The organism is Bradyrhizobium sp. WYCCWR15520, from assembly GCF_056174665.1.
Map to the genome: position 1 here is coordinate 1 of NZ_JBWBWM010000040.1, position 55,311 is coordinate 55,311.

The 55,311-nt window shown below is 64.1% G+C and carries 50 protein-coding genes, 2 tRNA genes, 2 pseudogenes and 1 riboswitch (1 of these 55 only partly in view); of the genes and pseudogenes, 27 read left to right on the top strand and 27 right to left on the bottom strand.

Annotated elements, in window-relative coordinates; translation table 11 throughout:
• Positions 1-255 precede the first annotated feature (255 nt).
• From purH to AC0QUY_RS33785, 3 genes are all read right to left on the bottom strand, one after another.
• Entirely contained in the window at positions 256-1,848 is a 1,593-nt protein-coding gene (gene purH, locus AC0QUY_RS33775; protein ID WP_161850933.1) for a bifunctional phosphoribosylaminoimidazolecarboxamide formyltransferase/IMP cyclohydrolase, read from the bottom strand.
• A 23-nt stretch (positions 1,849-1,871) separates the two neighbouring features.
• Positions 1,872-1,952, bottom strand: a riboswitch (ZMP/ZTP riboswitch).
• A gap of 62 nt (positions 1,953-2,014) precedes the next feature.
• Positions 2,015-3,730 (bottom strand): heparinase II/III family protein, encoded by a 1,716-nt coding sequence (locus AC0QUY_RS33780; protein WP_475390337.1) that lies wholly within the window; start codon positions 3,728-3,730, stop codon positions 2,015-2,017.
• 162 nt (positions 3,731-3,892) lie between these two features.
• On the bottom strand, positions 3,893-5,242 hold the full coding sequence (locus tag AC0QUY_RS33785) for an RsmB/NOP family class I SAM-dependent RNA methyltransferase (RefSeq protein ID WP_161850931.1): 1,350 nt from the start codon (positions 5,240-5,242) through the stop codon (positions 3,893-3,895).
• 157 nt (positions 5,243-5,399) lie between these two features.
• On the opposite strand from AC0QUY_RS33785, the gene AC0QUY_RS33790 reads away from it, so the two are divergent.
• The gene (locus tag AC0QUY_RS33790; protein ID WP_161850930.1) at positions 5,400-5,609 is read left to right on the top strand and encodes a DUF1674 domain-containing protein; all 210 of its coding nucleotides are present in this window, start codon (positions 5,400-5,402) and stop codon (positions 5,607-5,609) included.
• 48 nt (positions 5,610-5,657) lie between these two features.
• Complete coding sequence (locus AC0QUY_RS33795; RefSeq protein ID WP_475390338.1) at positions 5,658-6,257, top strand: thermonuclease family protein; 600 nt, start codon at positions 5,658-5,660, stop codon at positions 6,255-6,257.
• A 51-nt stretch (positions 6,258-6,308) separates the two neighbouring features.
• Here AC0QUY_RS33795 and AC0QUY_RS33800 read toward each other — a convergent pair whose 3' ends face one another.
• Complete coding sequence (locus AC0QUY_RS33800; RefSeq protein ID WP_161850929.1) at positions 6,309-6,821, bottom strand: L,D-transpeptidase; 513 nt, start codon at positions 6,819-6,821, stop codon at positions 6,309-6,311.
• A 439-nt stretch (positions 6,822-7,260) separates the two neighbouring features.
• Positions 7,261-9,213: an acetate--CoA ligase gene (gene acs, locus AC0QUY_RS33805; protein WP_475390339.1), complete on the bottom strand. Its 1,953-nt coding sequence runs from the start codon at positions 9,211-9,213 to the stop codon at positions 7,261-7,263.
• 372 nt (positions 9,214-9,585) lie between these two features.
• Here acs and AC0QUY_RS33810 point away from each other — a divergent pair, with 372 nt between their 5' ends.
• Positions 9,586-10,755 (top strand): DNA topoisomerase IB, encoded by a 1,170-nt coding sequence (locus AC0QUY_RS33810; RefSeq protein ID WP_475390340.1) that lies wholly within the window; start codon positions 9,586-9,588, stop codon positions 10,753-10,755.
• Positions 10,756-10,871: 116 nt separating this feature from the next.
• Here AC0QUY_RS33810 and AC0QUY_RS33815 read toward each other — a convergent pair whose 3' ends face one another.
• The 3 genes from AC0QUY_RS33815 to tsaD form a co-directional block, all read right to left on the bottom strand.
• Positions 10,872-11,285, bottom strand: coding sequence for an EVE domain-containing protein (locus tag AC0QUY_RS33815; RefSeq protein ID WP_475390376.1), 414 nt, complete (start codon positions 11,283-11,285; stop codon positions 10,872-10,874).
• A 145-nt stretch (positions 11,286-11,430) separates the two neighbouring features.
• Positions 11,431-12,411 carry an NAD(P)H-dependent glycerol-3-phosphate dehydrogenase gene (locus tag AC0QUY_RS33820; protein WP_475390341.1) on the bottom strand — a complete coding sequence of 327 codons (981 nt, stop codon included), beginning with the start codon at positions 12,409-12,411 and terminating at the stop codon, positions 11,431-11,433.
• A 191-nt stretch (positions 12,412-12,602) separates the two neighbouring features.
• Complete coding sequence (tsaD, locus tag AC0QUY_RS33825) at positions 12,603-13,676, bottom strand: tRNA (adenosine(37)-N6)-threonylcarbamoyltransferase complex transferase subunit TsaD (RefSeq protein ID WP_475390377.1); 1,074 nt, start codon at positions 13,674-13,676, stop codon at positions 12,603-12,605.
• Positions 13,677-13,819: 143 nt separating this feature from the next.
• Here tsaD and AC0QUY_RS33830 point away from each other — a divergent pair, with 143 nt between their 5' ends.
• The 5 genes from AC0QUY_RS33830 to AC0QUY_RS33850 all read left to right on the top strand — a co-directional run bounded on the left by AC0QUY_RS33830 (position 13,820) and on the right by AC0QUY_RS33850 (position 18,484).
• Positions 13,820-14,575 carry a uroporphyrinogen-III synthase gene (locus tag AC0QUY_RS33830; protein ID WP_475390342.1) on the top strand — a complete coding sequence of 252 codons (756 nt, stop codon included), beginning with the start codon at positions 13,820-13,822 and terminating at the stop codon, positions 14,573-14,575.
• Positions 14,576-14,699: 124 nt separating this feature from the next.
• Positions 14,700-15,923: a COG4223 family protein gene (locus AC0QUY_RS33835; RefSeq protein WP_475390343.1), complete on the top strand. Its 1,224-nt coding sequence runs from the start codon at positions 14,700-14,702 to the stop codon at positions 15,921-15,923.
• 8 nt (positions 15,924-15,931) lie between these two features.
• A complete protein-coding gene (locus AC0QUY_RS33840; protein ID WP_475390344.1) occupies positions 15,932-17,719 on the top strand; it encodes a heme biosynthesis HemY N-terminal domain-containing protein in 1,788 nt (595 codons plus the stop codon).
• Positions 17,720-17,812: 93 nt separating this feature from the next.
• Positions 17,813-17,888, top strand: a tRNA-Thr gene (locus AC0QUY_RS33845).
• Positions 17,889-18,016: 128 nt separating this feature from the next.
• A complete protein-coding gene (locus AC0QUY_RS33850; RefSeq protein ID WP_161850922.1) occupies positions 18,017-18,484 on the top strand; it encodes a superantigen-like protein SSL4 in 468 nt (155 codons plus the stop codon).
• Between the two features lie 149 nt (positions 18,485-18,633).
• Here AC0QUY_RS33850 and AC0QUY_RS33855 read toward each other — a convergent pair whose 3' ends face one another.
• Positions 18,634-19,665, bottom strand: a complete 1,032-nt coding sequence (locus AC0QUY_RS33855) for a polysaccharide deacetylase family protein (protein ID WP_475390345.1) — start codon at positions 19,663-19,665, stop codon at positions 18,634-18,636.
• A gap of 210 nt (positions 19,666-19,875) precedes the next feature.
• Between AC0QUY_RS33855 and AC0QUY_RS33860 the strand changes: the two genes are divergently transcribed.
• On the top strand, positions 19,876-20,154 hold the full coding sequence (locus tag AC0QUY_RS33860) for a hypothetical protein (RefSeq protein WP_475390346.1): 279 nt from the start codon (positions 19,876-19,878) through the stop codon (positions 20,152-20,154).
• A gap of 243 nt (positions 20,155-20,397) precedes the next feature.
• Positions 20,398-20,625: a hypothetical protein gene (locus tag AC0QUY_RS33865; RefSeq protein WP_161850919.1), complete on the top strand. Its 228-nt coding sequence runs from the start codon at positions 20,398-20,400 to the stop codon at positions 20,623-20,625.
• An 18-nt stretch (positions 20,626-20,643) separates the two neighbouring features.
• On the opposite strand, the gene AC0QUY_RS33870 is transcribed toward AC0QUY_RS33865, so the two are convergent.
• From AC0QUY_RS33870 to AC0QUY_RS33895, 6 genes are all read right to left on the bottom strand, one after another.
• Positions 20,644-20,817 (bottom strand): hypothetical protein, encoded by a 174-nt coding sequence (locus AC0QUY_RS33870; protein ID WP_161850918.1) that lies wholly within the window; start codon positions 20,815-20,817, stop codon positions 20,644-20,646.
• The gene (locus AC0QUY_RS33875; protein ID WP_475390347.1) at positions 20,814-22,187 is read right to left on the bottom strand and encodes an amidase; all 1,374 of its coding nucleotides are present in this window, start codon (positions 22,185-22,187) and stop codon (positions 20,814-20,816) included. The genes AC0QUY_RS33870 and AC0QUY_RS33875 overlap by 4 nt, the downstream gene beginning before the upstream one ends.
• 31 nt (positions 22,188-22,218) lie before the next feature.
• Positions 22,219-23,568 (bottom strand): TRAP transporter large permease, encoded by a 1,350-nt coding sequence (locus AC0QUY_RS33880; RefSeq protein ID WP_161850916.1) that lies wholly within the window; start codon positions 23,566-23,568, stop codon positions 22,219-22,221.
• Positions 23,565-24,167: a TRAP transporter small permease subunit gene (locus AC0QUY_RS33885; protein WP_475390348.1), complete on the bottom strand. Its 603-nt coding sequence runs from the start codon at positions 24,165-24,167 to the stop codon at positions 23,565-23,567. The genes AC0QUY_RS33880 and AC0QUY_RS33885 overlap by 4 nt, the downstream gene beginning before the upstream one ends.
• A 113-nt stretch (positions 24,168-24,280) precedes the next feature.
• Positions 24,281-25,399, bottom strand: a complete 1,119-nt coding sequence (locus AC0QUY_RS33890; protein ID WP_161850914.1) for a TRAP transporter substrate-binding protein — start codon at positions 25,397-25,399, stop codon at positions 24,281-24,283.
• Between the two features lie 334 nt (positions 25,400-25,733).
• Positions 25,734-27,413, bottom strand: coding sequence for an MFS transporter (locus AC0QUY_RS33895; RefSeq protein ID WP_475390349.1), 1,680 nt, complete (start codon positions 27,411-27,413; stop codon positions 25,734-25,736).
• A gap of 151 nt (positions 27,414-27,564) precedes the next feature.
• Between AC0QUY_RS33895 and AC0QUY_RS33900 the strand changes: the two genes are divergently transcribed.
• From AC0QUY_RS33900 to AC0QUY_RS33910, 3 genes are all read left to right on the top strand, one after another.
• Positions 27,565-28,950, top strand: a complete 1,386-nt coding sequence (locus AC0QUY_RS33900; RefSeq protein ID WP_475390350.1) for a hydrolase — start codon at positions 27,565-27,567, stop codon at positions 28,948-28,950.
• A 140-nt stretch (positions 28,951-29,090) separates the two neighbouring features.
• Positions 29,091-30,476: a cytochrome P450 gene (locus AC0QUY_RS33905; RefSeq protein WP_475390351.1), complete on the top strand. Its 1,386-nt coding sequence runs from the start codon at positions 29,091-29,093 to the stop codon at positions 30,474-30,476.
• Between the two features lie 104 nt (positions 30,477-30,580).
• Positions 30,581-31,990, top strand: coding sequence for a DUF5939 domain-containing protein (locus AC0QUY_RS33910; protein ID WP_475390352.1), 1,410 nt, complete (start codon positions 30,581-30,583; stop codon positions 31,988-31,990).
• A gap of 237 nt (positions 31,991-32,227) precedes the next feature.
• Here AC0QUY_RS33910 and AC0QUY_RS33915 read toward each other — a convergent pair whose 3' ends face one another.
• Positions 32,228-32,704, bottom strand: coding sequence for a cupredoxin domain-containing protein (locus AC0QUY_RS33915; protein WP_161850909.1), 477 nt, complete (start codon positions 32,702-32,704; stop codon positions 32,228-32,230).
• A gap of 381 nt (positions 32,705-33,085) precedes the next feature.
• On the opposite strand from AC0QUY_RS33915, the gene AC0QUY_RS33920 reads away from it, so the two are divergent.
• The 4 genes from AC0QUY_RS33920 (at position 33,086) to AC0QUY_RS33935 (ending at position 36,505) form a co-directional block, all read left to right on the top strand.
• Positions 33,086-33,592 (top strand): tellurite resistance TerB family protein, encoded by a 507-nt coding sequence (locus AC0QUY_RS33920; protein WP_475390353.1) that lies wholly within the window; start codon positions 33,086-33,088, stop codon positions 33,590-33,592.
• 233 nt (positions 33,593-33,825) lie between these two features.
• A complete protein-coding gene (locus AC0QUY_RS33925) occupies positions 33,826-34,605 on the top strand; it encodes an SDR family NAD(P)-dependent oxidoreductase (protein ID WP_475390354.1) in 780 nt (259 codons plus the stop codon).
• Positions 34,606-34,769: 164 nt separating this feature from the next.
• Positions 34,770-35,570 (top strand): glutamine amidotransferase, encoded by an 801-nt coding sequence (locus tag AC0QUY_RS33930; protein ID WP_475390355.1) that lies wholly within the window; start codon positions 34,770-34,772, stop codon positions 35,568-35,570.
• Positions 35,571-35,692: 122 nt separating this feature from the next.
• Positions 35,693-36,505 (top strand): enoyl-CoA hydratase, encoded by an 813-nt coding sequence (locus AC0QUY_RS33935; RefSeq protein WP_475390356.1) that lies wholly within the window; start codon positions 35,693-35,695, stop codon positions 36,503-36,505.
• Between the two features lie 137 nt (positions 36,506-36,642).
• On the opposite strand, the gene AC0QUY_RS33940 is transcribed toward AC0QUY_RS33935, so the two are convergent.
• A tRNA-Ala gene (locus AC0QUY_RS33940) sits at positions 36,643-36,718 on the bottom strand.
• 183 nt (positions 36,719-36,901) lie between these two features.
• Here AC0QUY_RS33940 and AC0QUY_RS33945 point away from each other — a divergent pair.
• Genes AC0QUY_RS33945 through folD form a run of 3 tightly spaced genes read left to right on the top strand, consistent with a single transcriptional unit; the run spans position 36,902 to position 38,429 of the window.
• Entirely contained in the window at positions 36,902-37,192 is a 291-nt protein-coding gene (locus tag AC0QUY_RS33945) for a YggT family protein (RefSeq protein ID WP_161850904.1), read from the top strand.
• 18 nt (positions 37,193-37,210) lie between these two features.
• Positions 37,211-37,543 (top strand): DUF167 domain-containing protein, encoded by a 333-nt coding sequence (locus tag AC0QUY_RS33950; protein ID WP_475390357.1) that lies wholly within the window; start codon positions 37,211-37,213, stop codon positions 37,541-37,543.
• A gap of 1 nt (position 37,544) precedes the next feature.
• Complete coding sequence (gene folD / locus AC0QUY_RS33955; RefSeq protein WP_475390358.1) at positions 37,545-38,429, top strand: bifunctional methylenetetrahydrofolate dehydrogenase/methenyltetrahydrofolate cyclohydrolase FolD; 885 nt, start codon at positions 37,545-37,547, stop codon at positions 38,427-38,429.
• Between the two features lie 145 nt (positions 38,430-38,574).
• Here the strand turns inward: folD and AC0QUY_RS33960 are convergent, their stop codons facing one another.
• The 3 genes from AC0QUY_RS33960 to AC0QUY_RS33970 all read right to left on the bottom strand — a co-directional run bounded on the left by AC0QUY_RS33960 (position 38,575) and on the right by AC0QUY_RS33970 (position 41,339).
• Positions 38,575-40,056, bottom strand: a complete 1,482-nt coding sequence (locus tag AC0QUY_RS33960; protein ID WP_475390359.1) for a M20 family peptidase — start codon at positions 40,054-40,056, stop codon at positions 38,575-38,577.
• 144 nt (positions 40,057-40,200) lie between these two features.
• Positions 40,201-40,731: an inorganic diphosphatase gene (ppa, locus tag AC0QUY_RS33965; RefSeq protein WP_161850901.1), complete on the bottom strand. Its 531-nt coding sequence runs from the start codon at positions 40,729-40,731 to the stop codon at positions 40,201-40,203.
• A gap of 98 nt (positions 40,732-40,829) precedes the next feature.
• Positions 40,830-41,339, bottom strand: a complete 510-nt coding sequence (locus tag AC0QUY_RS33970) for a GNAT family N-acetyltransferase (protein ID WP_057834892.1) — start codon at positions 41,337-41,339, stop codon at positions 40,830-40,832.
• A gap of 289 nt (positions 41,340-41,628) precedes the next feature.
• On the opposite strand from AC0QUY_RS33970, the pseudogene AC0QUY_RS33975 reads away from it, so the two are divergent.
• From AC0QUY_RS33975 to AC0QUY_RS33990, 4 genes and pseudogenes are all read left to right on the top strand, one after another.
• Positions 41,629-42,525, top strand: a pseudogene (locus AC0QUY_RS33975) (alpha/beta hydrolase family protein); the annotation flags it as partial.
• A 7-nt stretch (positions 42,526-42,532) separates the two neighbouring features.
• Positions 42,533-42,700 (top strand): annotated as a pseudogene (locus AC0QUY_RS33980) (DUF2269 family protein); the annotation flags it as partial.
• Between the two features lie 6 nt (positions 42,701-42,706).
• Positions 42,707-44,026 carry an SDR family oxidoreductase gene (locus AC0QUY_RS33985; RefSeq protein WP_475390360.1) on the top strand — a complete coding sequence of 440 codons (1,320 nt, stop codon included), beginning with the start codon at positions 42,707-42,709 and terminating at the stop codon, positions 44,024-44,026.
• Positions 44,023-44,430 (top strand): thiol-disulfide oxidoreductase DCC family protein, encoded by a 408-nt coding sequence (locus tag AC0QUY_RS33990; protein WP_475390361.1) that lies wholly within the window; start codon positions 44,023-44,025, stop codon positions 44,428-44,430. The genes AC0QUY_RS33985 and AC0QUY_RS33990 overlap by 4 nt, the downstream gene beginning before the upstream one ends.
• Before the next feature lie 105 nt (positions 44,431-44,535).
• Here the strand turns inward: AC0QUY_RS33990 and AC0QUY_RS33995 are convergent, their stop codons facing one another.
• The 3 genes from AC0QUY_RS33995 to AC0QUY_RS34005 all read right to left on the bottom strand — a co-directional run bounded on the left by AC0QUY_RS33995 (position 44,536) and on the right by AC0QUY_RS34005 (position 48,773).
• The gene (locus AC0QUY_RS33995) at positions 44,536-45,792 is read right to left on the bottom strand and encodes a flavin monoamine oxidase family protein (protein WP_475390362.1); all 1,257 of its coding nucleotides are present in this window, start codon (positions 45,790-45,792) and stop codon (positions 44,536-44,538) included.
• A 151-nt stretch (positions 45,793-45,943) separates the two neighbouring features.
• Complete coding sequence (typA, locus tag AC0QUY_RS34000; protein WP_475390363.1) at positions 45,944-47,770, bottom strand: translational GTPase TypA; 1,827 nt, start codon at positions 47,768-47,770, stop codon at positions 45,944-45,946.
• A gap of 247 nt (positions 47,771-48,017) precedes the next feature.
• Positions 48,018-48,773: a Crp/Fnr family transcriptional regulator gene (locus AC0QUY_RS34005; RefSeq protein ID WP_475390364.1), complete on the bottom strand. Its 756-nt coding sequence runs from the start codon at positions 48,771-48,773 to the stop codon at positions 48,018-48,020.
• A 190-nt stretch (positions 48,774-48,963) separates the two neighbouring features.
• Here AC0QUY_RS34005 and AC0QUY_RS34010 point away from each other — a divergent pair, with 190 nt between their 5' ends.
• Positions 48,964-49,344, top strand: a complete 381-nt coding sequence (locus tag AC0QUY_RS34010; protein WP_475390365.1) for a response regulator — start codon at positions 48,964-48,966, stop codon at positions 49,342-49,344.
• Positions 49,345-49,357: 13 nt separating this feature from the next.
• Here AC0QUY_RS34010 and AC0QUY_RS34015 read toward each other — a convergent pair whose 3' ends face one another.
• Together AC0QUY_RS34015 and AC0QUY_RS34020 are read right to left on the bottom strand one after the other, a co-directional pair.
• The gene (locus AC0QUY_RS34015; protein ID WP_475390366.1) at positions 49,358-50,917 is read right to left on the bottom strand and encodes an alkaline phosphatase D family protein; all 1,560 of its coding nucleotides are present in this window, start codon (positions 50,915-50,917) and stop codon (positions 49,358-49,360) included.
• 91 nt (positions 50,918-51,008) lie between these two features.
• Positions 51,009-52,403 carry a TAXI family TRAP transporter solute-binding subunit gene (locus tag AC0QUY_RS34020; protein WP_475390378.1) on the bottom strand — a complete coding sequence of 465 codons (1,395 nt, stop codon included), beginning with the start codon at positions 52,401-52,403 and terminating at the stop codon, positions 51,009-51,011.
• Positions 52,404-52,634: 231 nt separating this feature from the next.
• Between AC0QUY_RS34020 and AC0QUY_RS34025 the strand changes: the two genes are divergently transcribed.
• Both AC0QUY_RS34025 and AC0QUY_RS34030 read left to right on the top strand, forming a co-directional pair.
• Entirely contained in the window at positions 52,635-52,943 is a 309-nt protein-coding gene (locus tag AC0QUY_RS34025; RefSeq protein ID WP_475390379.1) for a 4a-hydroxytetrahydrobiopterin dehydratase, read from the top strand.
• A 107-nt stretch (positions 52,944-53,050) separates the two neighbouring features.
• Complete coding sequence (locus AC0QUY_RS34030) at positions 53,051-53,437, top strand: YkvA family protein (protein WP_161856299.1); 387 nt, start codon at positions 53,051-53,053, stop codon at positions 53,435-53,437.
• Between the two features lie 21 nt (positions 53,438-53,458).
• On the opposite strand, the gene AC0QUY_RS34035 is transcribed toward AC0QUY_RS34030, so the two are convergent.
• The gene (locus AC0QUY_RS34035) at positions 53,459-54,637 is read right to left on the bottom strand and encodes a TAXI family TRAP transporter solute-binding subunit (protein ID WP_161850889.1); all 1,179 of its coding nucleotides are present in this window, start codon (positions 54,635-54,637) and stop codon (positions 53,459-53,461) included.
• A gap of 46 nt (positions 54,638-54,683) precedes the next feature.
• On the bottom strand, positions 54,684-55,311 hold the 3' portion of the coding sequence (locus tag AC0QUY_RS34040) for an SEL1-like repeat protein (RefSeq protein ID WP_475390367.1). The gene runs 467 nt beyond the window's last position; the window shows 628 of its 1,095 coding nt (coding positions 468-1,095); its start codon lies beyond the right edge, outside the window; it ends in the stop codon at positions 54,684-54,686.

Genomic DNA, 55,311 nt, shown 5'->3' on the forward strand with positions numbered 1-55,311 from the left:
AACACCATCAATGTGAGGGACGACCGCCCGCCTTCCAGGCAGGTCGCGCGAAGCGCGCCACCCAACACCGCCGTAGCAAGCGCGGCTTGCCTGGAGGGTGGACCGGGGCCCGTTACCCCATCTACGGCTCTCAGTTCGTCATTGCGAGCGAAGCGAAGCAATCCATTGCGCCACAAGCGGAGACATGGACGCTTCGCTCCCTTGCGCAAACGCTTCGCGTTTGTCGCAGGCAATGACGACGGGTGCGTTAGTCGATCAATGCCTGAAATGCCTGGTGCCCGTGAACACCATGGCGATGCCGTGGTCGTCCGCGGCCTTGATCACTTCCTCGTCGCGCATCGAGCCGCCGGGCTGGATCACGGCCGTCGCGCCGGCCTCGATGCAGGCCAGCATGCCGTCGGCGAAGGGGAAGAAGGCGTCCGATGCAACGACGGAGCCCTTGGTCAGCGGCTCGGCGAGCTTGAGTTCGGCCGCGGCGTCCAGCGCCTTGCGGGCGGCGATGCGCGCGGAGTCGACCCGGCTCATCTGGCCGGCGCCGATGCCGACGGTGGCGAGATCCCTGGCGTAGATGATGGTGTTCGACTTGACGTGCTTGGCGACGCGGAAGGCGAATTTGAGATCGCGCAGCTCAGCCTCGGTTGGCGCGCGCTTGGTCGCGACCTTCAGGTTCATGTCATCGATCACGGCGTTGTCGCGGCTCTGAACAAGGAGACCGCCGGCCACTGTCTTAGCCGTCAAACCCACGCTGCGCGGGTCGGGCAGTCCGCCGGCTAGCAGCAGCCGAAGGTTTTTCTTGGCTGCAACGATCTTGATCGCTTCTTCTGTGGCGTCAGGCGCGATGATCACTTCGGTGAAGATCTCGGTGATGGCGCGGGCCGATTCCGCATCGAGCGTGCGGTTGAGGGCCACGATGCCGCCGAAGGCGGATGTGGAATCGCAGGTGAGTGCGCGGCGATAGGCGGTGATGAGATCGGGCCCTTCGGCGACGCCGCAGGGGTTGGCGTGCTTGACGATGACGCAGGCCGCGGTACGCGCGGGATCGAACTCGCCGATGCATTCATAGGCGGCATCGGTGTCGTTGATGTTGTTGTAGGAGAGCTCCTTGCCCTGCAACTGCCGTGCGGTCGAGACGCCCGGCCGCTTCTCGGGCGTTGCATAGAACGCTGCGGTCTGGTGCGGGTTTTCTCCATAGCGCAGCGACTGGATCAGCCTGCCGCCGAAGGCGCGGAAATCGGGCGCGTTGTCGTTGAGCTGGACAGCGAACCAGTTCGAGATCGCGGCGTCATAGGCTGCGGTGCGGGCATAGGCTTTGGCGGCGAGGCGGCGACGCAGCGGCAGCGTGGTTGCGCCCTTGTTGGCGGCGAGTTCGTCGAGCACGGCCTGATAATCCTGCGCCTCGACGACCACCGCGACATCGTCATGGTTCTTCGCCGCCGCGCGGATCATTGCTGGACCGCCGATGTCGATATTCTCGATGCAGTCCTCATAGCCCGCGCCTTTGTCGACGGTCGCCTCGAACGGGTAGAGATTGACGACGAGCAGATCAATCGGCGCGATGCCGTGCGACTTCATCGCCTCAGCATGTTCCTTGTTGTCGCGGATCGCGAGCAGGCCGCCATGCACCTTCGGATGAAGCGTCTTGACCCGGCCATCCATCATTTCGGGAAAGCCGGTGAGTTCGGAGACGTCCTTAACCTTCAGTCCGGCTGCCGCGATTGCCTTTGCAGTGCCGCCGGTGGAGACGAGCTCGACGCCATGGCCAGCGAGTACCTTGGCGAATTCGATCAGGCCGGTCTTGTCGGAAACGGATAATAGAGCGCGGGTGACGCGGCGGGTCGTATCAGTCATGGGCAAGGTCCTTTGTTAGGGGATGCTTATGCCCAGGCGCGCGGCGATTACTCTCGCGCTTCCCGATGGTGCTCCATCCAAAGTCGCCAGTCGCGCGAGAGCGCGCTGGTTAGCAGCTTTTGGCGAGGTTCACAATGGGCGCAGATTGCCGTCTCTGCAGGAGACTCTAGAGCGGCAGTTCCGGCTCGCGCCGCGCATTGCGGCGGGCGTTGGTGCCGGCAGCCGTCGTCGATGAGCGGACAAAGCTCCAGCGGATCGAGGAGGCGTGGCGGGAATCCTGGCGGATCACGATCTGGGCGGTGCGGCGGGGGCCGTCATTACCGGCGAGAAATACACTGTCCTCGAGGTCGACCTTGTCGTCGAGCGCCTCGAAGGTCCAGACGTCGCGGTTGGGCAATACCAGCATCACGCCGCGCGCATCGCTCAGACGGCTGGCCTTTACCGCAGGATGCAGGTGAAACCGCAGCGCAAAATCGGACTCGGCGCCCTTGATGCGGCCGCCCGGCGCCGGCGAGACCGTGTCCTCGCCGTCGAGCCTTGCACCGTCATGGGAAATCATCAGCACGCGGCGATGCAGGGCGCCGAACCGGCCGAGATAGCCGTCATGCGAAGTAGTCAGGAGATCGCCGTCCGCCATCGCCTCGCGGTAGCTTTCTACATTGGCCGGACCGCTGACGACAGGCGCGCCTTGCAGCAGCTTCTTCATCGCCGACAGCTCGACGAACTGGCATGAGGATGTATCGTGATAGGTCAGGGTCGAATGCGCCGCCGTGCTGCGCGCAAAGGTGCGCCAATTGTCCCGGCCGGTGGAGGGCATACCGCAATTGATGACGATCCGGCTCGGTCCGGACGACAATTCGAACGAGAGACAGCCGGCATGCGCTTCCTGGCTGACGTTCGGCGGCGGCGGCGGGCCGGTGTCGATGATGACTGTCGTGGTGCCGGCATCGAGACGCTGGAAGCCGGTATGCGGCATGTTCGCCATCGGCACGCCATGGGTATCGTCATAGGCGAGCAGCGTCGCCACCAGGTCCGAGGGCGCGTTGCTCATGCCGTTGAACAGCGCAAAGCTGCCGTCGCCGTGGCGGAAGAAGCGCAGCATCGGCATCATGCGGTCGATCGCATTGAGCAGCGCCGGCGGCGGCGCGATGTTGCGGGCCGCAAAGGTCTGGCGCAGCGGCAAGAGATCGCTGAGCAGTTCGACCAGCGCGCCGGGGTTGCGCGAGATATGTCCGCCGTCGGGCAGGATCTGCCGCTGCAATTCGTCGGACAACCGGCGCGTCGCGGAGCGGATGTTCCGCGCCTGGTTGGCAAGGCACAGCGAGGCGTAGCACAGCGCGATCAAAACCTGCAGCCGCGGCACGCCGTCGGCGATGTCGAGCGTCGTGTAGCGCAGATAGCGGATCTCGCGGGTCAGCCCGCGCAGATATTTGCGATAGAACTTTCCGTCGGTGTCGCCGAGCACCAGCGGCGCCTGCGACAACAGCGAGATAACGCGCCGCGCCAGCACGTCGGGGCGGCGTTCGAGCGGCCGCCGGCGTCCCGGATTCGAGATCCAGTCATCGACCAGCGAGCGGGCATTGGCGCGGGTCAGCGCGGTGTCGGCGGCGCGCAAGTGGCGCAGCCAGCCGAAGCCGAGCAGGGCGACTTCCCAATCTTCCGACGGCGGCTCGAGGTCGAAGATCGAGCGGCCGTGGCAGGTCACGATCTTGCCGGCGAACACGAAGCGGCCGGCATAGATTTCGGCGGCGCGGGTGGCGTCGGCGGTACGCAGGTCATGTGGCGCGATGATCAGCCGGTCGGCGCGGCCGGGCCACAGCCGCGACACTGCCACCGTCGCGCCGGTCGCGCGCGCGATCACGGTCCGCGCCGAGCGGCTCATGATAAGCGTCGAGATGCGTCTGCGTTGAGCGACCGACACGCCGTGCCTTGGGCTTAGGGAGGGAGGGGTATTCTGGCGAATCCTTTTAATCCGGAAACGCCGGTATGACACCATCTTGAACACAGACGAATCACCCGAAGGCCGGGAGATTCTGGGCGAAAATCAGGTTTTAACCAGACGTGCCGCGTAAAATCCATCCATCCCGCCGAGCCGGGGGTCGGGATGGGGCAAATGGAAGGGCAGGGTGCGCAAATCGCCTGACGCGGTGACGATTTCGCTCAAGCCTGCGACCTCGCCCGTCTCGATCGGGACCCGGCGCACGCCCGGTTCGGCTGCCAGCAGGGACGCGACCGCCTGCTCGCCTTCCTCGGGCTCCAGCGAACAGGTGCAATAGACCAGCGTTCCGCCCGGCTTGAGCAGTGCGACCGCCCGTTGCAACAGCCGCTTCTGCAATGCCGACAGCGTCGCGATATCGGTTTCCTGACGCAGCCAGGCGACGTCAGGGTGACGACGGATGGTGCCGGTGGAGGTGCAGGGCGCATCCACCAGCACGCCGTCGAAGCCGCCATTGCCGGGGCCCTGCCACTCGGCGGCATCGGTCACGACGTCATCGGCCTGCAGCGAAAGCCGCGCCAGATTGTCGCGCAGCCGCGCCATGCGCGCCGGCGAGCGATCGACTGCGGTGACGCGCGCGCCGGCCTGCACGAGCTGTGCGGTCTTGCCGCCAGGCGCGGCGCAGAGGTCGACAATGGTCTTGCCGCCGACGTCGCCAAACAACCGCGCCGGCAGCGCAGCGGCGGCGTCCTGCACCCACCATTGTCCCTCGGAGAAACCAGGCAGCATGGTCACCGCACCCTGCAACAGCGTGCGCACCGTTCCGGTCGGCAAGGTTTCGCCATGCAGACGGTTCGCCCATTGCGGCGCGTCGGCCTTCACGGTGATGTCGAGTGACGGCTCGTGGCCGATGGCGCGCGCCATCTCTCGCGCAGTGCTCTCGCCATAGGCACCGATCCAGCGCGCGAGCAGCCACGGCGGAATGTCCAGCGTCTGCGATTTGACTTCCTCGATCAGCGGTTGTCCCTCGCGGGCGCAGCGGCGCAACACGGCGTTGACGAGGCCGGCATATTTCGCGGCGCGCCGATCCGATTGCACCAGCCGCACCGAAAGATCGACGGCGGCGTGATCGGGTACGTCCATCCAGAGAATCTGCGCCGCTCCGATCAGCAGCGCGCTCTGCGCGCGCGGCGCGTCCGTCGGGATGCCGCGATCGAGCAGGCGCGACAGCAAATGGCCGAGCGTGCCGAGCCGCCGCAGGATCGTCGCCACCAGCCGCCGCATCAAAGCGCGGTCGCGATCGGCGAGTGTCTTCAGGCCGGGATGCGCGCCGGCGCCGTCGAGCTGGTCGTCGAGGGTGCGATGCTTGTGCAGCACGCCGTCGAGAATGTCAGCCGCGATGCGCCGCGCTGCGAGGCCGGGCACTTCTGAAGGTACTGCGAATCTTGACGGGGGCATGCAGCAGCAATGTCTCGGAAGGCGGAAAGGTTCGGCTCATGCCAATGGATGGGAGGTTCCTTTGGCATGCGAATATGCCAAATGTAAGAATCGCCACAGACAATTTTGCGAATGTGATGTCATCTGTGCGCCCATCCCATGCTATGGATGAGTTGCGATGACCGACAATTCTTCATCTTCCGCACCTGTCGCGGAACGCAAGAAGCTGACGCCCGCGGCCGAGCGCGCGCTCGCCGAGGCCGAAGCGCGCCGCAAGGCTGCCGAGGCCAATGCAACGACGCTGCAGAAGGAATTCCAGGGACCGAAGGGCCCGGAACCGACCCGCTATGGCGATTGGGAGCGCAAAGGGATCGCGTCGGATTTTTGATCGCCTGAGGGTCTTGCCGGAAGAGGCGACTCAGCCCTTAGTCGAAATATGTCCCCCTACGAGAGAATGAACGCATACCGGGCCTCGCGCCGGGGTCCCTCGCGGCGCTGGTTTGCGGCCGCCCTGCCGTGGGTGTTCGTGCTGTGCGTGGCGGCGGTGTCGATGCTGCCGGTGCGGGACTGGGTGCGGCGAGCGTTGCCTGATCTCACCGACAGCCAGGCGGCGCGCGACGCCGAGCTGGTCTGGAAGCGGGCTGGAAGTCCTGACATGCGTCACCCCGTCGATGTCATCCGCGCCATCGACGGCGACACGTTCGAGGCGCGGGTGCATTTGTCGCCCGGCCTCGAACCGACTACGCGCATACGGCTGCGCGGTATCGATGCTCCCGAATTGAAGGCGTCGTGTCCGCAGGAGCTGCAGATGGCGGAAGCTGCGACCGATGCCCTGCGCGCGCTGCTGCGCGAGGGCGATGTCACGATCTTCAATATCGGGCCGGACAAATATAGCGGCCGGGTCGTGGCCGACGCCGCGACGAGGCGCACCGGGAACGTATCGACGGCCATGCTCGCCGCAGGCCATGCGCGCAGCTATGGCGGCGGCCACCGCAACGGCTGGTGCGCGACCGCAAGCCAGCCATTATCCAAATGAAATGAAAGAGCCGCGCAATCGCGCGGCTCTTGTTTCAATCTGATCCGAAGATCAACGTGTGACAGTCACGGTCGTTCCGACCGGCACGCGTTGATAGAGGTCGGCGATGTCGTCGTTGAGCATGCGGATGCAGCCGTAGGAAACGAAACCGCCGATTGAGCCTGGCACGTTGGTGCCGTGAATGGCGTATTCGCCGCCGGCCAGCGTCATCGCCGCAACGCCCATCGGGTTGCGCGGCGAGCCGCCGGGAATGACGTCCGGCATGTCAGGCTTGTCGCGCTTGACTTCGCTCGGCGGCGCCCAGGCCGGGTTGAGATATTTGCCGTCGATCTTGGTGGTGCCCGACCATTGCTTGCCGGCCTTGCCGACGCCGACCGGATAGCGCATCGCGCGGCCGGATTCGAGAACGAGGTAGAGACGCCGCTCATGGGTTTTCACGACGATCGTACCCGGCGCGTAATCGTCGCTGATGGCAACCAGTTCCGGCCGCGCTTGCGCCGCCGACGACATCGCAATGCCCGCAGCCATGGTGGCGGCCAACGCCACCGCAATTCTCGTAAACATTTCCCAGCTCCACTCTGCCCGCCCTCTCGGGGACCCTCAACTATCCTTTCAAGTCTTGACGGCCCGCTGTCTCGCGTGCGCGGCCTTCAGTTTAGTCGCGCGAACTGACCGGCTGGTTTCAACGCCGGCCCTCGAGACTGATTTCGACTGGCGGAACAAAGGAAATGTTGGAAATAAAGTAAATAACCGGAAAACAACACATGGCAGCGAAAAGCCCACTGAGGCGGGCTCGCCACTGACAAGCGCGTGAGCGATGGGAATTTCCGGCAGGATCTGCTGCTTCGGTGTGCCGGAATCAGTCCCACAAACCCGTCATCCCGGGGAATCCACACCTTCCTTTGCAGGCCAAGACGTGGATGGCCGGGCCCAGGCGAGCGGAAGCGACGCCGTCCTTCGGACGGCTATGCCCGGCCATGACGATGCGGGGGGTGCGATAGCCCTATGCCGGTGCGCCCTTCTTGTTCTGCCGGTTCTTGACGAGATCGTCGACCACGGCGGGGTCGGCGAGGGTCGAGGTGTCGCCGAGGCTCGACGGCTCGTCCTCGGCGATCTTGCGCAGGATGCGGCGCATGATCTTGCCGGAGCGGGTTTTCGGCAGGCCCGGGGCGAACTGGATCTGGTCGGGGGAGGCGATCGGCCCGATGTCCTTGCGCACCCAGGCGACCAGCTCTTTCCGCAACTCCTCGGTCGGCTCGGTGCCGGCCATCAGCGTCACATAGGCGTAGATGCCCTGGCCCTTGATGTCGTGGGGGTAGCCCACGACGGCGGCTTCCGACACCTTGGCATGCGCGACCAGCGAGCTCTCGACCTCGGCGGTGCCCATGCGGTGGCCGGAGACGTTGATGACGTCATCGACGCGGCCGGTGATCCAGTAATAGCCGTCGGCATCCCGGCGGCAGCCGTCGCCGGTAAAATACTTGCCCTTGTAGGTCGAGAAATAGGTCTGCTCGAAACGAGCGTGATCGCCATAGACCGTGCGCATCTGACCCGGCCAGGATTTGGCGAGGCAGAGATTGCCTGACGTTTCGCCTTCCAGCACCTTGCCGTCGGCGTCGACGATCTCAGGCACCACGCCGAAGAACGGCCGCGTCGCCGAACCCGGCTTGAGTTTTGTCGCGCCCGGCAGCGGCGTGATCAGGATGCCGCCGGTCTCGGTCTGCCACCAGGTGTCGACGATCGGGCAGCGGCCGTCGCCGACGACGCGGTGATACCATTCCCATGCTTCCGGATTGATCGGCTCGCCCACCGAGCCGAGCAGGCGCAGGCTCTTGCGCGAGGTCTTCTGCACCGGCGCATCGCCGGCCTGCATCAGCGCGCGAATCGCAGTCGGTGCGGTGTAGAAGATGTTGACGTTGTGCTTGTCGATGACGTTCCAGAAGCGGGAATTATCCGGATAATTCGGCACGCCTTCGAACATCAGCGTGGTCGCACCGTTCGCCAGCGGTCCATACAGAATATAGCTGTGGCCGGTGACCCAGCCGACGTCGGCGGTGCACCAGTAGATGTCACCGTCGTGATAATCGAACACGTATTGGTGCGTCAGCGACGCGAATACGAGATAGCCGCCGGTGGTGTGCAGCACGCCCTTCGGCTGGCCGGTGGAGCCTGATGTGTAGAGAATGAACAGCGGGTCTTCCGCGTGCATGTGCTCGACCGGGCATTCGGTCGTCACCATCGCAGCCGCTTCGTGATACCAGAAATCGCGCGACGGATTCATGTCGACGGCTGCACCGGTGCGCTTGACCACGACGACCCAATCGACGCCGCCGGCTTTGGCAACCGCCGCATCGACATTGGCCTTCAGCGGCACCTTCTTGCCGCCGCGCAGTCCCTCGTCGGCGGTGATGATGACCTTGGACTGGCAATCGGTGATACGCTGGGCGAGGCTGTCGGGCGAGAAGCCCGCGAACACCACCGAATGAATGGCGCCGATCCGCGCGCAGGCCAGCATCGCATAGGCCGCTTCCGGGATCATCGGCAGATAGATCGTGACGCGGTCGCCCTTCTTGACGTTCCTTGTGCGCAGGATGTTGGCCATCTTGCAGACTTCGTCGTGCAGCTGGCGGTAGGTGATGTGCTTGGACTGCGAGGGATCGTCGCCTTCCCAGATGATCGCGGTCTGGTGGCCGCGCTTGTCCAGATGACGGTCGATGCAGTTCCAGGCGGCGTTGAGGACGCCATCCTCGAACCATTTGATCGAGATGTTGCCGGGGGCGAAGGAGACGTTTTCGATTTTGTGGGGCGGCTTGATCCAGTCCACCCGCTTGGCCTGTTCGGCCCAGAAACCGTTGGGGTCCGAGACCGAGCGGGCGTACATTTCGCGGTACTTGGCATCGGTGACAAAGGCGCGTTTGGCCCAATCGGCTGATACGTCGTAAATCTTCTCGGACATCTTTCCCTCCCACTCATTGCCGCCGCACACGTCGGGCGGCCGCAATCGTCCTGAATTGTTGCAGCGATTATGCGTCGCGGGGCGATGCCCGGACAAGGCGGAACGTCTGCGACCTTGGTCGGTCAGCCGGTTCCCTGCCTTGCCGCGGATCAAATTCCGACCAATTTTCGCGACCACCCTCAGGGCGAAATCAACGTTATCACCGGAATGGCTCCCATGAAAGGTATCCAATAACCGTCAATGACGGAATCGGGACTCGCCAAGTGGTTCGTTACCCCCTAAATGGCCACCCCGGGGCCGGACGGCTCACCGGAACCAAGCCACAACAACGGGCATTACCGGCGAAACAGGCGGAGCAAGGCGACAACGGACATGATGGATCAGCAGAGTTTCGAGGCTACGCGGCCCGTTTCCGCCGATCCCGCCGTCGCACTGGCGCAAGCGCTTGGGCAACTGCCGAAGGAACCGGTCAGGGAAACTGCCAAGTCATCCGCGGCAAAGCCGCACATCGTCGCCAAGACCTCCGTCGAAGAGCTGGCCCAGGAGCTCGGCCTCAAACTTGGCGATCAGAACGGGCTGACCATCCGCCGCGTCAAGCGCGGCAAGGGCTATTCATTCCATCGCGCCAACGGCACGCAGATCCGTCACGCCGGCACCATCCGCCGCCTGCATTCGATGGCGGTGCCGCCGGCCTATCGCGACGTCCGCTATTCGGCCGATCCTTCTTCGCATCTGCAGGCCGTCGGCATCGATGCGGCAGGACGGCTGCAGTACCGTTATCACGCCGATTGGGAAAAGGTCCGCGAGCAGCGCAAGGCGCACCGCCTGGCGCGGCTGGTGGCGGCGTTGCCGAAGATCCGTCGAAAAGTCTCGGCGTTCCTGTCCGGCGACGAGCCGACACGCGAATTCGCGCTCTCCGCGGTGATCGAGCTGATCGCGCGCACCGCGATCCGCCCGGGCAACGAATCCTACGCCCGCCTCAACGGCACCCGCGGCGCCACCACGATGCTGAAATCCAACGTCACGCTGGAAGACGATTGCTTCGTCCTGACCTTCAAGGCCAAGGGCGGCAAGGCCGTGCGCAAGGAATGCGACGCCGCGAAACTCGTGCGCGCCATCGGCATTTTGCGCACCGTGCCGGGCAAGCGCATGTTCCAATACCGCGACAATTCCGACACCGTCCGCACCGTCTCGACCACGACGGTGAATGCGTTCCTGCGCGAGATTGCCGGCATCAAGATTTCGCTGAAGGATTTTCGCACCCTGATGGCCTCGGCCGTGGTGCTGGAATCGCTGTCGCGGATTTCGCCGGCGGCAAGCGCCCGCGGCCGCAAGAAGCAGGTGCTGGATGCGGTGCGCGCCGCTGCCGACGAACTGTCGAACACGCCGGCGATCTGCCGCAAGAGCTACGTCCACGACACCATCGTCACTGCTTTCGAAGACGGCATCCTCGAACGCTTCGCCGCGACGATGAAGGGCTACCGCACGCAAGCCAAGCGCGAGGCGCTGCTGGCGCAGGTGGTGACGGCGGCGGCGGCGTAACGCCGAAGCCGTAGGGTGGGCAAAGCGCAGCGTGCCCACCATCTACCGACATCGGGATACTGAACGGTGGGCACGCTTCGCTTTGCCCACCCTACGGAAGTGCGCGATGGGGCTACTTACAGCCCGCCCATCTTGCAGACCATCTTCCATTCGTCGGCGGTCACCGGCTGCACCGACAGCCGCGAATATTTCACCAGCGCCATGTCGGCGAGTTTCTTGTCGGCCTTGATCGCGGCCATCGTCACCGGCGTCTTCAAGGGCTTGTCGGCCTTGATGTCGACGCAGACGAATTTTCCGGTTTTGTCGGACGGATCGGGATAGGCTTCCTTGATGACTTCCGCGATGCCGACGATCTCCTTGCCCTCGTTGGAATGATAGAAGAAGGCCTTGTCGCCCTTCTTCATGTTCACGAGGTTTTGGCGGGCGGTGAAGTTGCGCACGCCGGTCCAGGCTTCGCCCTTTGCGCCTTTCGCGACCTGCTGGTCCCACGACCAGACCGAGGGTTCGGATTTCACCAGCCAGTAATTCATGACGCCCACCACCTGTTCGTCATGGCCGGACTTGTTCCGGCCATCCACGTCTTCCTTTGACACTATTATCCAAGACGTGGATGCCCGCGACAAGGACGTATCGAAGACGCGCTTCGCGCTCTTGCGCGGGCATGACGAGGAGAAATCATTCCTCCGCCTTGAACGGCCGCGTCAGCAGGCCCTCGATCGCCGCGTCGATCGTCACCTTGCCGCCCAGGATCGCCGCTACCGCCTTTGATACCGGCATATCGACATTCTGCGAAGCCGCCAGTTCGATCAGGACCGGTGCGGTGAACTCGCCTTCGGCGAGCTTGCCACGGTCCGGCTGCTCGCCGCGCCCAAGCGCGATGCCGAAGGCGAAATTGCGCGACTGCAGGCTGGAGCAGCTCAGGATCAAGTCGCCGAGACCCGACAGGCCCGCCAGCGTTTCGCTGCGCGCGCCGCAGGCGCGGCCGAGGCGCGCAAGTTCGCTGAAGCCGCGCGTGGTGAGTGCAGCCAGCGCCGAGGCGCCGAGCTGCCGGCCGACGACGATGCCGGCGGCGATCGCCAGCACGTTCTTGGCCGCGCCGCCGATCTCGACACCACGAACATCCGTGGTGTGATAGGGCCGGAAGGTTGATGAGCCGAGCGCCTGCACAAGACGGCTCGCCAGCGCCTCATCCTTTGCGGCCAACGTGACGGCGGTCGGAAGGCCGCGCGCGACATCGTCGGCGAAGTTTGGTCCCGATAGGATGGCAGGGATTGCATTTGGTATGGCCTCGGCAATCACCTCGGTCATGAACCGATGCGTGCCGCGTTCGATGCCCTTGGCGCAGGCGACGACGGGAGCCGAAGACATGAGGAGCGGTGCCAGCGCCATCGCAGCCTGGCGCAAGCTTTGCGCAGGTGTTGCGATCAGGACGATATCGGTGCGCGCTGCCGCGGCCATGTCGGCGGTGATGTTGATGCTGCCGTCGAGGCTGACGCCGGGCAGCCTTGGATTTTGCCGCGTCGCCTTCATCTGCGCGGCGCTGTCGGCGCTCCGCGCATAGAGCGTGACGTCGCGGCCGGCGCGTCTGGCAGCGCTGGCGAGCGCCGTGCCATAGGCGCCGGCACCGATCACCGCGACTGAATTGAACGATGACATCGAACGGCCTCAGCTTTGCTCCCTCGCCCCGCGCTTGCGGGGAGAGGGTTGGGGTGAGGGGGTGCTTCCGCGGGCGAGTACGAGGTGAGCGCGGTACCCCCTCACCCGGATTGCTGCGCAATCCGACCTCTCCCCGCAAGCGGGGCGAGGTAAGAGAGAGCTCGTTTTGTGTCTCCATTCCATGCGAAAACCTAAAATCCTGCGCGGGTATTGGTGAAGCCGGCCGGCGCTTTAGCGTTGGCATCCAGCAGCCAGCGCGCGCGTGGCGGCGCATCCAGCGTATCGGTCAATCCGAGCGCCATCCGTTCCGCGCCGGCCCAGGCGATCATCGCGCCGTTATCCGTGCACAGCGCGGGCGGCGGAATGATCAACGTGGTCTGCGCTTTCGCGGCAACGTTCTGCAACGCGGCGCGGATGGCATGATTGGCGGCGACGCCGCCGGCCGCAACCAGCGCCCGCGGCGGACCAAACCGTTCGTGAAACAACCTTAAGCCCACGCTCAGCCGGTCCGCTGTCGATTCCAGCACCGCGGCCTGAAAACCGGCGCAGAGATCGTCGACGTCCTGCGGCTCCAGCGGCATCAGGCGGTTGGCCTCGTTACGAACAGCGGTCTTCAATCCCGACAGCGAAAAATTTGCATCGGGACGTCCGAGCATCGGCCGCGGAAAGGCAAAACGTTTGGCATCGCCGCGTGCCGCCGCGCGCTCAACCTCTGGCCCGCCCGGATAGGGCAGCGACATCATCTTCGCGACCTTGTCGAAGGCTTCGCCCATCGCATCGTCGACGGTGGTGCCGAGTCGCACATATTGACCGACGCCGACAACAGCCACGATCTGGGTGTGGCCGCCGGAGGCGAGGAACAGGCAATAGGGAAATGCGAGTGCGCAGGTGAGCCGTGGCGTCAGCGCATGCGCCTCGAGATGATTGACCGCAATTAACGGCGTATCATGAACCATCGCAATCGCCTTGGCCGTGGTCAGGCCGACGATCACCCCGCCGATCAGGCCGGGGCCGGCGGCCGCCGCCACCGCCGACAATTGCGCAAAGCCGACATTGGCGTCCTTCATGGCCTGGCCGACGATGCCATCGAGCAGGTCGACATGGGCGCGCGCCGCGATCTCCGGCACCACGCCGCCGAAACGGGCATGTTCCGATGTTTGCGAGCGTACGATATTGGACAGAATCCTGGCGCTGCCGTCGCGCTGGCGCTCGACCACGGCGGCTGCGGTTTCATCGCAGGTGGTCTCGATACCCAGCACCAGCATCGGCTTGTCGTTGTCCAAATTGAACCCTTGATGAATTCTTGCGCTGTCGCCAAAAACAACGCTTCGGTAACCGCGTAGCATCACGAGGTCGCAAGGTGCAATCGCCTGGGAATGCCGAAATCGTGTTGGCGGAGATATGAAATATGGCCGTTCTCGTCACGCGTCCAAGTCCTGACGATGAGACCACGGCGAAGGCGCTTCGCGCCCGGGGATTCGACGTCTTGCGCGCGCCAATGCTGCGGTTCGAGCCTGTGTCGTTCCAGGACGATGCGGATGCAACCTACGGCGCCGTCATCGTCACCAGCGCCAACGCCCTGCGCGCCCTCGCGTCGCATCTGGCAGACAGCCGGCTGCTCAGGCTGCCGCTGTTTGCGGTCGGAGAAAATACCGCGGCCGCGGCGCGCGAGGCCGGCTTTGCCGAGGTGATCGCGTCGAAAGGCGACGCGGGCGCGCTGCGCGATCTGGTGCTGGCGGGCGCAAAATCGAAGCAACTGAAGAAGAGTAGCCCCATCCTGTACCTTGCCGGCGCCGATCTGGCGCGCGACCTTGCCGGCGAACTCGGCGAAAACGGATTTACGGTCGTGACGCAGACCACCTACCGGATGGTGCTCGCGCCCAGCCTGCCACGCGAGGTATGTGACGCTTTCGTGGCGCATGAGGTCGAGGCCGTGCTGCATTACTCGCGACGCAGCGCGCGTGCATTCCTGGAGGCGGCGCGCGCCGGCGGCGTCGAAATCTCGGCATTGGCGCTGCCGCAATGCTGCATTTCGGCGGCGGTGGCCGCGGTGTTGCGGGACGCCGGCGCGAGCCAGGTGACGGCGGCGACGTCGCCGGATGAAAATGCCCTGTTCGAGGCGCTTACCCGCGCGTTGCAGCCCCGGGCGAAACCCTCATCTTGATGCCTAATCTTTAAGTCTGAGCATGGTCTTATCGGAAAACCGGTGCCGCCACCGCCGGATCATGCTCTAAGACGTCCCGACTCTGCTAAAGTTCCGGCACCTAACCATTCAAGGGAACCGTGTGATGGTCGATAACAGGCCCGAAGACACTGGATCGCTGCCCGATTCGGGCCGGCCGAAGCGAGAGCCGCCGACCATCGATCTCAAGGCAACGGACGTGTCGAGCGAGACGAAAGGTGCTGCCGAAGCGGCGCCCGAGCCCGTAGCTGAACCCGCACCCGAGATCGCCCAAGCGCCGGTTGAGGAAGCTCCCATTGCCGCCGAACCGCCTTCGCGGCCCGTTTCGCCGTCCGTCTCCCCTTGGGTAGTCGCGCCGGTTTCCGGCGCGGTCGCGGCCGCGCTGGTGATTGGCGTCGGCTGGATGCTGGGCTGGCCGCCGGTTCAGCCGGCGTCCGCGCCGGCAACATCGCAACTCAGCGCCACCATCGACTCTCTCTCCGCCCGTGTCGCCGGGCTGGAGCCGAAGGTCAACAAGTGGGTTTCCGATCCCAACGCAGCCGCGCGCACCGAGGCCCTGGAAAAAACCGTTGCGGCGTTGCGCAGCGAACTGATGGCGATGGGGGCGCAAGGCGAGAAGTTGGCGTCCGCGCTCAACGAGGTGAAGTCCGCGCCACGCGCCGACGGCGCCGCGTTGCCCGATCTCTCGGGGATCGATGCGCGCATCGCAAAGATCGAGAGTCAGATGCGCACGCAAGGCGCCGAGATCGCGCAACAAGGCAGCAAGATCGCCGACACCAGATCAGCCGACGCCAAGGCCGCCAACGATATGCCGTGGCGCCGGGTGCTGGCCGCCGCACTGCTCGACGTTCTGGTTCGGGTCGGTGATCCCTATCCGGTGGCGCTCTCGACGGCGAAAGCTCTGGCACCCAATCCCGATGCGCTGAAGCCGCTGGATCAATTCGCTGACAAGGGCGTGCCGAACGCCGGCAAGCTGAGCACGGAACTGCTCGCGGTGGTGCCGAAGCTTATGCCTGCCTCGCAACAGAACACCGCCACGACCGGCACCGGTATCGTCGATCGTCTGCAGGCGGGCGCCGCCAAACTGGTCAAGATCGAACGCACCGATACCGCCGGCACGGATCGCGGCGCCGTGGTGGCGCGGATCACGGCGGCGGCTCTGCGCAACGATTTCAACGAGGCACGGCGAGAATTGAAAACGCTGGAGCCGGCTGATCGCGCCGCGGCGCAATCCTGGATCGAGCGGGCCGACGCGCGCGACGCCGCGCTGGCCGCATCCCGTCAATTTGCGGCCGAGGCCATGGCTGTGCTGGCCAAACCGTCGGAATAAGGATTTCAATGATCCGGATCATTCTGTTTCTGTTGTTGATTGCGCTCGGTGCGGCCGGCGCAGCCTGGATTGCCGAGCAGACCGGCGATGTCGCGTTGTCCTGGGGCGGCTATCGCGCGCAGATGACGCTGCCGGTGTTCGTGCTGGTGCTCGGCATCGTCATCGTCGCAGCGATGATGATGTGGGCGATCCTGCGCGGACTGTGGCGCACGCCGCAGCGTCTCCGCCGCAACCGGCGCGAACGCCGCCAGGCCCGCGGCCGGCATGCGATCACGCAAGGACTGCTGGCGATCGGGCACGGCGATTCCTCCGCCGCCCGCATGCACGCCGATGCCGCCCGCAAGCATGCCGCGCACGATCCGCTGGCGCTATTGCTGCACGCACAATCGGCGCAGCTCGACGGCGACCGCGAGGGTGCGCAGCGCGCCTTCCGCGCGATGGCCGAGCGTGAAGACACGCGACTGCTCGGCTTGCGCGGCCTCTTCATCGAGGCGCAGCGCGCCGACGATCCCGTCGCTGCCGTCATGCTCGCCGAGGAAGCGCTGAAATTGTCGCCGTCGTCGTCCTGGGCCTCGCACGCCGTGCTCGGCTTCTGCTGCGCCAAGGGCGACTGGGCCGGCGCGCTGAAGATCCTCGACAACAACCAATCGGCCGGGCTGATCGACAAGGCGACCTATCGAAGGCAGCGCGGCGTGCTGCTGACGGCGCGCGCGCTCGAACTCGAAAAGGTCGATCGCGACCTGGCGCGCGAGAGCGTGATGGAAGCGGTCAAGCTGGCGCCGACGCTGGTGCCCGCCGCGGTGCTGGCGAGCAAGTTCGAGAGCGAAGCGCATCAGGTGCGGCGTTCGATGCGCCTCGTCGAGGCGGCGTGGCTGGCGCAGCCGCATCCCGATCTGGCCGACGCCTATTCCCATGTGAAGCTTGGCGATTCCGCACGCCAGCGGCTGGTACGGGTCGAGACGCTCGCTGCGAAAGCGCCGGGACACATCGAGGGGGCGCTGGCGATTGCGCGCGCGGCTATCGACGCCTCCGAATTTGGGAAAGCGCGCGAGGCGCTGGCGCCCTTCATCAATCAGCCGACGCAGCGCGTCGCGCTGCTGATGGCGGAGCTCGAACGCACCGAACACGGGGATAGTGGCCGGGCGCGCGCGTGGACCTTGCGCGCGGTGCGCGCGCTGCACGATCCGGCCTGGACCGCGGACGGCTATGTCAGCGATCGCTGGCGGCCGGTCTCCCCCGTCACCGGACGGCTCGACGCCTTCCAGTGGCAGACGCCGGTCGCGGCGCTACCTTCCGACAAGGGACCTGCGATCGAGTCCTCCCCGTTCGAGGAAGCGATGCTGGCGACCCCGCGCCGCGCCGTAGTGATTGCGGCGCCCGAGGCGGTGAACGAGCCGGTGACCGAGCCCGTCGCTCCCAGCAAGCCGGAGCCATCAGCCGCCCCGGTCGCACCGGAGCCAGCAGCCGCGCAGGACAATACGCCGCCAGCGTCTGTCGCCGCCGAGCCTGCCCCGGCTGAGGCAAGCCGCCCGGAACCGGCCGCTGAACCGACCCCGGCCCCGCAAAAGCCGGCCGAATCAACCCCGCCGCAGCCGGCCCCCCTGTTCCGGTCGCGCAAGGACATCCCAAAGGCCGTCCCGGCACCGATTCCGGCTGTAATCCCGCTGGTCCGGGCGCCTGACGATCCCGGGGTCGACGAGGACGGCCCGGCGGACGAATTCGCGGAACAAATCGGAACGCCCAAGGCGCAGGCTGGCGGCTGGCGAGGATTTTTGTCACGCTGGGGCGGCAACTAGGGTTAAGGACCAAGCGTTTTTCTTGCCAATCGGGGCCATGCCCGATATCAGGTGCGGGCGCTCGCGGCTCACGCCCGAACGCTGCTTCGGTTCGCCGCAATAGCTCAGTTGGTAGAGCACGTCATTCGTAATGACGGGGTCACAGGTTCGAGTCCTGTTTGCGGCACCACGCTTTATAAAAAATTCCCTGAAGAGTTCAGTGCACGTGGGTCACGAGTGTGTTGGCGTGACCTGCCTCACATAACAATCCGGTCGCCACCCGTAATCTCCCGGTCAACTTCAAGGGGAGATACAAACATGCGTAAATTCATTCTCATTGCAGGATTCGTTTTTGTATCCGCCGCGGCTCAGGCTGGGGATCGGAGCCTGTCGCTGGGCGGCATCGAGTCGCCGCGTGCGCCGACGCCCGCGAAGACCGTCGTCGATGCACCGAAAACCGCTGAAGTGCCGCAGCAGCCGGAACCGCCGAAATATGTCGAGCGGCCGGCGATCGAGCCCAAGACTGAGACACCGAAGGCCGAGACACCGAAGGTCGAGACAGCCAAGGCTGACGCGAACAAGGTGCAGACCAGCAGGCAAGCGCCGGCCAGACTCAAGGCGGCCAGGGCATATCGGCCCGCGGCGGCGGCCATGAACGACGGGCCCGCAAGGCCGATGGCCCGGAGAACGGCGTCGGCGGCGAGACTCGCAAGGCCGCACCGCATCCGCTACGCGATCCAAGCGCGCATCGTTCGCGCGCTGCATCAGCACGGCATCTACTGGTAAGCCGAGCACTCAATTCACGAACGTCATGACCGTGGCCCGGCTATTCACGTCTTCCTTCGCTGACGTATCCCAAAAACGTGGATGCCCGGGAACAAGCCCGGGCATGACGACTCGGTTAGAGGCGAGCTATCTAAAGGCGTCGCCAATCCCTACTGCGAAACCGTTTGCACCACGCTGCTGATCGGACGGCTGGCTACCGCCGGCACCTTCTGGTCCTTCACCAGCATCGCGTCATATTCGGGCAGGGTTTCGAGCTGCTCCTTGGCCTTCATCTGCACGACCTTGTAGCCGCCGGCCTTGAGGCGGCGAAGCAGCGTCGGCAACGCCTGCGCCGTGCTCTTCTGCAAATCGTGCATCAGGATCACGCCTTTGCCCTGCTTGTCGAGCTTGGTCATGACGTTCTGGATGACCTGGTCGGGACCCGACGATTTGAAGTCGTTGGAATCGACATCAACTGAAAACATCGAAATGTTGCGCGAGGCGAGATAGCCGAGGGCTACTTGCGTGTGTGCGAGCCCAGGGAAGCGGAAGAACGGCGCGGGCGCGGTCCCCAGCGCCATCTTCACGGCGCTAAAGCCTTTCTCGATCTCTTCCCGCATCTGCGCCTCGGTCAGCTTCTTGCTGTCGAGATGGGCGTGCGACCAGGTGTGCGAGCCGATGGTGTGGCCGGCAACCGCCACCTGCTTGAGAATCTCCGGATGATAGGTGGTGTGCTTGCCGACCGGGAAGAACAGCGCCTTGGTGCATTCATCCGCGAGCGCCTTGAGCACAGCGGGCGTGGTCGGCCATGGGCCGTCGTCGAAGGTCAGCACCACTTCCTTGTCGGTCAGGAAGTCGAACTGCTTGTATTGCAGGAAGCCAAAGCCGGGACCGCCCGTGGTGTCGATCACGACGGTGCGGCTGACGCCGAGCGCGTCCGGATTGGCGCACGCCGATCGCACCGGCTGCGGCGCCGGAACCGGCGCGGGAGCAGGGGCCGGCCTCGACAGCGAAGCGGTCACTTCGACGTCGTCCCTCAGTGCGGGTCTCGCTGCGGCGGGCGCCAGCAGCGGCTCCATGCGGGCGGCGACGGTTTGAGGGGGAGCCGCGTCGGCGCGCGGCGAGGAGGTCCAGAACCAAACGCCGGTGATGAGAACCGCCGTCACTAAACTGGCCAGCATCAGGCCCAACGCATTACGCATCGCTAATCTTTCCAGATACTCGGGATACACACGCAACGGGCCATTAATGCCAACAATGTCTTAACGTCTCGCGAACAAGCGCCGGTTAGGCGAAGCGGATGAGGGGTTTATACGCGAGTGACGTCAGTCACAGTCGTGACAGCGGTTCCAGGCGCATGGTTCCTGCCATCAACAACGGGGTCCGCTATGGCGGGCCAACAGGAGCCGACAATGACCACAGTGTTCTACAATACCGTTCGCAAGGTCAGTTTGGTGCTGGCCTTGACCGCCTCCTTCGCCGCCGCCTCATCGACTGCGAGCCTCGCCTTCAGCTCTGAGGCGCAGCAGATGTGCACCGGCGACGCGTTCCGCCTCTGCAGCTCGGAAATCCCGAATATCCCGAAGATCACCGCCTGCATGATCAAGCACCGCTCTGACCTGAGCGCAGGCTGCCGCACCGTGATGGATCGCGATCTTGCGGCGAAGAAGGGCAAGCTCGCCGCGCAGTGATCGGCTCTCCGCCCGGCTCCCGAAAACGCTTGCGGCGATGCGACGCAGGCGTTTTCTTGAGGTTTCGGGATCTTCAAGCGCAGCGTTTCGCGCGATTTCGTTCATCACAAATGCGTTGCCAGCCCGGATTTCGGCGCTCGATTCCCGTTTTGAGGCGTTTTCCTCACGCGAAACGGTGTTCCCTCCGCTCGAAAACACGATAGAACGCGCCGATTGCGTTTTACCGGTACAAAGGCATAGCAAATGAGCAAGATTCTTCTCGTCATTCCCCTGGTTCTGATCACGTCAGCCGCCGCGGCCCAGTCCCAGCAGGACCGGCAGAAGGGGCATGACGCCTGCTCGCGCGACGTCTCGCGCTACTGCCGGGCGCACATGCAGGATGGTGACCAGATCGTGCTGGCCTGCCTGAAACAGAACCGCGCCAAGATCAGCAAGGGCTGCCAGCAGATGCTGGCGAGCCACGGGCAGTAGGCCGCCGGGAGCCGCGGTCTATCCCGCGCCGTTCCCGTTGGCGCGCAGCGATTGATAGAAGTCGTAGATCAGCAGCGCCATCACGAGCACGCAGATGACGATCAAGGGCACCGCCTTGATCCACCAGAGCAGGATGCCGAGAAACGTCAGGACGCCGCCAATGCCGATCAGGCCGGTGATCAAGTTCGTCATCTGCCGCTCCTTGTCTTCTTCGCCGAGCCGGACCTGCCGCGGCCGCTTTTTCCGAGAGTAGTGACCAGCCAGTTAGCGGTCCGGAGCAGCCGCGCATCGTTGCCGCGGCGCCCGACCAGTTGCACGCCGATGGGCAGGCCGCTTTCCGATTGCAGCAGCGGCAGCGTTACCGCAGGCGTGCCGAGATAGGTCCACGTCGAACAGAACACCGGGTTTCCGGTACTGTCGAGACCGCGCGGCGCCGGTCCCGGCGCGGCAGGGGTCAGTATGGCGTCGTATTCGTCGAACACGCCGTCAAGCGCCGCGTTGAGCGCCGCGCTGCCGGACAGCGCCCGCGCATAGTCGACGGCCAGGACCTTGCGGCCACGCTCAATCAGTGCGCGCAGCATCTCGCTCAAGGACTCAGCCCCCTGCTCGAAATCGCGATGCAGATTATGCGCCATTTCCACTTCCATGATGGTGCGGTGCATGTCGACGGCGCGATCGAATCCCGGGCTGATCTCGACCTCGGAAATGTGTTTGCCCAAAGTTTCGACCAACTCGGCAAACGCCTCCGTGGTCACCTGCTCCGCATGCTTCCAGGCCGGCGAGCGGATGAAGGCGAAGCGCGGCGGCAATGGCGGCTCGCTTGCCGCCACGTCAACAAAGGGGGGGCTGGCGAGGGCGCGCGTATCCGGATCCTCTTCGTCGAAGCCTGCAAGCGCCTGTGCGAGCAGCGCCGCATCGTCGACCGAACGCGCAAATACGCCGACGTGATCGAGCGCCCGCGACAAGAGCAGCGCGCCAGTCCGCGGAATCAGGCCGTGTGTCGGCTTGAAGCCGACCACACCGCAGAATGCGGCGGGACGGATCACCGAGCCGTTGGTCTGCGAGCCGATCGCGCCGGGCACCATCAAGGCCGCCACCGCCGCAGCCGAGCCCGAGGATGAACCGCCCGGCGTGTGGTCAGGGTTGTGCGGGTTCCTGGTTTTGCCCGGATTGAAGTAGGCGTATTCGGTGGTCACCGTCTTGCCAAGGATCACCGCACCCGCCGCGCGCAGGCGCGCCACGGCAGCGGCGTCGCGTCGCGGCGTGCGTCCGGCCCACAGTTTTGATCCGAACTCCGTCGGCATATCGCCGGTGTCGAAGATGTCCTTGATGCCGACGGGCACGCCATGCAGCGGGCCTGTGGCCTTGCCCTGCTTGCGACGATCGTCGGCAACCTCGGCCTGCCGCATCGCGTGGTCGCGATCGAGGAACGCCCACGCATCGATGTCGCGATCGACCTCGTCGATGCGCTTGAGGCAGTCGCCGACGAGGTCGACCGAGCTGAACCGGCCGTCGCGAATGCCTGCCGCGGCTTCCGTGAGGCCGAGCGCATTGAGGCTCATGCGCACCCTTTCAGCGTCTTACCCAAGCTGGTCACCGCGATCCATAGAGGTAGCTGGGCAACCACAACGCAATGGCGGGGAAGATATAGACCAGCGCCATGGTGAAGAAGACCAGGAAGACAAAGGGAAGCGCGCCCGAGAAGATGTCAGTGAGCTTCACCTGCGGCGGCGCCACGCCCTTCAGATAGAACGCGGCCATCGCCACCGGCGGTGTGTTGAACGCCGTCTGCGTGTTCAGTGCAACCAGGATGCCGAAGAAGATCGGATCAATGCCGTATTGGGGAAGCAGCGGCAGAAAGATCGGCACGAAGATGATGATGATCTCGGTCCATTCCAACGGCCAGCCGAGCAGGAAAATGATCACCTGGGTCAACAACAGGAACCCGATCGGCGACAGATTCATCGAGGTGAAGAACTGCTCGACCACCGATTGTCCGCCAAGGACGGCAAACACCGCGGAGAACGTCCACGACCCGATGAACAGGTAACAGACCATCGCGGTGGCGCGCACGGTCAGATACACCGACTCGCGCATCATCGTGAAGTTGAGCGAACGATAGGCGGCCGCCAGAACGATGCTCATGAGGGCGCCTACCGCGGCCGCTTCGGACGGCGTTGCCAGGCCAAACAGGATCGCGCCGAGCACCGAAACGATGAGCAGCGCCAGCGGCAGGAACGAGGTTGCGAGCGCCCAGACCACCGTGCTGAGCGGCACGTTGGTCTGCTCGGGCGGCAGCTTCGGCGCGAGCGCGGGATTGATGATCGCGCGCGCTATTGCATAGAGGACGTAGAGCCCGGCCAGCAGGAACCCTGGAAAGAAAGCGGCCGCATAGAGCTTGACCGCCGAAACGCCGGCGGTCGCCGCATAGACGATCAGGAGAATGCTCGGCGGAATCAGGATGCCGAGGCAACCGCCGGCGCAGACGACGCCTGCGGACAGCTTGGTGTCGTAACCTGCCCGCAGCATCGCCGGCAAGGCCAGCAGGCCCATTAGCGTGACAACCGCGCCGACGATGCCGGTGGCGGTCGCGAACATCGCGCAGGTGATCAGCGTCGCTACCGCCAGCGCGCCCGGCACGTTCTTCATCGACAGTTGCAGCGAGTAGAACAGACGGTCGAGAATGTTTGCGCGCTCGACCAGATAGCCCATGAAGAGGAACAGCGGAACCGCGACCAGCACATCGCTGGACGTGACCTCGAACGTCTTCTGCACCAGAAGCGTGAAGATGCGATTCTCGAAGAAGTCCTGGCCGGCCGTGTAGTAGGCGTAGTAGCCGAACGCGACGCCCATCGCCATCAGCGTGAAGGCGATCGGGAAGCCGAGCATGATGATGAAGATGAATAGGCCCAGCATCAGCATGCCGAGTTGAGGATCGGTCATGCGCCTGCTCCTTTCTCGTCCTGCTGCGCGGCGGCCGCCTGCTGATGTTCGCGAATGACGAGACTCTCGGTCTCCTCCACGTCGTGCAGGCGTTGCGGCCATCGGCCGGTGCGGATGCACAGCACACAGCGGATGACCTCAGCGAGCCCTTGCAGAAACAGGAGGACACCGGTGGCCGGGATCAGCGCTTTCAGCGGAAACACCGGCACGCCGGCCGGACTGAAGATGCTGACTTCACGGAAGCGCACCGACATGTCGGCATAATTCCAGCCCGAATACATCAGCGCCGCGATCGCCGGCAGGAAGAACAAAATGTAGAGAACGAGGTCCATCATCGCCTGGGTGCGCGGCGACCAGAGGCGGTAGACCACGTCGGCGCGCACATGACCGTTGCGCGAGAGCGTATACGCGCCGGCCATCAGGAACATCGCGCCGTAGGTGATGTAGCTGATGTCGAATGCCCAGGTGGTCGGCGCACGCAGCACGTAGCGCATGAACACCTCGTAGCTGACACCGAGCGTGAGGACGAGAATCAGCCAGGCGAACGCCTTGCCCACCCAAGTGCTGAGCTCATCGATGAAAAATAGAAACTTCCTCATGCGAGTTGAACTCGCGGCAAATCGCACATCCGAATTGTCCCCCAATTGCTGGTGAGCGGCGCGTCAACCGCGCCGCCCATTACTCGTACCGCCGATCAAGCGCCGCGAGCCTGTCAGACCTTGAGCACGCCCGGGAAGTGGTGCTCGAAGGCGCCACGGTAATCTGTTGCGTTAGTCATGTTGTAGTAAACCACGCGGCGCACCCATGCCTTCTGCGAGTCCATCACTTTCTTCATGAACGGATCCGACCCAAGCTGGGCGATTAAGCCGTCCCATGCCTTAATCTGCGCATCGAATACGGACTTCGGCGTCCGCTGAACGTTGACCTTGTCCTTATTGATCAGTTCCTGCAGGTCCTTGGAGTAATAGTCCATCCCCTTCCATTCATTGGCGGAAGAGACTGCCTCCGCAGCATACTGTAGGATCGCCTTCTGCTCGGCCGCCAGCGCATTATACTTCGTGCGGTTGAACATGATCTCGAAGTATTCCGTCGCCTGATGGTGGCTACCCAACATGTAGTTCTTGGCGACGTCCTGCGCGCCGAAGCGCCTGTCCGATGTCGGGTTGTTGAACTCGAATCCATCGATCACGCCGCGCTCCATGGCCGGCACGATTTCGCCGCCCGGAAGCTGCGCGACAGAGGCGCCCATTACCTGGAACAAGTCGGCGGCCAGACCCACGGTGCGGTACTTGAGCCCTTTCAGGTCGGCATCGCTGGTGATCGGCTTCTTGAACCAGCCGAGCGGCTGGGTCGGCATCGGCATCGCGAAGAAGCTCTTGATGTTGACCTTCATGATCTGGGTCTGGAGTTCTTCGAACAGCTCCTTGCCACCGCCGTTGTGAATCCAGCCAAGACCTTCGTTGGCGTTGAAGCCGAACACCGGTCCGGTACCGAACAGCGACGCCGCCTTGTGCTTGCCGTACCAGTAGACCGTCACCGTGTGAGCAGCGTCGATCTGGCCGCCATGCACGCCGTCGAATACCTGGAACGGATGCACGACGGAGCCGCCCACAAGATAGTCGATGCGTAGCCGGCCCCCGGCCATGTCATTGACGCGCTTCACATAGTCTTCGGCCATTTCGTTGAAGACGTCGGCCTTGCCCCACGAGCCCTGCATCTTCAGGACCGCCGTCTGCGCCCGGCTGACTTGCGGCATCGCAATCACCGCACCGCCGGCGGCCGCGGCCGTCAGGAAACGGCGGCGCGTCGTTTTATCGCTACGCTTGCTCATGAGTTCCTCCCGGTTAAGTTGTCATCACCCGTCATTAGCGCGGGTGTGTTTGTCTTGACGACAAGTCAAAGGCTTGCGCGGCACTTTGGCAAGTGGGAAGTGCGCGGCGATCTTTCTAATCGCGCACGGGGTAAACGGCGCTGTCGTTTCGCAGACGCGAAACGGCCCTCGCTTCCCGCTCAGCGGAGCGAAAGCGCGCAGAATTCTTACACTTTAGTCGCAAGAAATCAGCCGCGAGAAATCGCGGGAGCGGTGTCGGCGGCCGTTTGGATACGGTTGGCGGAATTATTCCCGCGCCATTCTGCGCCCAAAAGTCGCGTCTGCTATCGACGCGTTAGGTGCTGCTGCCCGCCGCTGTCGCGACCACCGGCAAGACCTCGTTGGCGGCGCGGTCGGGGGTGTCTTCCTTCCAGCGAACCGAGCCGAACGGTCGCTCCAGCATGCGGCGGACGCGGATCGGCTCCGGCCCGAGATGAAAGTCGATCGCGCGCTGATGCAAGGCGCGCTCGGACTGCGTCGCGCGGTTACGCTGGCGCAGGTAATCGAGCCAGGTCGGGCAATGGTAGCGCTCGGTCCATAGCTCGGGATCGCCGATATCGCGCGCGATCGACCAGCCATAGGCGCCGTTGCGCTGCCGGCTGAGCTGCACCTCCTGCATCACATTGTGGAAGGCGCGGGCGTTGTCCTGCGCGACGCGGTATTCGATCTCGACCACCAGGGGCCCGCTGCGTCCCGTCAACGACAGCCGCACCTCGGGATCGGCCAGCGCCTCGGCGGGCGGCTCGTAGCGGGCGCCGACCGGCGGCATCCGCAGCCAGATGCCGAGCAGCGGGGACAGCAGCATCAGTCCGGCGGAGATCAGCAGCGCGATCTCGACGCCGTACATATCGGTGAGATGACCCCAGCCCCAGCTTCCGATCGCAATGCCACCAGCAATCGCGGCCTGGAAAGCCGCCAGCGAGCGGCCGGCGACCCAGCGCGGCGCCGAAAGCTGCACGCCGATATTGAACAGCGCGACCGCAAGCATCCACACCGCGCCGGCCAGCACCAGCGCGATCGCCGTCAGGATGGCGCTGGTGCTGAGCGCGACGGCTGCGATTGCGCCGGCCAACGATATCGTGCAGGCGCGCACCGCGCCCTCGCCGCTCAATTGCTTGCGGACGGAGCCGATGTTCAACGCGCCGATCACGGCGCCCATGCCGAAGGCTCCCAGCATGACGCCATAGGTCTGCGCGCCGCCATGCAAGAGATCGCGCGCGATCAGCGGCATCAGCGCCGACACCGAGCCGCCGATGATGCCCGTGACGAGCGTGCGCGTCAGGACGATCTTGATCGAGGGAGAGTTGGTGATGTAGCGGACGCCTGAGACCATCGCGCGGTTGAGACGCTCGCGCGGCAGCCGCGACGGTTCGTGGATCCGGTTCCAGAGAAACAGCACGATCAACAGCGGCAGATAGAGCAGCGCGTTCGCCGCGAAGGCAGCAACAGCGCCGGCGGTCGCGACCACGATGCCGCCGATCGCGGGGCCGAAGCTGCGCGCGATGTTGTAGCTGATGCCGTTGAGTGCGACCGCAGCCGGCAGGGTTTCGGGCGGCACCTGCTCGCTGACCGAAGACTGCCAGGCCGGTCCCATCAGCGCCATGCCGGTGCCGACAATGAAGCAGAACAGCAAGAGGATGTTCGGCGTCACCAAATTGAGCCAGGCCAGTACGGTCAGCGCGCTCGCGCCGGTCAGCGCGATCAATAGCGACACCATCGCCACGACGCGGCGGTCGTGCATGTCGGCGATGGCGCCTGCCGGCATCGAGATCAGCATGATCGGCAGCATCAGCGCGGTCTGCACCAGCGCCACCTTGTCGGCGGACGACGTCATCTGCGTCATCGCCCAGGCCGCGCCAACGCCATGGATCAGGAGCCCGAGGTTGGACAGAAGGCTCGCCAGCCAGATTCGCCGGAACACCGAATGCCGCAGCGGTGCGAAGATACTATCGGAGCGCTTCGGCGGTTCGGTCATATCCGGTTCCGGTTGGGCTGCTAAAGGGGAGACGATGATTCCTGCGGCCCTCACAGATGCCTGCGAAAACCTTGCTCTGTCCAGTAGTTAGGCCGCTATGGGGACTGCTAGAGCACAGCTAGGGTACTGAAAAATGACGAGAGGAGCCCAAATGAGCCTGACGCGGCGAACCATGCTCAGGGGCGCAGGCGCGCTACCTTTGCTGGCGGGCAATCTTGCCGGCAATCTCAGCTTTTCCGCGTTGGCAGAGACCGCCTCGACGCCTTCGGTTGCGGGCGCGGTTCCGCCAATCCTGTTCGTGCACGGCAACGGCGATCACGCAGCGCTCTGGATTACGACGTTATGGCGGATGGAATCGAATGGCGTGCCGCGCGAACGGATGATGGCGATCAGTTTCACCGATCCTCTCGCGCGCACCGATGACAAAGTGGAGCAGCCGAACCGTTCCTCGACCGAAGACCAACGCCGCGAGCTCACTGAGGCCGTCAAGGAATTCAAACAGCGCACCGGTGCGTCGCGCATTGCGCTGGTCGGCAATTCGCGCGGCGGCTATTCGATCCGCAATTACATCAGGAACGGCGGCGGCGCCGATGTCAGCCACGCCGTGCTGTGCGGCGTTCCCAATCACGGCATCTACGATTGGGATGAGGGATTAGGCGGCGAGTTCAACGGCCGCGGCCCGTTCCTGCGCAGCCTGAACGAAGGCGAGAGCGAGGTCACGCCGGGCACCGCGTTCCTCACCTTGCGCAGCGACGGCAACGATAAATTTGCGCAAGCCGACGGTCGCTTTGTCGGCAAGCCCGGCATGCCGACCGGCGTGACGTCAGAAGGTCCGGCGCTGAAGGGCGCGACCAACCTCGTGCTCGGCGCGCTCGATCATCGCGAGGTCGCGTTTCATCCGCGCGCGTTTCGCGAGATCTATAAATTCATCGCGGGCAGAGAGCCGTCGCGCATCGAGATCGTGCCGGAAGCGGAAGTCAGACTGAGCGGGCTTGTGACTGATACGCCAGGCGGCGTTGTCACCAACCGTCCCGTGTCGGGCGCGACGGTCGAAATCTATCGCGTCTCTCCCGATACTGGCGAACGGAGCGGCGGTCCGATCCACTCGTCGCAAACCGGTGCCGATGGCCGCTGGGGTCCGGTGCAGGTCGAGCCGACCTGGCATCTCGAAATCGTGTTGACGTCGGCCGGTTCGCCGACGACGCATCTTTACCGCTCGCCGTTTCCGCGCTCCTCCGACGTCGTCAATCTACGCGCCGCGCGACCGCTCGGTCCGGCCGATGCCGGCGCGGGCGCCGTGGTGCTGATGTCGCGTCCGCGCGGCTATTTCGGCCTGCCGCGCGACGTGGTGCTGATCGACGGCAAGGAGCCCAGGGATGTGAAATCCGGCGTGCCGACCGATTCGGTGACGACGTTACGGCTTCCGGCCGAGGAGGTTGGCCGCTCCGTGGTAGCGATATTCAATACAGAGCGAATCGTGGCGCGGGCCTGGCCGGCCGGGGAAAACCGGATTGCGGTTGCCGAACTGACTTATTAGCTGTTCCCGACCGGTGCGCCTTTGCGGCGCCCGGATTGGAGACATAGATACGATCGTAGCCCGCATGAGCGCAGCGATATGCGGGGCTTTGGACAATCCCGGATATCGCTTTGCTCATCCGGGCTACGGGAGTGGCGCTCATGAGCATGGCCGGAGTCTACGACATGCCGGTGGCGCGAGGGCCGCTGGTGCCGCCGAGCCCGCCACGGGCGCCCGACGACATGACAGTGTTCGGGCGGATCAAGGCGATCCGCGAAAGTCCGATCGGCAGCTGGGGTCAGCGGGCCTATGAGGACGATATCGTCCAGGGTCGGTTCTTCGGGCGCGGCACCTTCATCCTCAACACGCCGGATGCGATCCGGCATGTGCTGGTCGACAATTACGAAAACTATTCGCGCACGCCGGTTGGCATCCGGGTGCTGCGGCCGATCCTCGGCAATGGCCTTCTGATTGCGGAAGGACGGGCGTGGAAACACCAGCGCCGCACGCTGGCGCCGGCCTTCACACCGCGCGCGGTGACGCCGCTCGTTCCGCATATGCTGGCAGCGACCGACGAGACGGTTGCCAAGCTGCGCGCCGCCAGCAACGCACCCGTCGATTTGCGCGAGGCGATGCAGCGGATGGCGCTCGAGATCGCCGGCCGCACCATGTTCTCGTTCGCCATGGATCGCCACGGCGCCGCCTTGCGCGATTTCGTGATGGAATATGGCGAGCGGCTGGCGCGGCCGCACTTCCTCGATATGCTGCTGCCGCTGAGCTGGCCGAGTCCGCAGGACATTTCGCGCGCCCGCTTCCGCAAGCGCTGGACCGCCTTCGTCGGCATGCTGATGGCCGAGCGTCGCGCCGCCGGCAAGACCGCGGGCGCGTCGGCGCGCGACCTGTTCGACCTGATGGGCGACGCCCGCGATCCGGAGACCGGCCAGGCCTTCACCGACGAACAACTCGGCGACCAGGTCGCCACCATGATTCTCGCCGGCCATGAGACGACGGCGACCGCACTGTTCTGGGCGCTCTATCTGCTGGCGCTCGATCCCGCCACGCAGGAGCAGGTCGCCACGGAAGTGCAGGACGCAACCGCCAACGGCGCGCTGGATATCGACAGACTGAAATTCACCCGCGCCGTGATCGACGAGACCATGCGGCTCTATCCGCCGGCATTCGTGATCGCACGCGCGGCGATCGCGCCGGACACGATCGCGGGCCTGCCGGTCAAGAAGAAGGACGTGATCCTGATCGCGCCGTGGATATTGCACCGGCACGAAAAATTGTGGCGCGATCCGAACGCCTTCATCCCGTCGCGCTTCATGACCGGGACGCCGCCAGACCGCTTCGCCTATTTGCCGTTCGGCGTCGGCGCGCGCGTCTGCATCGGCGCGCATTTCGCGCTGGTCGAAGCTACGCTGGCACTGGCGAAGATGATCGGCGCGTTCCGCGTCACGCTCGTCGACAAGGAGCCGGTGATGCCGATCGGCGTGGTGACGACACAGCCCAGCCGTTCGCCGATGTTTGCCATCACGCCGCGGTAGTATTTTTTTGATCGAGCGGATTGCCGGTTTGCGCCAGGAAAACGCGCCGGGCCGGATAGAGCACCTTGCGGAGTTGCTCCCGTAGCGTCATCTAGGTTGTCAGCATGAGCGATACCCAGGCCCAGTTCTCAGTCCTGAAGCAGACCGCCGATCCCGCGGTCGTCGACGCCATCTCGCAATTGATCGCCAAGGGCGAGGACCGCGATCTCAACCGTATCAACCTCTTGGATTTTTCCGCGCGCTACGGGCTCGACGAGGAAAAGGTCATTTCGGCCTTTTTGCATGCGGCGCGGCTCGGCCTGTTCGATCTCACCTGGAATGTGCTCTGCCCCGGCTGCGGCGGCGTGCTCGGCGCGCACAACACGCTGAAATCGCTGCGCCACGACGATTATAATTGCGCGCTGTGCGCGCAAGGCTATGAGGCCTCCGTCGACGACCGCGTCGAGGTCGCATTCACCGTCAGCCCGCGCGTTAGGCGGATTGCCGCGCATGATCCCAACACGCTGCCGATCTGGGAATATAACCGGCAGATGTTCTGGAGCTCGGGAATGGACCTGAGCGAGGAATCGATCAAGCGACTGATCGACGAGGTGTCGCTCGAAGCTATCGAGCTGCCGGCCGGCGAAAAGGCGGTGCTGTCGCTGCAATTGCCCAACCAGTTCGTGATCGTGTTCGAGCCGGTGACGCATTCGGCGCACTTCTTCGATATCCAGGGCGAGCCGACCCGCGAGCGGCAGCAATTTTCGATCGTCTTCAACAAGCTGCAAGCGCCGACGGGCTCGACGGTGATGCGTCCGGGACCGCTGCGGCTGTCGCTGGAGAACCAGACCGACACGCGCGTGCTGCCTGCGGTCTGGATCGCCAACGATACGCTCCACGAACTGCTCGGCAAGCGCAAGCCGATCCTGACCGCCAAGCGGATGCTGTCGAACCAGACATTCCGCGATGTGTTCAAGGCTGATAACCTCAACGTCGATCAGCGGCTGAAGATCACCTCGCTGACCTTCCTGTTCACCGACCTCAAGGGCTCCACAGCGCTCTATGAGCGGGTCGGCGATCTCGCCGCCTTCGACCTGGTGCGGGCGCATTTCCATGCGCTGCTCGAAATCATTGCGTCCGAGAAGGGCGCTGTCGTGAAAACGATCGGCGATGCCGTGATGGCGACCTTCATCAGGCCGGAGCATGCGATCGTGGCGGGCCTGCGTATGCGGGCGGCGATGGCGGCGCTCAATGCGGAGCGCGGCCGGGAGGATCTGATCGTCAAGATCGGCATCCACGAAGGCCCGTGCCTGGCGGTGATGTTGAACGAGCGGCAGGATTATTTCGGCCAGACCGTCAACATTGCGTCGCGCGTGCAGAGCCTGTCGACCTCGCAGGAGATCCACATTACGGGGCCGGTGATCGAATCGCCGGCGGTCGCCACCATTCTTCAGAGAGAGGCGATCCGTCCGATTCAGAAGGAAGCCGCGTTACGCGGCATCGCCGACAAGATGGTGGTGTACGAGATTCCGTAGTTCTGCTGCATCACACTTGCAATCCAGCAATCCGAGAGATTGAAAGCTATCTCCACTGTCATTGCGAGCGCAGCGAAGCAATCCATCTATCCGCGCCGAGACATGGATTGCTTCGCTGCGCTCGCAATGACGAGGAAAGAGCTGGCTCCGATCTTCCCGGTCGTTCCTGAGGAGCCTGCGAGACACACTTCGCGCCTCCTCACCATGAGGAGCTTGTGACACAGCAGGATTAGTGCGCTACTCGATCACGATCTCGCCGGTCATGCCGAGTTCGGCGTGCGTCTTGCCGTCGCTGGTCTTGATGTCGCAGCGCAGGTCGTTGGCGCGGCCGGCGGCGATCGGCACCAGCCACCATTCGGCGGATTGTCCCGGATAGACCTCGATCTCGCGGATCGCGCCCTTGAATTCGGCGAGCGTCACGGCCTTGCCATTCTGCTGCTGCGTCACCTGCACCTTGCGCGTGAACACCATCTGCGAGAACGCATGCGAAGTGAAGTAATGCGGATCGTTGCTCGTGTTGCGCAGAATCAGCTTGTAGAGCTTGCCGGTTTCAAATTTCAGTTGCTTCGGCCCGAACTCGTGTTTGCCGGGCGAGCCGAGATCGACCGTCACCTCGATCGGCGTCTGCCGCGACAGGTCACCAGCCGCTAGCGCGGCTCCCGAAGCAACTCCCAGCACAACGGCGGCACCAACGGCGAAGCGGAAGGAAGCCATGATCGTTTCCTCATGAAAAATCGCTTGTCGAAACAACAGGTTCATCCCTAATGCAAATGCGAATGACTTGCAATTGGATATCGGCCTCGACCCCTGCGGCGAATCGCGCGGTCGGCCCTTGGCCGACCGGCCGTTCCGTTCCGAAGCGGCGCGGGTTGCGTGCTTTGAACCGGCGTCTGCGGGCTTCGACCTAACAGGAAGCTCAAGGTTCGCTGTGACGGGTTGCTGCCCAAGCTTCGCGCAGAAGTTTTCCGGTACCTTCAATGTGACGCCGATTTAATCTGCATACGTTGCCAGTCACGCATCGCGCGGATTGCGAAGGCCAAAGCTTCAACCCATATTCGCCGAACGGCTTCTTCGAACTTTGCAAGGTAGAGTGTGATGCTCGACGGACTGCGCCAATTCATTGCCGACATCGTTGCGCCCAGCGCGGATACGGATCTCGCGTTCGACGACACCGGCTATCTGCTCGCGGCGACCGCGCTGTTGGTTCACGTCGTCTCGCTCGACGGCGAGCCGAGCGCGGCCGAGAAGCGCAAACTGCACTCTCTGATCGAGAGCCGCTTCAAGCTCGATCCAGGCAAGGCGGATCATCTGATCGCGTCGGCGACGCGAGCCGAAGGCGAGGCGGTCGATCTCTATCGTTTCACCAGCGTCATCATGCGCTCGGTCAATGAGGAGGGCCGGCTCCGCATCATCGAGATGATGTGGGAGCTGGTATATGCCGACGGCCAGGTCAGCGAATTCGAGGACAATGTCGTCTGGCGCGCGGCCGATCTGCTCGGTATTTCATCGCGCGATCGGATCGATCTGAAGCACAAGGTGGCAGAGCAGCGCCAGGTGGCCTCGTCGGACAGCGTTTCGAAAACGGCCGACGCCGCGACGTGACGAGCAACCGCGTCATCGCTCGCGCCCGATTACTCAGATGACGAAACTTTAATGTGCCTCGCGATCAGTCGCGAAGATGCGCGATGCGTCTGAAACTATTGAAGTTCAATTGCCGAGGCACAGAGCCGTGCATGGGCATATGCCATGCACGTGGCTTGCGCCGCACCGCGCGCCTATGCTCTCGTTCCATCGCTATCACTACCACCTGCAATTGATTTCAAGAGCATTCCATCGTGACCGAGCGTGTGACGCTGATTACCGGTGCATCGGCCGGAATAGGCACCGAGCTGGCGCGCGTTTTTGCATCCCATGGCCATCGTCTGGCGCTGGTGGCACGGCGCGCCGATCGCCTGACGGCGCTGGCCGCTGAGATCACGGCGGCCGGTGGCAAGGCTCCGATCGTCATTCCCTGTGATCTCGTGCAGCCTGACTGCGGCGACAAGATTGCCGAAGCGCTGGCGGCCTCCGGTGTGGAGGTCGAATACGTGGTCAACAATGCGGGTTTTGGATTGTTCGGCAAGGCGGTGCAGCGCGACCGCGCCGACCAGCTCGACATGATCGCCGTCAACATCCGCGCGCTGACCGATCTTTCGCTGCGGTTTTCGGACCAGTTGATCCGCAACCGCGGCGGCCTGCTCAATGTCGGCTCGATTGCGGGCTTTCTGCCGGGCCCGGGCATGGCGGTCTATTACGCCACCAAGGCCTATGTGCTGTCGTTCACGGAAGCGATGCGCGCTGAACTGGCGCAGCATGGCGTGCGTGTGACGGTGCTGTGTCCCGGCCCCGTGCCGTCGGAATTCCAGGCACGCGCCGGCTTCCGGCCCGGATTCGATACGGCGGTTCTGAAAGTCTTGCCCGCCGAGGTCGCACAGCAGGCCTATCGCGGATTGATGGCTAACAAACGTGCAGTGATGCCCGGCCTCGGCATCAAGATCGTGCCATTCCTGCTCCGGCTATTCCCGCGCTCCTTCATTCTTGGGGCAGTCGGCCGTTTCCAGCTTCGCCAGCGCTGAAGAAATCCCGGGTTTTCCCGGTGTCCCGGCCCGTTCGCGCCGCGATCGGGCGTCTGAGCGCGTCTGGCCCGCTGTTTGCTTAGATTTTTGCTGTGTGCGTGAACTCACGCGAAATTAAGACTCACTTAGGTATGGTTTCGATTCGAGGCACCTGAGCAACGTCGATGTCGTTCCGGTCGAGCAAAAATGACGACAACATCGTGCCCTTTCCGGGCCGAAGGGCGCTGATTACGCCTGACGCCGCGCCGCTCAAGCCGGTCCTGATCGTCCTGCATCAGGAGACCTCGACGCCGGGCCGTGTCGGCAATGCCCTGCGCGCCCTCGGTTACCCCCTCGACATCAGGCGTCCGCGGTTCGGCGATCCCTTGCCGGGAACGCTGGAGCTGCATGCCGGCGCGGTCATCTTCGGCGGCCCGATGAGCGCCAATGATTCCGACGATTATGTCCGCCGCGAAATCGACTGGATCGAAATTCCCTTGCGCGAGCAGCGGCCGTTTCTCGGCATCTGCCTGGGCGCGCAGATGTTCGCCAAACAATTGGGCGCACAGGTCGCGCCGCATCATGAAGGGCGGGTCGAGGTCGGGTATTATCCGATCCGCCCAACCGCGGCCGGGCATGCGCTCTGCCCCGACTGGCCCGCGCTGGTCTATCATTGGCACGGCGAAGGATTTCAGTTGCCACGCGGCACTGTGCTGCTTGCCGAGGGTGACGACTTTCCGGTGCAGGCCTTTCAGCATGGTCATGCGTTCGGTCTGCAGTTTCATCCCGACGTCACCTACGCCATGATGCATCGCTGGACCACGCGCGGCTGCGTGCGCATGGAGTCGCCAGGTGCGCAACCGCGTCATCTCCACTTCGAAGGCCGCGCCGTGCATGACGTGGCCGAACGGGCGTGGTTGAAGAATTTCATCGCGGGTTGGATCGTGCGCGCACCGCACGCTGTCATGCTGGACGCCGCCGAATAGCCGCCACGCGGAATTTGCCCGCGCGTTTCGAACGTCTTCTGGAAATCGCTGATGTGATAGTGTTGGCGCGGCCGAAAGGCTCGCGCGCCAAACGCCAACAAGAAAACAACAGGGAGATCGCCGTGACCTATCAGCATATTCTCTACGAGGTGAGCGACAAGATCGCGACCATCACGCTCAACCGGCCCGACCGGATGAATGCGTGGACCGCGACCATGGAGCGCGACGTGCGCCATGCGATGGAGGCGGCGGCCGGCGATGACAATGTCCGCGTCATCATCCTCACCGGCGCCGGCCGCGCGTTTTGCGCAGGCGCGGACATGGAGGCCCTGAAGGCCATTGATCCCAGCGAGATCCGCCGCGGCGAGAACAATCCGCCGTTCGACATGAACCGCCGGGCGGACTGGCAGACGCGCTATGCTTATTATCCGGCGATCCCGAAACCCGTGATCGGCATGCTGAACGGCGCCACCGCCGGCATCGGCCTGGTCCACGCGCTCTATTGCGACCTGCGCTTTGCCGCCGACAATACTGTCTTCACCACCTCGTTCGCGCGCCGCGGGCTGATCGCCGAACACGGCATCAGCTGGATGCTTCCGCGCATCGTCGGCCACGCCAACGCGCTGGACCTGTTGATGTCCGCGCGACGGGTGGGAAGCGAGGAGGCGCTGCGGATCGGGCTGGTCAACCGGCTCTACCCGCCGGAGCAGTTGCGCGAGCAGACCTATGCCTACGCGCGCGATCTCGCCGATTTCGTCTCGCCAAGCGCGATTGCTGTGATCAAACGCCAGCTTTACGACGTGCCGTTCCAAACGCTGGCGGAAGCCACCATCGACGCCAACCGCGAAATGCAGATCGCGCTGAAGGGGAGTGATTTCCGGGAGGGCGTGGCGAGCTTTGTGGAGAAACGGCCGCCAAGGTTTACGGGGAAGTGAGGGGGGTGGGGAAGGTCTACGGCGGTTGCCGAGGCCCGGCTTCGCCCTTTGGGCTACGCCGCGGCAGCCTTCGCTTGCTTCGCTACGATAGGGCCCGGGTAGGCTTGCCGGCCGTAGCTTGCGAAGCAAGCGAAGGCTGGTGGAGCCAGGCGGGATCGAACCGCCGACCTCGTCATTGCGAACGACGCGCTCTCCCAGCTGAGCTATGGCCCCGTCGCGACCGCTTTGAGATGACCCGAAGCAGCCGACAATCGGCGTCATTTACAGTCCGGCCCAAGGCCAAGTCAAGAACGGTGAAAGCGCCGATTTTGGCGTCCTTTTGCCGGGAACTTCCCTTGTTTGCGGGGGGATGAACCGATATCTAGCTGACTACCCCTCCTCGTGAGCCCCCTCCACATGCGCGCTATCCTGGAAGTCATCCTTATTGTGTTGGATCTCTACATCTGGCTGCTGATCGCCTCGGCGATCCTGTCGTGGTTGATCGCTTTCAATGTCGTCAACACCCGCAACCAGTTCGTGGCGGCGGTGGCCGAGTTCCTGTACCGGATCACCGAGCCGGCATTGGCGCCGATCCGCAGATTCATGCCCAATCTGGGCGGGCTCGACATCTCGCCGATCATCCTGATCCTGGTCATCATCCTCGTTCAGAAACTGGTCGCCTACAACGTGATGCCCTATTTCGTTTAGCGCGCTGATGGAGCCCTGATGGATCCCTGGCGATATTCCAGCGAGGGCATCAGCATCGCGCTGCGGGTGACCCCGCGCGGCGGCCGTGACGACATCGACGGCATCGAGACGCTTGCCAACGGGCGCAGCGTGGTCAAGGTGCGCGTCCGCGCCATTGCCGAGGGCGGGGAGGCCAACCGGGCGGTGACCGAATTGCTGGCGAAGACGCTCGGGGTGCCGAAGGCGAGAGTGAAGATTCTGTCAGGCGTCACCTCGCGCCTCAAGCAGGTTGCGGTAGAGGGTGATCCCAGGATTCTCGGCGAAACGCTCCGAAAGGCCGCCGCCGGCGAAATATCGAAGACGAAGGATTGAGATGACGGCACGCATTATCGACGGAAAGGTCATTGCCGCGGAGCTCCGCGCCCGCGTCGCGGAAGAGGTCGCGCGGGTCAAGCGCGAGCATCAACTGACGCCGGGCCTTGCGGTGGTCCTGGTCGGCAATGATCCCGCCAGCGAGGTCTATGTCCGCAGCAAGCACACGCAGACGCAGGCCGCCGGCATGGCCTCGTTCGAGCACAAGCTGCCGGCCGATGTCGCGCAGGCCGATCTGCTGGCGCTGATCGCAAAGCTCAACCGCGATCCCGCGGTGCACGGCATTCTCGTGCAATTGCCGCTGCCGAAATCGATCCATACCGAAACCGTCATCAACGCGATCGATCCGGCCAAGGATGTCGACGGCCTGCATCCCAACAATGCCGGCCGGCTGGCCGGTGGCTTTGCCGCGCTGTCGCCCTGCACGCCGCTCGGCTGCATCATTTTGACCAAAAGCGTGCATGCCTCGCTGGAAGGCATGAACGCGATCGTCATTGGCCGCTCCAATCTTGTCGGTCGCCCGCTGGTGCAATTGCTGCTGAATGAAAACGCGACGGTGACGATCGCGCACTCGCGCTCAAAGGACCTGCCGCAACTCTGCGCCCGCGCCGATCTGGTCTATGCCGCGGTCGGCCGGCCCGAAATGGTGCGCGCCGACTGGATCAAGCCGGGTGCCACCGTGATCGATGTCGGCATCAACCGCACGCCGCTAGCCGACGGCAAGACCCGGCTGGTCGGCGACGTCGCGTTCAAGGAAGTGGCCGAAGTCGCCGGCGCGATCACGCCGGTGCCCGGCGGCGTCGGGCAGATGACGGTGGCCTGCCTGCTGGTGAACACGCTGCGCGCGGGGTGCGCGATTAAAGGGCTGACGAAGCCTGGGGTGTGAGACTCTCCCTCTCCCCGCGAAGGGCGGGGAGAGGGTCGGGGTGAGGGGCTTTCTCCACGGACTCGCCTCGTCGTTCGGAATCGCGGATAGACCCCTCACCCCAACCCTCTCCCCGCGAAGGGCGGGGAGAGGGAGCACTAGCACCTCACCCCGCACTGTTCTCGATCAACCGCCGATAAAACCGGATCATGTCCGCATAGCCTTCGACGGGAAGGCGCTCATTCGTGCCGTGAAAGCGCTTCAAATCGTCCGAGTTTGCGCGCACCGGCGAGAAGCGGAAAATCTTGTCGGTAATTCCTGCGTAGTGGCGCGAGTCGGTGGCGGCGACCATCAGGCCGGGCGCGACGATCACGTCCGGATAGATTTCGCGGATGGTGCGGTTGAGCATCTGGAACGACGGGCTTGCGGTCGGCGTCACCGGCGGCGGGTCGGTGTTGCCGGGAAACGGCTTGATGGAAATCCGGTTATTGGCGATCGTGCTGCGGACATGCTCGGTCACGCTCCCTTGCGTGTCGCCGGGGATCAGGCGGAAGTTGACGGTGGCCTCGGCATGGCCGGGCAGCACGTTGTCCTTGTCGCCAGCGTGGAAGATCGTCAGCGCGGTGGTGGTGCGCACCGTCGCCTCGGTGGGCCCGCTCTTTTCGAATTCGCGCAGCAGCAGCGGCCTGAACAGCCAGAGGTTCGACAGCACCACGCGGTTGAAGCCGGACATCTCGGGCGCCAGCGTGTCGAACATTTCCGCGACCGTGCCGCGGATCTGCATCGGCAGGCGGTGGTCTTCGAGCCGCGCCAACGCCGCGCTCATCATGCCGATCGCGGTGTCGCGCGGCGGCATCGACGAGTGGCCGGGTGTCGCATGCGCGTTCAGCACCAGCGTGACATAGCCTTTTTCCGCAACACCGATCAGCGCCGCCGGCTTGTCGAGCCCCTTCATGATGCCTTCGGTGATCAAGAGGCCCTCGTCGATCACGAAGTCGAGGCGGACGCCGCGCGAGGCAAGTAGCGCTGCGATCGATTTGGCGCCGGCGGTGCCCGCGGTCTCTTCGTCATGGCCGAAGGCGAAATAGATTGTTCGCTTGGGGCGGAAGCCGGCCTTGGCCATGGCTTCGGCCGCTTCCAGCATGGAATAGAGGTTGCCCTTGTCGTCCCAGGAGCCGCGGCCCCAGATGAATCCATCAGCGATGACGCCGTCAAAGGGCGGCTGTTGCCAGTCCTTCTCGGTGCCCGGCGCCACCGGCACGACATCCTGATGGGCGAGGAATGCGACCGGCTGCGCCTTCGGGTCCGAGCCCTCCCACGTGTAGAGCAGGCTGTAATTGCCGACGATTTCGCGCTTCGCCGCGGCATGGAAGGCCGGAAAGCTCTTTTCGATATGCGCGTGCATGCCGCGCAGCGCGTCGGCGTGCTGGTCGGGCTTTTCGTAGCTCGAAATGGTGCGGAAGCGGATCGCTTCGGCCAAGCGCTCGGCCGCTGCCTGTGCATCGACTTCGGCGCGCGGCACGGCTGTTACCTGAAGCTGGCGCGAGCCGTGGGTGAGGGTGTTGAATGCGAGGACGCCGGCGAGAATCAAGACTGCCGCGATCGCGAGCAGCAGCATGTTGCGGATGATACGAAGCGACCGGCGCATGGTGTTGTTTCCTCGTCATTGCGAGCAAAGCGAAGCAATCCATAGCGCGGCAAGCGGTCAAATGGATTGCTTCGTCGCTAGCGCTCCCTTGCGCAAACGCTCCGCGTTTGTCGCAGGCAATGACGGTAACCTGCGAGCGCCGCCCTACTTCTTCTTCGCGCGCTCGATGCCTTCCAGGATCAGCCGGTGGGCGTCGTCGGCGCCGCACCAGCGCAGCACCTTCACCCACTTGCCCTTTTCGAGATCCTTGTAGTGCTCGAAGAAATGCTGGATCTGCTGCAGCGTGATGTCGGGGAGGTCGCTGTAGTTGCGAACCTTGTCGTAGCGCTGGGTCAGTTTCGACGACGGCACCGCGATGATCTTCTCGTCGCCGCCGGCCTCGTCCTCCATCAGCAACACGCCAACCGGCCGCACGCTCATCACCGCGCCCGGCGCGATCGCGCGGGTATTGGCAACCAGCACGTCGCAGGGGTCGCCGTCGCCCGACAGCGTATGCGGGATGAAGCCGTAATTGCCGGGATAGCGCATCGCCGTATAGAGGAAGCGATCGACCACCAGCGTGCCGGCTTCCTTGTCCATTTCATACTTGATCGGCTCGCCGCCAACCGGCACCTCGATGATGACGTTGACGTCGTGTGGCGGATTTACTCCGATCGGGATGGCGTCAATGCGCATTAGGAACTCCGCTTGGCGTTAAAAATGGCGCCTGGAATCAGGCGCGCGTCAGGGTCCCTTTAGACCCGCAGCGGAGCAGGGAAAAGCCTGAAATAGCTTCAGTTGGTCCAGGCGAAGGCGACTTTATCGAGCGATTTGGGCCCGAATTTCTCCGAGGAGCGGGCCACCATGCGGCCGCCGAGCGCGCGGTAAAATTCCGTCGCCGGATCGTTGTCCGACAGCGCCCAGATCACCATGCTCTTCAGCCCGCTCTGCATCAGATCACGCCGGGCGGCGGTGAACAGTCGGCGGCCGAAGCCGAGGCCCTGGAATTCCGGCCGCAGATAGAGCTCGTAAATCTCGCCTTCGAAATGCAGGCTGCGGGCGCGGTTGCGGCCGTAATTGGCGTAGCCCGCGACCTTGTCGCCGAACACCAGCACGCTGACGCGGCTGCCCTTGCGGATCGCGCTGTCCCACCATTGCGGGCCGCGGCGGTTAATGAGTTTTTCGAGCTCGGCGCCCGGAATGATGCCCTGATAGGCGGACCGCCAGGCTTCATCATGGGTAGCCGCCACCGCGGCTGCGTCCGCAGCCTTGGCCGGTCGAACCTCGATCAGGGTTGTGCTCATGAGCTAATCAAAGCAAGTCAGCGGGCCGGCTTCAAGGTCCATCGTTAATTATGGGTTAACCTGTGGATTTTGTGCATCAGTTTTGATGTTCGTATGTATCGAAAGAGGACAAGGGTGCTGTCCCAACCGGTATTCCCTGACGCAACGCAGGCGAAACGGTTGTCAGAATTATCCAGCCAGGCGCCTCCGCGACTTCCGTTCACGGAAAAATGCGCTGGATTTGATTCGGCGGCGGTATTCTGTTGGTGACGTCGCAATACGCCCTCCCTCGGCTGCATCAGGCCAGTTCATGCATCCGCTAAACCTGCTTTTTGCGCTGGTTTTTGTTGCCGCGCTCGGTGTGAAAGCCGCATCCGCGCAGCCCGGCCTTGGCGCACAAGGCACCCAAGGCGAGCCGTATCGCCGGCAGCAATGGCTGGTGCCTGCTCCCGATCCTGTCGCGGCTGCACATGCCGTGCTGTTCAGGCCATCAGGCGAGGGGCCGTTTCCGCTGGCCGTGATCGCGCACGCCTCCACCCAGAACGTGTTGCGGCGGGCGCAAATGCCGCAACCAGAATACCGTGCGCTCGCCGCATGGCTGGTAGCGCGTGGCTTTGCGGTGCTGGTCCCCGAACGTCCAGGGCATGGCGCGACGGCCGGAAAATATCTCGAGGATCAGGGCGGCTGCGACGAGGCCGATTATGCGCGCTCCGGCCGCGCCACCGCGGAGGCGATCAGCGCTGCGGCGGAGTTCATGCGCAGGCAAGCCTTCATCCGCCCCGAGGGCATGGTCGTGATCGGCCATTCGGCCGGCGCCTGGGGCGCGCTGGCGCTCACGCGCGAAGATCCGAAGAACATTGCCGCCATTATCGCGTTCGCGCCGGGGCGCGGCGGGCATGCCAGTGATCTTCCCAACCGGGTCTGCGCGCCGCATACGCTGACCGCGGCGGCGGGCGAGTTCGGCAGGGCTGCGCGCGTGAAAGTGACCTGGCTGGTGGCCGCCAATGACAGCTATTTCTCGCCTGCGCTGTCGCGCCAACTGGCCGATGCGTTTCGTGGCGCCGGCGGCAAGGCCGACTTTCACGTGCTGGCGGCCCACGGCAGCGAGGGCCACTGGCTTGTGGAGAGCGAGGGCGGCGTCAAGCTCGCCGCAGGCGAACTCGATCGCGCCTTGAAGGCGCGGTCGCCGACTGCGGCGAACAAGCCGCGACGCTGTCTTCATGCAGACCGAAATGCGCGATCTCGCGCGCAAGGCGGCGGAGCAAAACCTGGAGTTGCCGCCGCGCTATTTCGCACTTTTCCACCGCTGGTTTTGGTTCGAGATTCCCGGATTTGGCTCTGTCATGGCTATTCTGTGGCTGATGATCGCCAAACCGCTCTAGACAAGCATGAACGCCGACATCCGAAAAATCCTGGTGCTCGGCGCCTCCGGCCTGATCGGCCGCTTCGTCACCGACGATCTGCGTGGGCGGGGATTTCGCGTCGTCGGCGTCGCCCGCAAACTGTCCGCTTCGCAAAAGAACGACGCACTCGATCTCGAACTGCCGATCATGTCGATGGATGCCGCCGCGCTGACGCGGGTGCTGCGCAACCATGACATCGGTGTCGTCGTCAATTGCCTCGGCGTGCTGCAGGACGGCCCCGGCAGCGACACGGCCGCGGTGCATCGCGAATTCGTGGCACGGCTGCTGCAGGCGATCCGCGAATGCCGCCACGCGATCCGCTTGGTGCATATCTCGATTCCCGGCACCGCCAGCACCGATCCCACCGCCTTCAGCACCACCAAGCGCGAGGGCGAACGGTTGATCGCCGAATCCGGCATCCCGTACGCGATCCTGCGGCCGGGCTTCGTGGTGGCGCTGGCGGCCTATGGCGGCAGTGCCATGTTGCGCTCGCTCGCGGCGCTCCCGATCGATCTTCCGCCCGCCGAACGGCTCACGCCGTTTCAGCCGGTCGCCATGGAGGACATCGCTGCGACGGTTGCCTGGCTGGCCGAGCGCGATCCCGGCGAGGCGAACGCCGTGACATGGGACCTGATGCAGGAGCATCCGGTCACGCTCGGCGACGTGATCGATCAATTCCGCCAGGTGTTCGGCACCATCAGATGGCGGCGCATGGCGATGCCGGCGTTCCTGCTCGACCTCGGCGCCAGGCTCGGCGATCTCTCGAGCCTGCTCGGCTGGGTGCCGCCGATGCGCACCACGGCGATCGCGGAGCTGCGCCGCGGCGTCAGCGGCAGCCCCGCGGACTGGATCACCGCCACCGGCATCATACCGAAGACGATCGCGCAGATGGCGGGCAGGCGCGTGGCGACCATTCAGGACAAGTGGTTTGCCCGGCTGTTCCCGATCAAGGCGTTGATGATCGCAAGCCTCGTGCTGTTCTGGGTCGTCTCGGGCTTCATTGCGCTGGTGATTTCCTACGAAGCGGCCGCCGGAATCCTGCGCAGCCACGGCTTTCCGCCATGGCTTGTCGACCCCATCACCGTCGGGACCAGCCTGATGGACATGAGCATCGGCGTTCTGATCGCATTCCGCCGCACCGCGGCGTTTGGTCTGATTGCGGGTATAATTGCATCGCTCGGCTATATGATCGGCGCCGCAATCCTGACGCCGGACCTCTGGATCGAGCCGCTCGGCGCGCTGGTAAAGACCGGGCCTGCGATCGTGCTGATGCTGGTGGCGCTGGTGACGCTGGATAACCGATGACGAAATGGCCTGACGATGACGTGATTCTCTACGACGGCGTCTGCGTCTTCTGCTCGCGCTGGGTCCGCTTCGTCGCGACACGGGACGTCGAGCGCAGGTTTCGCTTTACGGCGATCCAGTCGGCGTATGGCACAAGGCTGGCGCAGGCGTTTGGAATTGACCCCAGTGATCCAGACACCAACGCGGTGGTGCATGGAGGAGTCGCGTATTTCAAATCGGATGCGGCGCTAACGGTGCTCGGCGCGCTGCCCGGATGGCGATGGACGCACGTGCTGTTTACGGTGCCGAAACCGTTGCGTGATGCGGTGTACAGTCTGGTCGCGAAGAATCGCTATCGGATTTTCGGGAAGTATGAGGAGTGCTTCGTGCCTGACGCGGATACGCGGGCGAGGGTGATGGAGTAAGTCGCCTAACCGTCATTGCGAGCGCAGCGAAGCAATCCATGTCACAGCAAGCTCGGAAATGGATTGCTTCGTCGCTTCGCTCCTCGCAATGACGGTGCTGGGCCATCAACGCTTGATCTGCGTAGCCAACACTTCTTGCGCCGCCCTCTCGCCGCTGTCCCGTGCCCCATGTGCAGTCGTAAAAAACTCCGGCGAGGTTGCCTCACCCGCAAAGAACAGCCGGCCATCGACCGGCGCCGCCAGCACCGCGCGGTCGCCGGCATGTCCCGGCAGCGCGTGCGAATAGGAGCCGCGGGCGAAGGGATCGTGGGCCCAGCGCGATTCCGCGAGCGGCTTCAGCTTGCGGCGGAAATCGTTGCCGAGGAACGAGACGATCTCGTCGATGCTTGCTGCCGCAATCGCGCCATCGCCGGCATCTTCCAGCGATTGCGCGTAACGGCCGCCGAAAAAGCCTTCGATGCAGGGCTGGCCGAACGGGCGGATGTGATAGGTGCCCATCGCAGTGCGCATGGTGGCGCCGCGCAGATTGCCCTCTATCGGCAGCGCCTCCGGCTCATCCAGCGCCAGCGTCACCTTGTCGGCGAGACCGAGCGGCAGGCCGCGCGCGGCATCGACCTTGGCGGGCAAAGGCGGATGAAAGCGGATCGCCTCGTCGGCGATCAGATTGGTTGGGACGGTGACGATCACCTTGTCCGCAATCAGCGTGCCCTGCGAAGTCTCGATGCGGACACGCTTTCCCGAGTGATCGATCAGCGTCACCACGCAATTGAGCGCGAGCTGACATGTTGCGCCATAGGCAGCAACGAGAGCGCCGTAGCCGCGGCGGACACGCCAGTTGATATCGGTATCCTCATAGGCGTCCATGTCGAGAATGGAAACCTGATCGAGCTCGCAGCCGTTCACATAGGTCGAGATCGCGTCGATCATCGGATTCCAGCGATTGCCGGGTTCCAGATAAAGGCTGGCGACGGCGTCGCGGCCGGTCTTCTCTGCTTCCGCAGCCGCTTGCTCTGCGCGGTCATAGAACGCGTTCAGCGCGCGCATGAAATCGTTGCGGTCTTCCTGCGGAAACGCCTTGCCATGGGCGCGCTCGCGCCAGGGCGGCAGTGATCTGTTGATTTCGAAGCCGAGCTGTTCGGCGATGTTGACGAAAGAGTTCTCATCCGCCGAATGCAGCCAGCCGCAGCCGACGTCGAAGGTGACGTCGGGCGAGGCCATGATGGTGTGGGCGCGGCCGCCGACGCGGTCGCGCGCTTCCAGCACGAGGACGGAGAGGCCGGAACTTTTCAGCGCATTCGCGGCGCCGAGCCCGGCGGCGCCGGCGCCGATGATGGCGACATCGACTGAGGAGGGGAGGGACATTACGCCGTCTGCTTCATCGTTGTGCCCGGGCTAAAGCGTGTAGCGCGTCTTCGCGCTAGATGTCCCGGGCATCCACGTTCTTGTGTAGCAGTATCGAAGACGTAGATGGCCGGGACAAGCCCGGCCATGACGGTTTGTTCGGCGGACAGCGTTACGCCACCGCTTCCTTGGCCTTTTCCGCGCGCTTGCGGTCGTTGGCGTCCAAGAACTTCTTGCGCAGGCGGATCGACTTCGGGGTCACTTCGACCAGCTCGTCGTCCTCGATATAGGCCAGCGCCTTTTCCAAGGTCATCCGGATCGGCGGCGTCAGGCGCACCGCTTCGTCCTTCGAGGTGGTGCGGATGTTGGTGAGCTGCTTGCCCTTGAGCACGTTGATCTCGAGATCGTTGTCGCGGGTGTGCTCGCCGACGATCATGCCCTTGTAGACCTTCCAGCCCGGCTCGATCATCATCGGGCCGCGGTCTTCCAGCTTGAACATGGCGTAGGCTACCGCTTCGCCCTGGTCGTTGGAGATCAGGACGCCGTTGCGGCGGCCCTGGATGTCGCCCTTGTAGTTGGCGTAGCCGTGGAACAGGCGGTTCATGATCGCGGTGCCGCGGGTGTCCGTGAGCAATTCGCCCTGATAGCCGATCAGGCCGCGGGTCGGCGCGTAGAACACCAGCCGCAGGCGGTTGCCGCCGGAGGGGCGCATCTCGATCATCTCGGCCTTGCGCTCGCTCATCTTCTGCACGACGACGCCGGAATGCTCCTCGTCGACGTCGATCACGACTTCCTCGATCGGCTCCTGCCACTGGCCGGTGGCTTCGTCCTTCTGCAGCACGACGCGCGGCCGCGACACCGACAGCTCAAAGCCCTCGCGGCGCATCGTCTCGATCAGGATTGCGAGCTGCAATTCGCCGCGGCCCGACACTTCCATGGAATCCTTGTCGGCGGCTTCCACCACGCGGAGCGCGACATTGCCTTCGGCCTCGCGCAGCAGGCGGTCGCGGATCATGCGGCTCGTCACCTTGTCGCCCTCGGTGCCGGCGAGCGGCGAGTTGTTGACGATGAACGACATCGACACGGTCGGCGGATCGATCGGCTGCGCCACCAGCGGGGTTTCGACCGTGGGATCGCAGAAGGTGTCGGCGACGGTGCCCTTGGTGAGGCCGGCGATGGCGACGATGTCGCCGGCTTCGGCTTCATCCAGCGGGGTACGCTCGATGCCGCGGAAGGCGAGAATCTTGGTGATACGTCCCTGCTCGATGGTCTTGCCGTCGGCGCCCAGCACCTTCACCTGCTGGTTCGGCTTGATCGCGCCCGAGGTGATGCGGCCGGTGATGATGCGGCCGAGATAGGGGTTGGCTTCGAGAATGGTGCCGATCATCCGGAACGGACCTTCTTCGACGCTCGGCGGCGCGACGTGGCGCACGATCAGGTCGAACAGCGGCTGCATGCCGGCATCGTGGGAGCCGTCCGGGCTGTCGGCCATCCAGCCCTGCTTGGCCGACCCGTAGAGAATCGGGAAATCGAGCTGCTCCTCGCTGGCGTCGAGCGCGGCGAACAGGTCGAACACTTCGTTGATGACTTCGGTCGGGCGCGCGTCGGGGCGGTCGACCTTGTTGATGACGACGATCGGCTTCAGCCCGACCTTGAGCGCCTTGGAGACCACGAACTTGGTCTGCGGCAGCGGGCCTTCGGCGGCGTCCACCAGCACCAGCGCGCCATCGACCATGTTCAGGATGCGCTCGACCTCGCCGCCGAAATCGGCGTGGCCGGGGGTGTCGACGATGTTGATGCGGGTGTCCTTCCACTGCACGGAAGCCGCCTTGGCCAGAATGGTGATGCCGCGCTCGCGCTCCAGATCGTTGGAGTCCATCGCGCGCTCGGTCACCTTCTGGTTCTCGCGATAGGTGCCGGATTGCTGCAGCAGGCGGTCGACGAGGGTGGTCTTGCCGTGGTCGACGTGGGCGATGATGGCGACGTTACGAAGGTTCATGGCTCTTCTTCTGGTCGTGCAAATGGTGGAAGCGCGATCTCACCGGAAAACCGGGACCCACTTTTCCGGATCGCGCTCGAAACCTGGGATGCGAACGGGGCCCTGGCCTCAAACCCGGCCCCAAAAAGGAAGCCCGGCCAAAAGGACCGGGCACACCTTACGCGTTGCGGCGCAATATATTCAGAAAACGCCAAAAAACAATGGTTTGTTTGGCAATTGGTTAGCCGATTTTGGCCGGGCACGGGCCCTAAATGTCCTGCCTGGGGTCGGGGTAGACCCCCCGCAAAACCTCGTCAAAATGGCCTTTCACGGCCTCATTGCAGCGGCAGGACCGGTTCCGCAACGCATCCGGGTTGCGGATGACGATCGAACCGCGCCGGGTCTCCAGCGTGCCTTCCGCCTTGAAGGTCTGGATCACCCGGCTGGTGTAAGAGCGGCCGACGCCAAGCAAGGTCGCCAGTTGCTCGTGCGTCAGCGGCACGGCGTCCTCGCCATCGGTGCGTTCCATCGCCGAAATGATCCATTTCGCCGTGCGCTGCTCGATCGAATGAATCGCATTGCAGGCGGTGGACTGGAAGATTTGCGCCAGCATGCAATCCGCATAGCGCGCGAAGATATTGCTCAGCGTGCGCGATTTCGTTTTTGCCGCATCGAGCTTTCCAACCGGAAGCCGCACGAACGGTCCGGCGAACTTGACCGTGATGCGGGTATAGGCCGGCAGATGGCCCTGGCTGACGATGCCGCCGACCGCGCCCTCGCGGCCGATCAGGATGGTTTCGACGTCGCGGCCATCCTCGCTGGCAACCATGTAGGAGACGAGGCTGGGGCCGCACGGGAAATGCACTGTCTCGACATTGTCGCCGGGACTGTAGAGCAGGTCGTTCGGATTGGCGTCGGCCGCGACGAGATGCGGTTCGATCAACGCAAAATCGGCGTCGTTCAAACGGCGCAGCAGGTTGTTGAACGGCCGCTCACCGGCCGTCCCGGTTCGTCGCGTAAGCATGAAAATTCCTCGTTTCTCCACAGGACAATAATCGGTTTGGCACCGTCCATGTGTGCACAAGTGGACAGACGCTAGAACGGACATGTGGTGGTTTCAGTTCCGGAACCGGCAGACGCGCTTTGCAGGCGTCAGTCGCCAGCCCGGGGCTTCGGCCCGGTCCCCCCCGATTGAACCCTGAACTGACGAGAACATGGACCGCGCCCCCCATAACGGCATGCCCGGCGACGTGCTGGTCGTCGAAGATGATCCGATCATCGCGCTCGATTTCGAAGACACGATTCTGGGGTTCGGCGTGAAGACGGTGCGGATCGCCGCGAACGTGGCCAAGGCGCTTGAACTGATCGCGCATCGGCCACCGGATTTTGCGCTGCTCGATGTCAGCCTGATCCGCGAGAAGAGCTTTGCGGTGGCCGAACGGCTCGAAGCACTGAAAATTCCGTTTGCCTTCGTCACCGGCTATGGCGCCGACGCTGGGCTGCCGGAAGCATTCGCGACCAAGCCGCGGCTGCCCAAGCCCTGCTCGACGGATGCGCTGCAGACGATGCTGAGGTACCGCGGCGCGAAGTCTTGACGGATCGCGGCCGCTAGACCGGCTTGGGATCGAGCGTCGTCGACCACAGCACAACATCGGCGCGGTCGCGCAGCGTCACCGTCATCTGCCCGCTGCGGCCGTCGATCCTGACATGGCCGAAGAACTGCATGCCGGCGGACGGCGGCAGGTTTTGATTGCCGGGCCCCGGTGCCTTGATGAACTTCACTTCGGGGCCGAAGGTATTGTCGAGGTCGTTCGGGCCGAACGTGCCGGCGTGCAGGGGGCCGGCGACGAATTCCCAGAACGGGTCGAACTCTTGAAACTGCGCCTTGTCGGGATTGTAGTAGTGCGCGGCGGCGTAGTGCACGTCCGCGGTCAGCCACGCGGTGTTGGCCACGCCCGACGTCTTGATGAACCGCAGGAGGTCGGCAATCTCCAGCTCACGGCCGCGGGGCGGGCCGTCGCCTTGCGCAACGGCCTCCGAGCCTTTCTTGTTGGCCGCATCGTCATAGACGATGATGCTGAGCGGCATGTCGGATGCGATCACCTTCCAGGTGGCGCGCGAATTCAACAGTCCCCGTTTCAGCCAGGCGAGCTGCTCGGGCCCGAGGAAATAGCTTTCGGGACCGTAATCGGTCTCCTGGTTCGGACCATTCGGACCGCGATAGCTCCGCTCATCCAGCATGAAGACGTCGAGATGCGGTCCGTAATTGAGCGTGCGGTAGACCCGTCCCGGCTCCGTGATGCTTTCGCGGATCGGATACATTTCGTGGAAGGCGCGCGCTGCGCGGGCGGCGAGCAGCGCGATGTTGCGCTCCTTGTAGGCGGCAGGCAGTTCCTTGGAGGACGACCAGTTGTTGACCACTTCGTGATCGTCCCACTGCACGAACACGGGCACCTCGGCGTTGAACGCGCGCAGATGCTCATCCATGAAATTGTACCTGTGCGCGGCGCGGAATTCGTCGAGCGTTTCGGCGACTTTCGACTTCTCGGGCGTCGTCACGTTCTTCCAGACCTTGCCGTCGGCAAGCGTCACCTCGCTCTTGAGCGGTCCGTCGGCATAGATGGTGTCGCCGGAGTGCAGCAGGAAATCCGGGCGGTGCTTGCGCATGGTGGCGAAGGTGAACATGCCGCCGTCATCCGGGTTGATGCCCCAGCCCTGCCCGGCGACGTCGCCGCCCCAGACGAAACTGACGTCGCGACGATCGGCCGGCGCGGTGCGGAAGCGCCCGACTACCGGCTCGCTTTCGACGCCGATATGCGCGAGATCGCGAAACCGGACACGGTAGAAAACCTCCTGCCCGGCAGGCAGATTCTCCAGCAGCATCTTTGCGGTGAAGTCGCTTTCGGGCAGTGCTGCGATCGGCGGCAGCGTCCGCGCATTGGTAAAGGAATCCGAGGTGGCGACCTCGACCAGCATTTGCGAGGGACGGTCGGCGCGCGCCCATACTACGCCGCCGTCGCTGCCGACATCGCCGGACTGCACACCGGAGGTTACGACCGGCCGGTCGGCGGCGCGGCTGAGATAAGGCATCGCAAGTGCGACAGCGCCTACGCCCGTCGTGGCGAGGAAGCGTCGACGGGAAATTCTGCTTGAAATCCTGAACGTCATACAAGCCCCCGCTATTCCGCGGCCAGAATGCGCGGAAAGTGCCGACAGGGCTAGAAGGAATTGATGACGGCTCGATTACCGGATTGGCAGATCAGGCGCTGCTGGCCGCGCGGAATTGCGCGCTCGCCCGCTGCAGGTTTTGCGGCATGCTCATCAACAGCGTCTTGCGGTCGGCCACCGCGTTGTGGAACTGCTCGATCGCGATGTTGAACGCGGTCAAGGTACCTTCCTCGATCGTGCCGTGCTCATAGCATTGCAGCGTATCGCGCAGAATGGCGTCCGCTTCCGCCTGCATCTGGTCGAGCTCCTCCATCGAATCGCATTGGCGGGCGGCGGTGAGCATGTCGAGCAGCCGGTCGCGCTGCGGCGTGTTGACGTTGCGCTCGTCCTTCTTGAGATATCCGGCGAACCAGGCGCCGGCGGAGCCCATCGCCGACAGCGCCATCAGGCTCCACCAGATGTAGTCGCTGTAGCGGTCGAGGAAGGTTTTTTCCTCGCCGTCGACAAACGCGGCGGCGCCGGGATGCACGGGGATCGTGGCGTCCTTGTCGGTGTCGGGCGTCTCGATCTTGGCGGCGAGCGGGAATTCGTTCTTCAGGTTCTGGCGGATCGCAAACAACTGCCGCGTAAAGATCGCGATGGTCGATTCCGAAATGCCTCGGCGCGCCACGATGTGATGCGCAAAACTGATGGTCTTGACCTCTTCCTCGGGCCGGCCCGGCGCGCTGCCAAAAGCTCCGGCCGGGATGTCGGCGGCCTCGTAGGCGGGAAAGTTCTGCGCAATCGCCTCGGCGGAATCGATCGCGAGGAATTTCGGCGTACCGCCGTCGCGCACCGATGCGGCGATCGCGTCCGCCGTGATCTTGCTGTTGACCGGGCCGGCGGCGAGATAGGCATCGGCCTTCTGGTTACGAATGGCCTCCGCTGCCTCGTTGGCGGGGAACTGGACGATCTCGACGTTGGCCGGATCCACGCCGTATTGCCGCAGGATCACCTTGAGCAGATTGACATTGGCCTGGGTGCGGCCGACGACGGCGATGCGGCGTCCGGCGAGCTGGCCGATTTTGGTGATGCCGGCTGCAGCCTTCTTGCCCTTGCTCTTGCCGGCCGACGCGACCCACAGCACCACGACGTTCTTGCGCAGCGTCGCCACCGCCTGCGCGTTCTTCGGTATTTCGAGATCGCCCCTGATGATCGCGAGATCCGCTTTGCCCTCTCCGAGCAGGTTGGCGCTGGCAAGCGCGCCGTCGGTCTGTACCGGGCGCAGCCGGACCAGCGTGTTGCGCTGGTTGTTGAAGGCCTGCGCCAGGTTCTGAACCACCTTGAGGTCGTCGCTGGCGGCAGGACCGACGGCGATCCGAAGCGTCACCGGCCGCATGGCAAAGTAGTAGCCGGCCGCCAGCGCGCCGACGATGGCCAGTACGCCGGCCAGCGTGACGAATGTCAGCCGTCGTTTCGCGGAGCGGGGCGAGGGCGGGGCCGGCATTGCCTCGGAATGGGGGCTGTCGGTCATCAATCCCTGGGTAATCGTTCGAGGTACAATTTTATGCCGTCGGCACGGTTACTCAGACATCCTAGCAAACTTCCGCGCCTAACCATTGTTACATCTGCGTCATGGTTATCGGCCGTCCCCAAGCCGGCATTGGTCCATTTCGGGGCAGGGGATCCCCGATGTGGCCTTCGGTGTTAGGGTGGAGGCTATCTGAAACGGGAGGCGATCATGGCGGAACGACTGTCGGCGGAGGCGCGCAAATCAGCCCTGGCGGAACTCTCCGGCTGGTCCGAGACATCAGGACGCGAGGCGATCCAGCGGACCTTCACCTTCAGGGACTTCAACGAAGCTTTCGGATTCATGTCCCGCGCGGCCCTGGTGGCCGAGAAGAACGACCATCATCCGGAATGGAAGAACGTCTACAAGACGGTGGAAGTCGTGCTCGCGACCCATGACGCCGGCGGCGTGACCCGGCTCGACATCGATCTGGCGAAGGCCATGAACGCGATCGCGCGGCAATTGGGCGTCACCTGAGCTGGACGGCCCGCGATCTTGCGGGGCGGCGCGGACATCCCCAATTCTTCGTTATGTTCGGTAGCGGCGGCGATCTGCCGCGCCGGACCCTTGAGGGGAGCGCCGCGATGGCATCGTCCGATCACAGCATGGGTTTCGAACCCGCCGACCGGCTGGCGCGGGATCAGGAGAGCGTGCGCCGGCGCTTCTGGATCAAGTTCAAGCAGGTGGTGGCGCAGCTTCCCTTCGCCGAAGACCTGCTCGCGGCCTATTACTGTGCGTTCGATAAAGAGACGCCGCGTCATGTGCAGGCGGCGCTGCTCGGCGCCGTCGCCTATTTCATTGTGCCGTTCGATTTCATGCCGGACGTGCTGCCATTACTGGGCTTTACCGACGATGCCGCCATTCTCGCCACCGCCATCCGCATGGTCGCGAGCCACATCACACAGGAGCACCGCGATGCCGCCCGCGCGGCGCTCAAGCGCGGGATCGACACCGCCGATGTGACGGAATAGGCGGCAGTTGGCTAGCCGTAGCTAGCGCTGTGCCGGTGAGGGGGCCTGCGCTCGCGCGCTTCGCTCGGCTTCCCAGGCCTGGAACTGCCTGAACAGGGCTTCCTTGTCCGCGTCCGACTTTACGCCTGCTGCGGTGGTCGGGCTCTGTTTCAGGAATTCATCGAACCTGGCGCGCGACACGGCCTCGATATTGCGGGTCTTGAGCCATTGCTCGGCAACCGGAAGGCGCTGCCAATCCGGCAACGGCGCCGCCAGCGACACTTCCTTCCACTTCGGATGGAATGGCGGGTTCTGGAACGTCGGGAACTTGGTGAAGAAGGCGTCCACGAACTGGGCCAGCTTGCGGTAACGCTCGGTGTTGGGCGCCCAATTGTAGGCCGCGAGCACCGCAGGCACGGCAATGGTATCGACCTTCGCCCCTTCCGCGATCAGGTTGGGATAATCCTTCGAAGTCAGCACCGCGGGCAGATAGTCGGTTTGCAGCGGCCGCGTATAGTCGACCGGTACGAGGTGGAAGCGGTTGTCGTTGAAGTTGCTGACGGACTTGTACGGCTTGCCGCCGACGGCAATTACCGCGTCGATCTCGCCCGCCCGCATCTTCTCCATCGCGATGCGCTGCTCGAGGTAGAGGAAGTTCGGCTTGATGCCGAGCCGCTCGAACACGACCGCCGCGGTCACGAAGGTGCCGCCGTTGGGAAGATCGACGCTGACCTTCTTGCCGTTGAGCTGGCTGATGCTCGTTATCGACTTCGACGCGAGGACGTACATCTCTTCATTGTAGAGCTTGGTCACATAGGTGAACTGCTTCTTGATGTCCTTCGCAAAGCCCTTCTTCTCGAGATAGTCGAGCGTGTCGGCGCGCACGATGCCGAGGTCGACACCCTGCAGGAACAGAATGTCGGCCACGCTCTGCACAGAACCGCGCCCGACGATGGGGAGTACGCGCAACTTGTTTCCATCGTCGAGCACGGAAGCGAGATCGGCGCCGAATTGCACATAGGTGCCGCCGATCGTTCCCGAGATCAGTGTAACTGTATTGGCGTTCAGGGCCTGCTTGGTGGCCACCGAACCGAACTGGAATATGGCCTTCAGACTTTCGCTTACCTTGGCCGGGTCGTACTCCGTGTCAGCGGCCTTGGCCGCCGTATTGCTGCATGCCACCGTCATGGCAAGCAATGCCATTCCCAGTAAGTGTCGCATGGGTTCCTCTATGCGCTGGTCGTGAGTAATTTTCTTGAGTAATTGCCTACTGCAACTGGCCGAGCCGCCGCTTCGCATCTGCCGACCCGAGCTGGGCGGCCTTCTGGTACCAGAGCCGGGCCGCTGCCGGATCGGGCGTGACGCTCCGCAAATCCTGGCTGCCCAGCACTTGCGGATCATACGTTCCGGCCAGCATCAATGCCGCCTCGGGCTCCTGCGCGTCCGCCGCGCGCTCAAGCAATAGTCGGGCGGAAGTAATATCGCCGATCGAAAGCAGGCCCTTCGCCCGCTTCAGTAGCGCCGCGAGTTCGTCTGGATCGATGCGTCGTGCCGGAGGCGCCGCCTGCGTGACGGGGGCCGGCTCACGAACCGCCGGCGCGACCGCAGCAACAGCCGGCGTCACCGGATTGATCGCAGCAACCACTTCGCGGGAGGCTTCGCGCGCCACCGGCTCGGGCACCGCGACCTTGCCCTTGAGCGCGCTCTGATAGGCGGCGGCAATTTCGTCGCGCGTCGGCGAGGCCGATGCCATTGCGTTGGCAGGCGTGCGGCGAGCGGCTGCCATCTCCGCGCCGGCTGGTTCTGCGGCCAGCGGCGGCGCGGCAACACGCTGCGGCTGCGGTGCCGGCTCCGGTACCGCTGCGGCGAGCTGGGCGGGCGGCGGCGCACTGCCA

What these genes read in the sequence shown, in the direction of transcription:
- AC0QUY_RS33800 (WP_161850929.1), bottom strand. Translation starts at nt 6,821, where the DNA reads ATGTTTACGAGAATTGCGGTGGCGTTGGCCGCCACCATGGCTGCGGGC.
- AC0QUY_RS34035 (WP_161850889.1), bottom strand. Translation starts at nt 54,637, where the DNA reads ATGCGACACTTACTGGGAATGGCATTGCTTGCCATGACGGTGGCATGC.
- ppa (WP_161850901.1), bottom strand. Translation starts at nt 40,731, where the DNA reads ATGCGCATTGACGCCATCCCGATCGGAGTAAATCCGCCACACGACGTC.
- AC0QUY_RS33840 (WP_475390344.1), top strand. Translation starts at nt 15,932, where the DNA reads ATGATCCGGATCATTCTGTTTCTGTTGTTGATTGCGCTCGGTGCGGCC.
- acs (WP_475390339.1), bottom strand. Translation starts at nt 9,213, where the DNA reads ATGTCCGAGAAGATTTACGACGTATCAGCCGATTGGGCCAAACGCGCC.
- tsaD (WP_475390377.1), bottom strand. Translation starts at nt 13,676, where the DNA reads ATGCTGGTGCTGGGTATCGAGACCACCTGCGATGAAACCGCAGCCGCC.
- AC0QUY_RS33785 (WP_161850931.1), bottom strand. Translation starts at nt 5,242, where the DNA reads ATGCCCCCGTCAAGATTCGCAGTACCTTCAGAAGTGCCCGGCCTCGCA.
- AC0QUY_RS33915 (WP_161850909.1), bottom strand. Translation starts at nt 32,704, where the DNA reads ATGGCTTCCTTCCGCTTCGCCGTTGGTGCCGCCGTTGTGCTGGGAGTT.
- AC0QUY_RS34005 (WP_475390364.1), bottom strand. Translation starts at nt 48,773, where the DNA reads ATGCTTACGCGACGAACCGGGACGGCCGGTGAGCGGCCGTTCAACAAC.
- AC0QUY_RS33795 (WP_475390338.1), top strand. Translation starts at nt 5,658, where the DNA reads ATGTCCCCCTACGAGAGAATGAACGCATACCGGGCCTCGCGCCGGGGT.
- AC0QUY_RS33780 (WP_475390337.1), bottom strand. Translation starts at nt 3,730, where the DNA reads ATGAGCCGCTCGGCGCGGACCGTGATCGCGCGCGCGACCGGCGCGACG.
- AC0QUY_RS33875 (WP_475390347.1), bottom strand. Translation starts at nt 22,187, where the DNA reads ATGAGCCTCAATGCGCTCGGCCTCACGGAAGCCGCGGCAGGCATTCGC.
- AC0QUY_RS33890 (WP_161850914.1), bottom strand. Translation starts at nt 25,399, where the DNA reads ATGAGCAAGCGTAGCGATAAAACGACGCGCCGCCGTTTCCTGACGGCC.
- AC0QUY_RS33970 (WP_057834892.1), bottom strand. Translation starts at nt 41,339, where the DNA reads ATGAGCACAACCCTGATCGAGGTTCGACCGGCCAAGGCTGCGGACGCA.
- AC0QUY_RS33900 (WP_475390350.1), top strand. Translation starts at nt 27,565, where the DNA reads ATGAGCCTGACGCGGCGAACCATGCTCAGGGGCGCAGGCGCGCTACCT.
- AC0QUY_RS33790 (WP_161850930.1), top strand. Translation starts at nt 5,400, where the DNA reads ATGACCGACAATTCTTCATCTTCCGCACCTGTCGCGGAACGCAAGAAG.
- AC0QUY_RS33995 (WP_475390362.1), bottom strand. Translation starts at nt 45,792, where the DNA reads ATGTCCCTCCCCTCCTCAGTCGATGTCGCCATCATCGGCGCCGGCGCC.
- AC0QUY_RS33830 (WP_475390342.1), top strand. Translation starts at nt 13,820, where the DNA reads ATGGCCGTTCTCGTCACGCGTCCAAGTCCTGACGATGAGACCACGGCG.
- AC0QUY_RS34015 (WP_475390366.1), bottom strand. Translation starts at nt 50,917, where the DNA reads ATGACGTTCAGGATTTCAAGCAGAATTTCCCGTCGACGCTTCCTCGCC.
- AC0QUY_RS33950 (WP_475390357.1), top strand. Translation starts at nt 37,211, where the DNA reads ATGGATCCCTGGCGATATTCCAGCGAGGGCATCAGCATCGCGCTGCGG.
- typA (WP_475390363.1), bottom strand. Translation starts at nt 47,770, where the DNA reads ATGAACCTTCGTAACGTCGCCATCATCGCCCACGTCGACCACGGCAAG.
- AC0QUY_RS33860 (WP_475390346.1), top strand. Translation starts at nt 19,876, where the DNA reads ATGACCACAGTGTTCTACAATACCGTTCGCAAGGTCAGTTTGGTGCTG.
- AC0QUY_RS33810 (WP_475390340.1), top strand. Translation starts at nt 9,586, where the DNA reads ATGATGGATCAGCAGAGTTTCGAGGCTACGCGGCCCGTTTCCGCCGAT.
- AC0QUY_RS33905 (WP_475390351.1), top strand. Translation starts at nt 29,091, where the DNA reads ATGAGCATGGCCGGAGTCTACGACATGCCGGTGGCGCGAGGGCCGCTG.
- folD (WP_475390358.1), top strand. Translation starts at nt 37,545, where the DNA reads ATGACGGCACGCATTATCGACGGAAAGGTCATTGCCGCGGAGCTCCGC.
- AC0QUY_RS33985 (WP_475390360.1), top strand. Translation starts at nt 42,707, where the DNA reads ATGAACGCCGACATCCGAAAAATCCTGGTGCTCGGCGCCTCCGGCCTG.
- AC0QUY_RS33990 (WP_475390361.1), top strand. Translation starts at nt 44,023, where the DNA reads ATGACGAAATGGCCTGACGATGACGTGATTCTCTACGACGGCGTCTGC.
- AC0QUY_RS34030 (WP_161856299.1), top strand. Translation starts at nt 53,051, where the DNA reads ATGGCATCGTCCGATCACAGCATGGGTTTCGAACCCGCCGACCGGCTG.
- purH (WP_161850933.1), bottom strand. Translation starts at nt 1,848, where the DNA reads ATGACTGATACGACCCGCCGCGTCACCCGCGCTCTATTATCCGTTTCC.
- AC0QUY_RS33920 (WP_475390353.1), top strand. Translation starts at nt 33,086, where the DNA reads ATGCTCGACGGACTGCGCCAATTCATTGCCGACATCGTTGCGCCCAGC.
- AC0QUY_RS33815 (WP_475390376.1), bottom strand. Translation starts at nt 11,285, where the DNA reads ATGAATTACTGGCTGGTGAAATCCGAACCCTCGGTCTGGTCGTGGGAC.
- AC0QUY_RS33910 (WP_475390352.1), top strand. Translation starts at nt 30,581, where the DNA reads ATGAGCGATACCCAGGCCCAGTTCTCAGTCCTGAAGCAGACCGCCGAT.
- AC0QUY_RS34010 (WP_475390365.1), top strand. Translation starts at nt 48,964, where the DNA reads ATGGACCGCGCCCCCCATAACGGCATGCCCGGCGACGTGCTGGTCGTC.
- AC0QUY_RS33895 (WP_475390349.1), bottom strand. Translation starts at nt 27,413, where the DNA reads ATGACCGAACCGCCGAAGCGCTCCGATAGTATCTTCGCACCGCTGCGG.
- AC0QUY_RS33835 (WP_475390343.1), top strand. Translation starts at nt 14,700, where the DNA reads ATGGTCGATAACAGGCCCGAAGACACTGGATCGCTGCCCGATTCGGGC.
- AC0QUY_RS33820 (WP_475390341.1), bottom strand. Translation starts at nt 12,411, where the DNA reads ATGTCATCGTTCAATTCAGTCGCGGTGATCGGTGCCGGCGCCTATGGC.
- AC0QUY_RS33870 (WP_161850918.1), bottom strand. Translation starts at nt 20,817, where the DNA reads ATGACGAACTTGATCACCGGCCTGATCGGCATTGGCGGCGTCCTGACG.
- AC0QUY_RS33850 (WP_161850922.1), top strand. Translation starts at nt 18,017, where the DNA reads ATGCGTAAATTCATTCTCATTGCAGGATTCGTTTTTGTATCCGCCGCG.
- AC0QUY_RS34020 (WP_475390378.1), bottom strand. Translation starts at nt 52,403, where the DNA reads ATGCCGGCCCCGCCCTCGCCCCGCTCCGCGAAACGACGGCTGACATTC.
- AC0QUY_RS33855 (WP_475390345.1), bottom strand. Translation starts at nt 19,665, where the DNA reads ATGCGTAATGCGTTGGGCCTGATGCTGGCCAGTTTAGTGACGGCGGTT.
- AC0QUY_RS33960 (WP_475390359.1), bottom strand. Translation starts at nt 40,056, where the DNA reads ATGCGCCGGTCGCTTCGTATCATCCGCAACATGCTGCTGCTCGCGATC.
- AC0QUY_RS33880 (WP_161850916.1), bottom strand. Translation starts at nt 23,568, where the DNA reads ATGACCGATCCTCAACTCGGCATGCTGATGCTGGGCCTATTCATCTTC.
- AC0QUY_RS33945 (WP_161850904.1), top strand. Translation starts at nt 36,902, where the DNA reads ATGCGCGCTATCCTGGAAGTCATCCTTATTGTGTTGGATCTCTACATC.
- AC0QUY_RS33885 (WP_475390348.1), bottom strand. Translation starts at nt 24,167, where the DNA reads ATGAGGAAGTTTCTATTTTTCATCGATGAGCTCAGCACTTGGGTGGGC.
- AC0QUY_RS33930 (WP_475390355.1), top strand. Translation starts at nt 34,770, where the DNA reads ATGTCGTTCCGGTCGAGCAAAAATGACGACAACATCGTGCCCTTTCCG.
- AC0QUY_RS33865 (WP_161850919.1), top strand. Translation starts at nt 20,398, where the DNA reads ATGAGCAAGATTCTTCTCGTCATTCCCCTGGTTCTGATCACGTCAGCC.